At 39.6% G+C, this 42,596-nt stretch carries 34 protein-coding genes and 1 pseudogene; 12 read left to right on the top strand and 23 right to left on the bottom strand.

Going from position 1 to position 42,596, the window contains the following annotated elements; genetic code table 11:
- Window positions 1-106: 106 nt before the first annotated feature.
- Window positions 107-1,681 carry a SulP family inorganic anion transporter gene (locus tag HMJ38_RS22955; protein WP_194976783.1) on the bottom strand — a complete coding sequence of 525 codons (1,575 nt, stop codon included), beginning with the start codon at window positions 1,679-1,681 and terminating at the stop codon, window positions 107-109.
- A 506-nt stretch (window positions 1,682-2,187) separates the two neighbouring features.
- Between HMJ38_RS22955 and HMJ38_RS22950 the strand changes: the two genes are divergently transcribed.
- From HMJ38_RS22950 to HMJ38_RS22940, 3 genes are all read left to right on the top strand, one after another.
- The gene (locus tag HMJ38_RS22950; protein WP_194976782.1) at window positions 2,188-3,744 is read left to right on the top strand and encodes a SulP family inorganic anion transporter; all 1,557 of its coding nucleotides are present in this window, start codon (window positions 2,188-2,190) and stop codon (window positions 3,742-3,744) included.
- Window positions 3,745-4,111: 367 nt separating this feature from the next.
- The gene (locus tag HMJ38_RS22945; RefSeq protein ID WP_228780229.1) at window positions 4,112-4,708 is read left to right on the top strand and encodes a Crp/Fnr family transcriptional regulator; all 597 of its coding nucleotides are present in this window, start codon (window positions 4,112-4,114) and stop codon (window positions 4,706-4,708) included.
- Between the two features lie 319 nt (window positions 4,709-5,027).
- Window positions 5,028-6,227, top strand: a complete 1,200-nt coding sequence (locus HMJ38_RS22940) for an MFS transporter (protein WP_194976781.1) — start codon at window positions 5,028-5,030, stop codon at window positions 6,225-6,227.
- Between the two features lie 25 nt (window positions 6,228-6,252).
- On the opposite strand, the gene HMJ38_RS22935 is transcribed toward HMJ38_RS22940, so the two are convergent.
- From HMJ38_RS22935 to HMJ38_RS22925, 3 genes are all read right to left on the bottom strand, one after another.
- The gene (locus HMJ38_RS22935; RefSeq protein ID WP_194976780.1) at window positions 6,253-6,906 is read right to left on the bottom strand and encodes a lipoprotein signal peptidase; all 654 of its coding nucleotides are present in this window, start codon (window positions 6,904-6,906) and stop codon (window positions 6,253-6,255) included.
- A gap of 76 nt (window positions 6,907-6,982) precedes the next feature.
- Window positions 6,983-10,363 (bottom strand): isoleucine--tRNA ligase, encoded by a 3,381-nt coding sequence (ileS, locus tag HMJ38_RS22930; protein WP_194976779.1) that lies wholly within the window; start codon window positions 10,361-10,363, stop codon window positions 6,983-6,985.
- A 290-nt stretch (window positions 10,364-10,653) separates the two neighbouring features.
- A complete protein-coding gene (locus HMJ38_RS22925) occupies window positions 10,654-11,223 on the bottom strand; it encodes a hypothetical protein (protein ID WP_194976778.1) in 570 nt (189 codons plus the stop codon).
- Between the two features lie 112 nt (window positions 11,224-11,335).
- Between HMJ38_RS22925 and HMJ38_RS22920 the strand changes: the two genes are divergently transcribed.
- The 3 genes from HMJ38_RS22920 to HMJ38_RS22910 all read left to right on the top strand — a co-directional run bounded on the left by HMJ38_RS22920 (window position 11,336) and on the right by HMJ38_RS22910 (window position 16,044).
- Complete coding sequence (locus HMJ38_RS22920; protein ID WP_194976777.1) at window positions 11,336-12,757, top strand: DASH family cryptochrome; 1,422 nt, start codon at window positions 11,336-11,338, stop codon at window positions 12,755-12,757.
- Between the two features lie 94 nt (window positions 12,758-12,851).
- Window positions 12,852-14,162 carry a VOC family protein gene (locus tag HMJ38_RS22915; protein WP_228780228.1) on the top strand — a complete coding sequence of 437 codons (1,311 nt, stop codon included), beginning with the start codon at window positions 12,852-12,854 and terminating at the stop codon, window positions 14,160-14,162.
- Window positions 14,163-14,436: 274 nt separating this feature from the next.
- Complete coding sequence (locus HMJ38_RS22910; protein ID WP_194976776.1) at window positions 14,437-16,044, top strand: cation:proton antiporter domain-containing protein; 1,608 nt, start codon at window positions 14,437-14,439, stop codon at window positions 16,042-16,044.
- A gap of 1 nt (window position 16,045) precedes the next feature.
- Here HMJ38_RS22910 and HMJ38_RS22905 read toward each other — a convergent pair whose 3' ends face one another.
- The 3 genes from HMJ38_RS22905 to dxs all read right to left on the bottom strand — a co-directional run bounded on the left by HMJ38_RS22905 (window position 16,046) and on the right by dxs (window position 19,220).
- Window positions 16,046-16,810, bottom strand: coding sequence for an alpha/beta fold hydrolase (locus HMJ38_RS22905; protein WP_194976775.1), 765 nt, complete (start codon window positions 16,808-16,810; stop codon window positions 16,046-16,048).
- A 55-nt stretch (window positions 16,811-16,865) separates the two neighbouring features.
- On the bottom strand, window positions 16,866-17,099 hold the full coding sequence (locus tag HMJ38_RS22900) for a DUF2442 domain-containing protein (protein ID WP_194976774.1): 234 nt from the start codon (window positions 17,097-17,099) through the stop codon (window positions 16,866-16,868).
- 204 nt (window positions 17,100-17,303) lie between these two features.
- A complete protein-coding gene (gene dxs / locus HMJ38_RS22895) occupies window positions 17,304-19,220 on the bottom strand; it encodes a 1-deoxy-D-xylulose-5-phosphate synthase (RefSeq protein WP_194976773.1) in 1,917 nt (638 codons plus the stop codon).
- 185 nt (window positions 19,221-19,405) lie between these two features.
- Between dxs and HMJ38_RS22890 the strand changes: the two genes are divergently transcribed.
- The 6 genes from HMJ38_RS22890 to HMJ38_RS22865 all read left to right on the top strand — a co-directional run bounded on the left by HMJ38_RS22890 (window position 19,406) and on the right by HMJ38_RS22865 (window position 27,308).
- The gene (locus HMJ38_RS22890; protein ID WP_194976772.1) at window positions 19,406-20,155 is read left to right on the top strand and encodes a segregation and condensation protein A; all 750 of its coding nucleotides are present in this window, start codon (window positions 19,406-19,408) and stop codon (window positions 20,153-20,155) included.
- A 3-nt stretch (window positions 20,156-20,158) separates the two neighbouring features.
- Entirely contained in the window at window positions 20,159-21,223 is a 1,065-nt protein-coding gene (locus HMJ38_RS22885; RefSeq protein ID WP_194976771.1) for a lysylphosphatidylglycerol synthase transmembrane domain-containing protein, read from the top strand.
- A 23-nt stretch (window positions 21,224-21,246) separates the two neighbouring features.
- A complete protein-coding gene (locus tag HMJ38_RS22880) occupies window positions 21,247-23,715 on the top strand; it encodes a bifunctional UDP-N-acetylmuramoyl-tripeptide:D-alanyl-D-alanine ligase/alanine racemase (RefSeq protein WP_194976770.1) in 2,469 nt (822 codons plus the stop codon).
- Between the two features lie 335 nt (window positions 23,716-24,050).
- Entirely contained in the window at window positions 24,051-25,124 is a 1,074-nt protein-coding gene (locus tag HMJ38_RS22875) for a TRAP transporter substrate-binding protein (protein WP_228780227.1), read from the top strand.
- A gap of 454 nt (window positions 25,125-25,578) precedes the next feature.
- Window positions 25,579-26,037, top strand: a complete 459-nt coding sequence (locus HMJ38_RS22870) for a TRAP transporter small permease (protein WP_228780226.1) — start codon at window positions 25,579-25,581, stop codon at window positions 26,035-26,037.
- Complete coding sequence (locus tag HMJ38_RS22865) at window positions 26,034-27,308, top strand: TRAP transporter large permease (RefSeq protein ID WP_194976769.1); 1,275 nt, start codon at window positions 26,034-26,036, stop codon at window positions 27,306-27,308. The genes HMJ38_RS22870 and HMJ38_RS22865 overlap by 4 nt, the downstream gene beginning before the upstream one ends.
- 185 nt (window positions 27,309-27,493) lie before the next feature.
- Here HMJ38_RS22865 and HMJ38_RS22860 read toward each other — a convergent pair whose 3' ends face one another.
- From HMJ38_RS22860 to HMJ38_RS25580, 16 genes and pseudogenes are all read right to left on the bottom strand, one after another.
- Window positions 27,494-28,645, bottom strand: a complete 1,152-nt coding sequence (locus HMJ38_RS22860; RefSeq protein WP_194976768.1) for a DUF4221 family protein — start codon at window positions 28,643-28,645, stop codon at window positions 27,494-27,496.
- 629 nt (window positions 28,646-29,274) lie between these two features.
- Window positions 29,275-29,421: a hypothetical protein gene (locus HMJ38_RS22855; protein WP_194976788.1), complete on the bottom strand. Its 147-nt coding sequence runs from the start codon at window positions 29,419-29,421 to the stop codon at window positions 29,275-29,277.
- 13 nt (window positions 29,422-29,434) lie between these two features.
- Window positions 29,435-29,485, bottom strand: a pseudogene (locus HMJ38_RS25425) (hypothetical protein); the annotation flags it as partial.
- Between the two features lie 169 nt (window positions 29,486-29,654).
- The gene (locus HMJ38_RS22845) at window positions 29,655-31,283 is read right to left on the bottom strand and encodes a DUF6734 family protein (RefSeq protein ID WP_194976767.1); all 1,629 of its coding nucleotides are present in this window, start codon (window positions 31,281-31,283) and stop codon (window positions 29,655-29,657) included.
- Window positions 31,284-31,374: 91 nt separating this feature from the next.
- Window positions 31,375-32,679, bottom strand: coding sequence for an HlyD family secretion protein (locus HMJ38_RS22840; RefSeq protein WP_194976766.1), 1,305 nt, complete (start codon window positions 32,677-32,679; stop codon window positions 31,375-31,377).
- A gap of 2 nt (window positions 32,680-32,681) precedes the next feature.
- A complete protein-coding gene (locus HMJ38_RS22835) occupies window positions 32,682-34,880 on the bottom strand; it encodes a peptidase domain-containing ABC transporter (RefSeq protein WP_194976765.1) in 2,199 nt (732 codons plus the stop codon).
- Window positions 34,881-34,952: 72 nt separating this feature from the next.
- Window positions 34,953-35,987 (bottom strand): 6-bladed beta-propeller, encoded by a 1,035-nt coding sequence (locus HMJ38_RS22830; RefSeq protein ID WP_228780225.1) that lies wholly within the window; start codon window positions 35,985-35,987, stop codon window positions 34,953-34,955.
- 115 nt (window positions 35,988-36,102) lie between these two features.
- Window positions 36,103-36,294 carry a hypothetical protein gene (locus tag HMJ38_RS22825; RefSeq protein ID WP_228780230.1) on the bottom strand — a complete coding sequence of 64 codons (192 nt, stop codon included), beginning with the start codon at window positions 36,292-36,294 and terminating at the stop codon, window positions 36,103-36,105.
- A 124-nt stretch (window positions 36,295-36,418) separates the two neighbouring features.
- The gene (locus tag HMJ38_RS22820; RefSeq protein WP_228780224.1) at window positions 36,419-37,528 is read right to left on the bottom strand and encodes a vitamin K epoxide reductase family protein; all 1,110 of its coding nucleotides are present in this window, start codon (window positions 37,526-37,528) and stop codon (window positions 36,419-36,421) included.
- Entirely contained in the window at window positions 37,529-37,930 is a 402-nt protein-coding gene (locus HMJ38_RS25420; RefSeq protein WP_228780223.1) for a cysteine peptidase family C39 domain-containing protein, read from the bottom strand.
- 426 nt (window positions 37,931-38,356) lie between these two features.
- Complete coding sequence (locus tag HMJ38_RS22815; protein WP_194976762.1) at window positions 38,357-38,533, bottom strand: hypothetical protein; 177 nt, start codon at window positions 38,531-38,533, stop codon at window positions 38,357-38,359.
- A gap of 135 nt (window positions 38,534-38,668) precedes the next feature.
- Window positions 38,669-39,835: an ATP-binding protein gene (locus HMJ38_RS22810; protein WP_194976761.1), complete on the bottom strand. Its 1,167-nt coding sequence runs from the start codon at window positions 39,833-39,835 to the stop codon at window positions 38,669-38,671.
- 152 nt (window positions 39,836-39,987) lie between these two features.
- A complete protein-coding gene (locus HMJ38_RS22805) occupies window positions 39,988-40,521 on the bottom strand; it encodes a hypothetical protein (protein WP_194976760.1) in 534 nt (177 codons plus the stop codon).
- A 143-nt stretch (window positions 40,522-40,664) separates the two neighbouring features.
- Window positions 40,665-40,811, bottom strand: coding sequence for a hypothetical protein (locus HMJ38_RS22800; protein ID WP_194976759.1), 147 nt, complete (start codon window positions 40,809-40,811; stop codon window positions 40,665-40,667).
- 106 nt (window positions 40,812-40,917) lie between these two features.
- A complete protein-coding gene (locus tag HMJ38_RS25585; RefSeq protein WP_262892911.1) occupies window positions 40,918-41,517 on the bottom strand; it encodes a DUF4221 domain-containing protein in 600 nt (199 codons plus the stop codon).
- 16 nt (window positions 41,518-41,533) lie between these two features.
- Window positions 41,534-42,076, bottom strand: coding sequence for a DUF4221 domain-containing protein (locus tag HMJ38_RS25580; RefSeq protein ID WP_262892910.1), 543 nt, complete (start codon window positions 42,074-42,076; stop codon window positions 41,534-41,536).
- Between the last annotated feature and the right edge of the window lie 520 nt (window positions 42,077-42,596).

The following is a 42,596-nucleotide window of genomic DNA, read 5'->3' as shown; positions in this document are numbered from 1 at the left end:
GAAACACTGACTATATTTGAAAAACAAAAGTGTCAACCATTTTCAGGACGAGACAGCATCTCGCTTCTCTAATCACCATTCTACCCTCTACCTTCTAACTTCAAAACTACCCTACCCAAAACTTTTCAGACTTCTTTCTATCGTCAAGTCCAATAAGTTCAAGTTCAATGTTTTTGAATTTCGCGGCTTCTTTGAAATCATCGATAATATCATAGATATCAGGATGGATAAAAATAGATTTGGATCCATCAATGGTCACATGATGGTTTTCAGGTAAATGATCCAGAAAAAGCATAATATCCGCTTTATTCAGAAATGTAACTTCTTCCGCCAAATTAATCGTAGTCTTTTCAGTACCCTCATGGGAAACTTTGTTGTGTAAATAAGCATTTTTATAGTTGTCTCTTAACACAAAAAACACAGCTATGGTACCCCCTACAATAATCCCTGTAATCAAATCGGTAAACATGACCACCAGGATGGTGATGATAAAAGGTAGGAATTGCTTTTTCCCTTGTTTAAAGACCCCTTTATAAATAGGAACACTGGTCAATTTGTAACCTACCACAAACAACACTGCCGAAAGAGATGCCAATGGAATTAGATTTAAAGCTGTTGGAATCAAGGCTACACAGACCAACATGATTATGCCATGCGTAATCGTGGCTGTTTTCGTTCTACCGCCTGCATTGACATTGGCAGAAGTCCTGACGATAACAGCTGTAATTGGCAATCCACCAACTATCCCCGCTATGATATTACCTATGCCCTGTGCTTTTAATTCTGTATTGGTAGAGGTCTTTCTTTTATATGGATCCAATTTGTCTCCCGCTTCAGTACTCAACAAGGATTCCAAACTCGCTATAAAAGTTATACTTAGCGCTATAGAAATAATCTGAGGATTAGTGATCTGGGTAAAATCAGGAAAGGTGAAAAATCCGATAAACGCTGAAAAATTATCCGCAACAGGTAATTGAACCAAGTGATTTGGTCCCAGAATCAAATCAGGAAAATATATTTTATACAGGGCATTCAGACCAATACTAACTACCACAGCAGCTAAGGCAGATGGGAAAAACTGAAAAAACGCAAATTTTTTCATTATTGGCCTATCCCAAAAAATGATGATAAGCAAAGACACAAAAGTGATGATTGTAGCTCCCCATCCGATATTCTGCATCACATAAGCAATTTCCGAAAATGTATTTCTTCCATCGTTTTGTCTGAAAGATTCAATGCCTTCGAATACCTCATCTATTCCAAATGCATGCGGTATTTGTTTCAGAATCAAAACTAATCCAATAGAAGCAAGTATACCTTTGATCATGGCATTGGGAAAGAAATAGGCTACTGTACCTGCTTTCAAAAACCCAAGAATGATCTGAAAAACACCGGCCAATATCACTGCCAACAATATCGCCTCATAGCTGCCCATGGTCTGAATAGCTGTATAGACGACCAAGGCAACACTGGCAGCAGGTCCACTGACATTGATATTAGATCCACTGACAAAGCCGACTACGATACCTCCAATTATTCCTGAAATAATACCTGAAAACAAAGGTGCGCCCGAAGCAAGGGAAATTCCCAAGCATAATGGTAGTGCAATCAGGAAAACGACTAATCCCGCAGATATATCCGTTTTAAAATGTTTTTTATAAGAAGCTTTTGTCACATTCATATTTCACAGTGTTTAAAACCGTCCTTTTTTAATCGGAGGACTTATTAGGTTTGAATTATTAATAACAGGATTTGCCTTTTGGAAATTTTGATAAAAGAAATAATTCCCTTGAATTAAGGGGAAAACTAAAAACTAGTGGACTAAAAATATTTTACATTTTTTCTTTTTCTTGAATTCAAGCCACAAAAGTAACCAATTCAATTTTAAATTCTAATGGATTGATAAATTATACCCGATATTTCCGCAATCGATTGTCTAGGGAATACAATCGGTATAAAATTATATTCCGTAAAAAAGGTCAGTGCCTTTAAAAAAATTTTTTTTATCTCGACAAACGTTTTTTGTCAAAATATTATTTCGAGCAAGGAATTATCCCTAGCTTTGCAGCTTATTATGAAGCAAAACCCAGATTAATCTATTTCTTTAATAAAGAAACTTCACTCCCAAACACCAATTTTTAGGAGTAAATCAATTTAAGATTCGAACAATAAAATTTATTAGAAAACATGACACAAATGTTTTATAAATTATTTCGTCCAACTCAAGTAAATCTGAAAGACGAGGTATTATCAGGCTTGACTGTTGCCTTGGCCCTTGTGCCAGAAGCAGTTGCATTTTCACTCATAGCAGGCATTAGCCCGTTGGTTGGACTTTATACAGCATTTATAATCGGTTTGATCACCGCAATTTTAGGCGGTAGGCCAGGTATGATATCCGGTGCTACGGGAGCAATCGCCGTTGTCATCATTGCATTGGTTGCCTCACATGGAGTAGAATATCTATTTGCAGCAGTAGTCCTGATGGGATTGATACAGATTTTGGTCGGAGTACTCAAATTAGGAAAATTGATCCGTTTGGTTCCCCATCCCGTGATGTTTGGTTTTGTCAATGGATTGGCAATCGTTATTGCCATGTCTCAATTTGATCAATTTAAATTCACCACTTCTGGAGGTGCTATTGAATGGATGACAGGAACGCCATTGATCATCATGATCGGCTTGGTAGTTTTGACGATGGCCATTATTAAATTCCTACCTAAATTGACCACTGCTGTACCTTCAGCACTTGTAGCTATAATTGTTGTAACATTAGTTGCAATTTTTGCTGGATTCGATACCAGAACAGTCGGAGATCTTGCTTCCATTAAAGGCGGACTCCCGCAATTTCATTTACCGATGGTTGCTATCAATTGGGAAACTTTCATGATCATTTTACCATATGCTGCGATTATGGCTGGTATTGGTTTGATTGAAAGTTTATTGACACTTACTTTAATAGACGAAATCACCGAAACCAGAGGTCATGGCAATAAAGAGTGTATCGCACAAGGAGTGGCCAACCTGACCACAGGTTTCTTTGGAGGAATGGGCGGCTGTGCCATGATTGGACAGTCATTGATTAATGTGAATGCTGGAGGTCGAAGCAGGGTTTCAGGAGTTGTAGCTTCTTTAGGTCTTTTGGCATTTATTCTTTTCCTTTCCACATATATTGAGATGGTTCCGATGGCAGCATTGGTAGGGTTGATGTTTATGGTCGCAATCGGGACATTTGAATGGGCTTCCCTGAAAGTTTTTAGGAAAGTACCCGCTCACGATGTTTTGGTGATGGTGATTGTAATGGTAATAACAGTTGTACTACATAATTTAGCTTTGGCAGTTCTTATTGGGGTGATCATTTCAGCTTTGGTATTTGCATGGCAAAATGCCAAAATGATCCGAACCAGAAAGAGAATTGACGAAGACGGTGTAAAGCACTATGAAGTATTTGGCCCATTGTTTTTCGCCTCAGCAATGACTTTCGGACAGAAGTTTGATCCAATTAATGATCCGGAAACAATTGTAATTGATTTTGCAGAAAGTAGGATCGTTGACCACTCCGGTATTGATGCGGTTCATAAGGTGACTGAGCGATATGAAAAAATGGGCAAGACCGTTTATATCCGACATTTGGATACTTCCAGCAAGGTACTGCTGAACAAAGCTGAAAAAATTATTAATGTGAACTATACGGAGGATGATCCGGCTTTTAAAATTGTGTTGGAAGAAGATAAAGTGAATGCTTAAGAATTGATTGGATAGACCACGCAGATAAGGTATTGTGTGGTTTATTCACTTGCTTTGGTTTTGTAACAAAGAGGAGGTTGATTATCGACCTTTTTGTAACAAAGAGGGGGATAATTATTGATGAGATTGCAGAACTGAAGGACTTTTGTAAAACCTGTAAACAGACGAAAGCGAAGAAAAAGTAAAGATTTTCAAGATCTTTAATAGGCGAATTTGCTTTGGATGAGGGCAATGGGTTTGGGTTTATTTTTTAAAGTGATATTAATGGGGTTTTGCAGGAAGGTAATAAAGAAGATTTTTCTTAAGAGGTATCTTTTCTTTAAAAAAACCTTGATTTATATTGATCATCAAAGAGACAAATACTAATATGATGAATCCTGAAGTACCTATATATCACAACTTACAACCCCTTTTTCAATTCTTTGAATCCTTTCAAAACCTCTCTTCTTCTTCCAAGGATAGAATAGCATCAATTTGTACAAGTGTCCAAATCCCCAAAAACAAAGACCTACAGGCCATAGGCCACACCTGTCGGACGATTTACTTTGTCAAAAAAGGTTTATGCCGGATATATTACTACAAAGATGGGGTCGATATTACAGAGGCATTTGCTTTTGAAAACTCCTTGATTGCAAGGGTTGAGAGTCTTTTTACAGGTAGACCGAGCAAAAAAGGTATACAGACATTAGAAGATTCGGTATTTATCGGGATCGCTTCACCTGCACTTTTTGATCTATATGATCAATTCCCAGAGATTGAAAGGCTTTTTAGGAAAATCTTTGAAGCTGCTTATGTGGAGACGGTCAATAGAATAGAAAATATTCAGTTTCATACCGCCGAGGAAAGGTATAATGACTTGATCAAAAACTCGCCTGACCTTTTACAGCGCGTTCCCCTCAAACATATTGCTTCTTACTTGGGGATTACTCAGGTTAGTCTCAGTAGAATTAGAGCCAAATATTGACGCCCGACCTTTGGGGTTTCCAAAAACCCCGAAGGTCTATTTCGCAATAAGGGGTATCAATTTCAAATGTGTATCCAGCTAAAAAACCTTCGGGGTCAAAAAAAGACCCCAAAGGTTAGCGGCTCCCGGCCTTTGGGGTTTCCAAAAATCCAGAAGGTCTTTTTCGTAACAAGCGGATCACTTTTTAAATGCTTATCCAACTAAAAAACCTTCGAGGTCTGAAAAAAGACCTCAAAGGTTAGGGTTACCGGTCTTTTTTAACATATGTAAAAGGATTCCCTTTTCCCAATGCTCAATTTTGTGTTCAGATTCAATATTGATGGAAAAAATACAATTGGGATTAAAGCAAAACTGGAAACAGTTTACCCTTCTAGTCATTATCAATGCTTTTGTGGGTGGAATGGTGGGTCTGGAAAGAAGCATCCTTCCACAGATTGCAGAAGTGGAATTTGCCATTGCTGCCAAGACTGCCATTCTTTCATTCATTATTGTTTTTGGCATTGTCAAAGCCATCTCCAACTATTTTGCTGGAGCATTTGCCAATAAAATCGGGAGAAAAAACCTCTTGGTGATTGGTTGGATTTTTGGTCTTCCTGTACCCTTCATGCTCATGTACGCGCCTTCTTGGGATTGGATAGTTGCTGCCAATGTGTTATTAGGAATTAACCAAGGCTTGGCTTGGAGCAGTACCGTAGTGATGAAAATTGATCTGGTAGGTGAAAAGCAACGTGGTTTTGCAATGGGGCTGAACGAATTCGCCGGATATTTGGCAGTGGCTTTGGTTGCATTCCTTACCGGGTATATCGCAGCGGAATATGGTCTCAGACCATATCCGTTTATACTTGGCATTGGCTTGGCGGTGATGGGACTTTTGGGAAGTATATTTTTGATCAAGGATACCCGAAAGCATGTAGCTGCTGAAAACAGCTATTCAGATACTCCATTCTTGAAAAACATCTTCTGGGAAACCACCTGGAAACATCCCAATCTGGGTGCAGTCACCCAAGCAGGATTGGTCAATAACCTCAACGATGGTATGGCTTGGGGGATCTTTCCAATACTTTTGGCTTCCAAAGGATTCTCATTAGAAGCCATTGGGGTTGTGACCGCAGTTTATCCAGCTGTATGGGGTTTCGGACAGCTCTTTACAGGAAGAATGGCAGATATATACAATAAAAAATACCTATTGTTTTTGGGGATGTTGCTTCAGGCTATCGCTTTGGGATTGTTCCTTTTTGCGAACAGTCTTACAGAATATATCATTTTATCAGCTATACTTGGTTGGGGAACGGCTATGGTTTACCCCACATTTCTGGCAACAGTGGCAGAAAATACCCATCCAAATGACAGGGCAAACTCGGTAGGCGTATTCAGGCTTTGGAGAGATATGGGCTATGCCATTGGAGCCATTCTCACAGGTGTAATAGCTGATGCATTTGGATTGGAAGCATCCATCATGACCATAGCATTCCTCACTTTAGCGTCCGCGATGATAATTGCAGTCAGAATGATAAAATGATACAGTTTTATGGAAAAACAATAAATTATTCCTTCTCCTCCCCTTCTATAAACTGTCGCTGTATCTCGTCTTCTGCTTCCTCTTCATCACTTTTTTTTGTCAGCTCCTCATTGAAGAATCTACCTTGGAAAATGAGTATGATAGCTACCCCAATAAAAATGGATGCGTCTGCAATATTGAAAATCGGCCAAAGTGCCGTATAGCTTCCACCCCACAAAGGTACCCAATCAGGGATATAGCCTTCCCAAATATCAATGTAAAACATGTCAATCACCTGACCATGAAACCATGGACTAGGTGCATTATAAGGCGCATTACCTAACCAAACACCATAAAAAACACTGTCGATAAGATTACCAATCGCTCCACCCAAAATCATGGATATACAAATGATATAACCTGTGGGCATTTTCTTTAAAATAATGTAGTATAGGTAATAGCCTATACCGAACATCGCCACCAATCTAAAGGAAGTCAAGATCAGCTTTCCATATTCAGAGCCAAGCTGCATGCCAAAGGCCATTCCGGGATTGGTCGTGTAGTGCAGCTTAAACCATTCTCCTACCACTTTGATCTGCCCGGGGGTGCCAAAGTCCATTTGATAATGAACTACCATTTTCACGGCTTGGTCAATGATAATCACCAATAAGGCAATGGCAAAATATTTGAAATACTTCATCGATATCAATTCAAAGCCACAGATATAAGGATAAAATTTAATTTCCCCGCTATCTGTGGCGTGTTTATATAATTATTTAAACTTTTTCAATTTTAACCATCAACTCAAAGTCATCCATATCCAAGATAGTCCCATCAGTCAATGAACCATTAACCTCCAACGACAAGGCTTGGGTTTCGGTTTGAATGTAAGGCGCAAAATTTGATAAAGCGGAATTGACCAATTCATCGTGTTTTGCCACTTTGATCCTGATTTTGTCCTGAACTTCCAGTCCCATGTCTTTTCGAAGATTCTGAATCCTGTTTACCAAATCCCTGGCTATTCCTTCCTGCCTCAGTTCATCGGTCAGGGTAACGTCCAAAGCTACAGTCACACCCTGATCAGAGGCGACAGACCAACCGGGAATATCCTGCGAGCTGATCAGAACTTCTTCCAATAGCAATTCAATATTGCCATCTTCAAGCGGAACTGTGATTTTTCCGTTCTTTTCAATTTCTGCTATTTCAACTTTGCCCCAAGAATTGATGGCAGCAACCACAAAACGCATCTTAGGACCCAATTTCTTCCCAAGAACCGGGAGATTTGGTTTGACACTTTTCACCAGTACATCTGAGGCATCATCTATGTATTCGACAGCTTTGATATTCACCTCGGATTTGATCAATTCCTCGAGGTGCTGAATCTGTCTTTTTGTTTTCTCATTCAGCACGGGAACCAATATCCGCTGTAAAGGCTGACGTACTTTAATACCGATTTTTGGGTTTTTCCGTAGTGAGTGGACCAAGGAGGATATCCTTTGGGCCAAATCCATACTTTCTTCCAGATCTTTATTGATCAAACCTGCATCGGCCCCTGCCCAATCTGTCAGGTGTATGGATTCCAATTTGTTTTTGGAAGATGCAGTCAGGTTTTTATACAGCCAATCTGTATAGAATGGCGCAAAAGAAGACATCAATTGTGTGAGGCTCAACAGACATTCGTATAAAGTCTCATAAGCTGCCTGCTTGTCCGCATTCATATCGCCTCTCCAGAACCTCTTTCTTGCCAACCGCACGTACCAGTTGGACAATTGGTCCACGGTGAAATTCATAATGGCACGTGTCGCTTTGGTAGCATCGTAATTGTCCATGGCAGATTCCACTTCTGCAATCAAGGTCTGCAATTTGGAAATGATCCATTGATCCAGTTCGGCACGCTGATTCACAGGGACTGCTTTGGATTTGTCATAGACAAAATGATCGAGATTGGCGTAAAGGGCAAAGAAGTTATAGGTATTCTGAAGGGTTCCAAAAAACCTCCGCTGAACTTCCGCCACGCCTTCCAAATTGAATTTGAGATTATCCCAGGGATTGGCATTGCTGAGCATGTACCATCTCAGGGCATCAGGACCATATTCTTTTAGGGTTTTGAAAGGATCTACGGCATTGCCCAATCGCTTGGACATTTTGTTGCCATTTTTATCCAAAACCAGCCCATTGGCGATGACATTCTTGAAAGCCACAGAGTCGAAGAGCATTACTGCTATCGCGTGAAGGGTAAAAAACCAGCCTCTCGTCTGATCGACACCTTCGGCAATATAATCAGCCGGATAGTTGGCTTTGAATATATCTTCGTTTTCAAAAGGATAATGCCATTGGGCATAGGGCATGGCCCCGGAGTCAAACCACACATCTATCAGATCAGGCTCACGAAACATTTTTTGGCCTTTGGCAGAAACCAATATGACATCATCCACATAGGGTCTGTGCAGATCCATCTCTTTTCCTTCCCATGGCGACTTTTCCAAAAAGCCTTTGGCAATTGACTTTTCTATTTCCTGTTGCAATTCCGCGACAGATCCGATGCACATTTCTTCTGTGCCATCTTCTGTTCTCCAAATAGGTAATGGTGTGCCCCAGAATCTTGATCTGCTGAGGTTCCAATCCACGAGGTTTTCAAGCCAATTACCAAATCGGCCTGTTCCGGTAGCTTCAGGCTTCCAGTTGATGGTCTTGTTCAATTCCACCAACCTGTCTTTATAAGCTGTGGTCTTGATGAACCAGCTTTCCAGTGGATAGTACAAGATCGGTTTGTCAGTCCTCCAACAATGTGGGTAGCTGTGTTCGTATTTTTCGACCTTAAAGGCCTTGTTTTCATTTTTGAGGATGATGGAGATGATGATGTCCGTGTTTTTGTAATCAGCGGCATTCTCATCATCATTGGGATAGTTTTTTACATAAAAGTCATCCACACCAAATGTTTTATGGGCAAGTATGCCATGCTCTTGCATTTTAGCTGCAAGGTATTCACCCACCACAGGCAGGAATTTGCCCTGCTTATCCACAACAGGAATATCATTGCCCAATTCATCTTGGACAAATACTCCCGGCACGTTGTGCTGAACCAAGGTCCTAAAGTCATCTGCACCAAAGGCCTTGGCCAAGTGAACGATGCCCGTTCCATCCTCTGTGGTCACATAGTCTCCAGAAATAACAGTAAATGCCGGATGAGGCAAGGCTATACCTGAGATGGGGAACAATTGCTCATATTCCCAACCCAACATGTCCCTTCCTTTGAATTCAGCCACTACCTCATAAGGAATAAGTTTGTCTCCTGCTTGGTAGTCAGTCAAGGAAATTTCTTTGGCTTTAGGATTGAACATGGCACCTATTCTGGCCTTCGCCATTATAGCGGTCATCGGTTCATAGGTATAGGGATTGAAAGTTTTCACTTTCACATAGTCCAGGTTTTCCCCAATCGCCAAAGCAGAATTGGAAGGCAAGGTCCAAGGAGTAGTGGTCCAAGCCAAAATAAAAGTGTTTTCTTCGCCCTTCAGCTTAAACTGCGCAGTGACAGAGGTGTCTTTGACATCCCTGTAGCAACCCGGTTGATTGAGTTCGTGTGAACTTAGCCCGGTACCGGCAGCAGGTGAAAATGGCTGTATGGTGTAGCCTTTGTAAAGTAAATTTTTGTCATAAAGCCTTCTCAACAAACTCCAAAGGCTTTCGATGTAGTCTGCTTCAAATGTGATGTAAGGATCATCCAAATCTACCCAATAGCCGATTTTCTCAGTCAGGTCATCCCACTCATTTTTAAATCGCATGACCGTTTCCCGACATTTTTGGTTGTATTCTTCGACGGAAATGCTCTTCCCGATATCTTCTTTGGTGATTCCCAATTCTTTTTCAACCTGCAACTCGACAGGGAGTCCATGAGTATCCCATCCCCCTTTTCTTTTGACCTGAAAACCTTTGAGGGTTTTATAACGGCAGAAAATATCTTTTAAAGCCCGGGCCATTACATGGTGAATGCCCGGAGTTCCATTGGCAGAAGGAGGTCCTTCAAAAAAAGTAAATGTCTCTGCACCGTCCCTATTGAGGACAGATTTATTAAAAATATCGTTTTCTTTCCAGTATTGCAGGATGTCTTCTCCTATCTGTGGATAATCTACTTGTTTGTACTCCTGGTATTTTTTCACGGTATTCCTATGTGTTTTTTAACCTAGAGGTGCCTGGATAACCCTCATTTCATTTTTGTCCAGTTAATCACCTACTTGGGCAATTCAATATCTTATTCTTTTGCGATCCGCCTTTGCAAAAAAGGCAGGCGCAAAGTTAAGACATTTTAGAGTATTAGGGATAGATAATCAGAAAATTGATTGGTAGCAGTAATGGGCTGAAATCTATTTATAATTAGTTTTCAACTCAATTGAAAAGAGGTACAACCTTTGAACTCCAAAGTCCGAAGGTTGTGCCTTCGGACAACCACTTACTCCCAGCCCCAAGCAGGTCCAGGACTTTCTACCTTTTTTGTTAAATCAAATTTTACGGAAAAAAACCTATCTGAGCCAATTCTTCGGAGATTATAAGTAAAAGATTGATCATCTATGGTTATCCACCAAACATTATTTGAGGCATAGGGGATCAGGTCAGAAGTTTCTTGGTCCGCGGGGAAAAACTGGATGTTTGCCAACCCCGTATTGGGAGAGGTTCCGCCGTACTGGGTAACCTTGTCTTCACTTCCATCTTCATGTCGGTGGTCATGTTTGAGTTTGATCAAGTTATCTTCCATGGTCAAAACCCATGTCCTTGATTTGTCTTCCCCTACAAAAAAGGGTATGTGGATAAATCCATTACCACAGTCTACTACATGCATGACCAGTTTTTTTCCAGCGAATGGATCATTTTCGGAAATTGGTGTGGTGACTTCCCCCTCATAGGCATTCCCACAATGTTTGGAAAGTGTCTCCCAAAAAAGTTGATTTCCGGGTTTATCCTGCGCATTGGCAACGAGTCCATTAAATAAAAAAAGGACTGCAAACAGCATTAAATTTTTCATAGGGGAATTAGCTAAGTCTCACTAAGAATTCTTATTTATTATTCGAAGAGTAAGTAAGCATAAATACGATAGACTGCCAAACAGTTTTATTTAACAAACTGTTGAAAAAGCAATGAAGTACAATAGAGTTATAGTTTGGTTTAGAAATGATTTGAGGGTGCATGACCATGCACCCTTGATTTCTGCAATGACAAAGGGTGCTGAAATAATTCCGGTTTACTGCTTTGATCAAAGAAATTTCCATGATTTAGATTTAGGCTTTCCAAAGTCCGGAGCATTTAGGGCTAAATTCCTCATCGAGTCTGTGGAAAACCTAAAGAGGTCCCTTCAGAGTATAGGGGCAGACCTCATTTTGGAAGTAGGAAATCCAGAAGAAAGAATTATTGAATTGGCAACTTCCTTTCAAGCGGAAGCCATCTTTTTTTCTGAGGAAGTGACACAAGAGGAAAAACTGGTAGAGGAGCGCTTGGAAAAATCAGCTTGGAAGTTGGGCATCGCCACAGAGGCTTTTTGGCAAAGTACTTTATTCCATATGGAAGACCTTCCTTTTCCTACGAATCTTGTCCCTGAGGTATTTACCCAATTCCGGAAAGAATGTGAAAAGTTTTCAAAAGTCCGAAAGACACTTGGGGCACCGCAAAGCATCAATTTCCCTGATAATTTGAGTCATTCAGGTGAAATTCCTGACTTATCCACATTGGGATTAAGCAAACCCGCCCATTCAAAATTAGGCGTATTGGATTTCAAAGGGGGAGAAGATGAGGGCAAGAAAAGGCTTCAGGGTTATTTCTGGGAAAAAGACCTTTTGAAAACTTATAAGGAAACAAGAAATGGGCTTTTAGGAGCTGATTATAGCAGCAAGTTTTCACCTTGGTTGGCTTTAGGTTGCCTATCTCCGAGATATATTTATGAAGAAGTTTTAAAATATGAAAAAGAAAGAAAAAAGAACCAATCCACTTATTGGTTGATTTTTGAATTGATTTGGCGGGATTATTTTAGGTTTATATGTAAAAAACACGGAAATAAGGTTTTCCAGATCAGTGGGATCAAAAATATTGTGGATAACTGGAGAAGAGATGAGACAATTTTCTGGAATTGGGCCAATGGTGAAACAGGCATTCCATTTGTAGATGCCAACATGAGGGAAATGAACCAAACGGGTTTTATGTCCAATAGAGGGAGACAGATTGCCGCTTCCTTTTTGGTAAATGACCTGGAAATAGATTGGCGATGGGGTGCCAGTTATTTTGAAAGCATGTTGATAGATTATGATGTCTGCAGCAATTGGGGGAATTGGATGTACGTGGCCGGTGTTGGGAATGACCCAAGAGAAAGCCGGTATTTCAATATACTCAGGCAGGCAAATAACTATGATAAAAAAGGAGATTACATACGGCATTGGATTCCTGAAATTTCAGTGATTTCTGGTTTCGATATTCATCAACCATTTGAGTTATCCACAAAGTCTTTGAATGAAAAAGGGGTGGTCTTGGGTAAAACCTATCCTAAGCCGATAGCGAAAATCAAAATGTGAGGAATTCTATTTTTGATTTCATTAAATCAATTGTCTTTGGTTTTTGGTAAGTATATTCTAATTTGAAGGGACTAATGATTTAAATCCCTTGAATATGAAAATTCTTATCTTACCCCTACTAGTAATTTTTATTCTATTGGGCTGCTCAAAACCCGATGAACAAAGATTCAAAGCTTTGGGCCAAATGCAGGCCTTTGCAGAGATGGTGGCTGCAGATGTAAAGCCTATAGCCCTCAGTGAGCCTCTTGATTCTCTAGATGTGGATAAGTTATGGGATGAAGCTCAAGAATTAGCCAAAGAATATGGGATCGAGGTGTTTAGGGAGCCAAGTCTGGTAAGTACCCAACTTTTCCCTTATGCTGGTATCCAAGATAAGGAAGTACTCATCTTTCACAAAAAAGAAGCCTTGAATGCTTATAATGACCTGAAAAAAACCACCAAATCCGGGACAAACGGCGAAGCGGAAGCAAGAAGATTTGGCAGGTTATTGGGATATCCTTCACATTATATCAATCAACTTTTGGCCAAAAATACAGATTACCGCTCTCTACCTGATTTTGGTATTCAAGGCACCAACCTTTTTCTATACTATAATGACCTGAACAGAGCCAAACAATTTTACAATGAAACGCTTGGCTTGGAAATTATCTCCGATTATGGATTTGCAGCCACTGTAAAGGTCACTGATGATGCTTGGCTTACCTTGGTAGATGCTGAAGTAGGCAGACACAGGGCTGATGAACCCAAGACTGTAGCCATTGCGCTACTGACCAATCACTTGTCGGAATGGTATTTATACCTGCAAAAAGAAGGGATTCCCATCAAATACGAGTACAAACCGAAAGAAAACAACGCCCATGATGGTTTTGTGGCCATTGACCCCGAAGGTTATCTCTTGGAATTTGAGTTGTTCAAGCAGCACCCTGAAAATGAAAAGTTGATGCCCCTGTTGCCGAAGTATGATGCGGTAAGTGGTGCAACAGGCAAGTGGTCCAAAAGTGAAGGTTTCTATGGTGCCGTTACTTGGTTGTACTATGAGGACATGCTGGAAGCAGAGGCGTTTTACGAAGAAAAGATCGGTTTGAGATTGTTGGTGGATCAAGGTTGGGCAAAAGTGTACCAAGTTTCTGAAACTGGCTTTATAGGCTTGGTAGACGAACGTCGTGGCATGCATAATTTTACCGAACAAAAAGGAACAAGTGTTTCATTCCTGGTCAAGGACCTTGAAGGTTGGTATGATTATGTCAAGACCCAAGAACCGTTTCCTTTAGAGAGGGAACTATATACCGGAAAAGAGGATAGATACAAAGCCTTTGTGGGCATAGATCCCGGGAAGTACTTTTTAGAATTTGACCAGTTTTTAGAGCATGCGGATAATAAACGATTACTGGAACTTATTCAGTAAACCGGTATAAGATAAATTTATTTCACTTCAGATTTTAATGTTCAATTGGGATGAAGGGAAGTCAATTATTTTGAAAAAGGTGTTATTTATGTCCGAATGGTTGTTTTCAAAATCACTTGAACAATAATCATAAAAAACTTTTTTGTCTTAAAAATTAAGATTATTTTTCATAGTTAAAGACAGTCAAATTTAAGATATAAAAGGTGTATCTTGAATGAAGAATTAAAAATCATCACTTAAAAACAAATATTTTTACACGTTAACCATTTTTTCCATGGACATTTCCAATCCAGTTTACATCGATGCAATATGGCTTTCTGCCGCCTTTTTCTGTGGTGTATTGGCCAAAAGAATAGGCCTTCCACCACTTGTGGGGTTTTTGTTTGCTGGATTTGTGATCAATTTTACGGGTCTTCAGGAAGGAAATCTCAATAGTGCCATTGATGCGTTGGCAGATATTGGGGTAATGATTTTGCTATTTACCATAGGGCTTAAACTTAAAGTAAAAGAGCTTATTAGGCCCGAAATTTGGATTTCGGCATCCCTGCACGTCATCCTTTCCATATTAGCATTCTCAAGCTTCATATTAGGCCTTACTTACTTTGGTTTAAGCATTTTTGCGGATTTGGGCTTTCAAAGCACCTTAATGTTAAGTTTTGCCCTGAGTTTTTCAAGTACCGTTTTTGTGGTTAAAACCTTAGAAGCAAGAGGAGAATTTGATTCCTATCACGGTAAGATTGCTATTGGTATTCTGGTAATTCAAGACATCTTTGCAGTAATATTTATAGCAGTTTCTGATCAAAAAATTCCTTCCTTATGGATTTTGGCACTGCCCATAATCCTTTGGTTGTTACATAAAATTCTCAGCAAATTGCTCCACCAAATGGAACATGGTGAATTGTTTTCGTTTTTTGGTTTCTTTGCCACATTTATTGCCGGCGCATTAATTTTTAGCTTGGTAGGCTTAAAGGCCGACTTGGGGGCTTTAGCCAGCGGAATGTTATTGGTGAATCATCCCAAAGCAGATGAACTTTATAATCGGATGGCCGAGTACAAAGATTTTTTCCTCATTGCTTTTTTTATTAATGTCGGATTAGTGGGACTGCCGAGTATATCTACATTTAGTGTCGCATTGATTCTACTTCCTTTTGCATTGCTAAAGGGCCTTTTGTTTTTATACATTCTCTCCAGGTTTTCCATGCAACCACGAACAGGGTATCTTGCTGCTTTGAGCTTGACAAATTTCAGTGAGTTTGGGTTGATTGTAGGAATCGTTGGGCTGCAAATTGGACTCCTCCCCAATGAATGGATTGTGGCGTTAGCACTGTTAATGTCTTTTTCTTTCATTTTGGCAGCTCCATTAAATGTCTTTTCCCATGAAATTTTTGATCGGTATAAGGAGATTATTTTAAAATTAAATAAGGAAAAGAATAGTGTGGATTGTGAACCCTTGGATTTTGGCAATGCTGAGATTTTGGTGGTTGGATTGGGAAGTATTGGAAAACACACTTTTGAAGCACTATTCAAAATCCATGAAAAAAAAGTCTTGGGGCTAGATTATAATCCTGACCTAGTTTCAGAACTTCAGTCACAGGGGTATCAGGTATTGTGGGCAGATGTGACCGATAGCGAACTATGGGATAACGTAGATTGTAAAAAAATCAAAACAGTGTTCATGACAGTAAGCGATTATTCTACCAATATCAATGCCTTGAAAGAGATCGCCCGCATCAAAGATCGACAGTTTAAAATATTTTCTTTGAGCCAGTATACTGAACAAACGGAAAAGTACCGTTCCTTGGGAGTGGATTATGTTTTTGAGTATAAAGAAAATCTTGGAAGGGATTTTGTGTCCAACGCCCTTGATTCTTTTAGCATTTAGTTTAAATATTTTGATCTGACAAAAATCTTTCAATAGTCATCAGTGCTTCTTCCTGTTTTTCAAACATCCCCATGTGGCCTACGCCTGTCAATTCATGATAAAGGGTAGCAAATGGTTGGTGCAGACGACTCGACTCGATTTTAACTGCCGGATCCAATTCCCCTGCAATCATTAATTTGGGACCCTGAAAAGTTTTCCACAATTCAAATCTGTCTTTCCTGTCACGTATAGCAGCGATAAAAGCGAGGACTCCTTTTTTGGAACTCCTTTTCCCTAACTCAATTAGTTCTTTTATTTTATCTGCTTGTTCAGTTTGGTGCTGCTCCGAGAAAAGCGGCGGAACAAATGAATCTATAAACTTATCCACACCATTTTTTTTGACAAAATCAATGGTCTTGTTTCTGGTTTTCTTTTTCTCAAGGTCATCTGCAAAAGCAGTAGAATGAAAAAGACCAATGGCTTTGAGTTCCTGTCCCATCAGTTCAGCCAAGGCCAAGGTGACATAGCCCCCAAGCGAATGTCCGATGATAATGGGATGCTGAATTTGATTTTCCTCCATCCAATCATGAAGCATTACTGCGGTTTCTTCCAAACTGATTTGTGTCTGATTGATTGGACTTTCCCCGAAACCGGGCAAATCAGGGCAGAAAACCTGATAAGATGTGGATAAGTGTTCCGAAAAAGTTTTCCACATTTCCTTTGATTCACAAAATCCGTGAATTAAGATAAGTGCTTGGCCCGTTCCTTTTTGAGAAAAAGCTATCATGTTTAAATTTAATGAATTAAACCAATTTTTGATAAACAAAAAAAGCCTTGTTGAATCACAACAAGGCCTCAACCAAAATATCTTCGTCAATTTCATCCCAATGGATGCCTTCGCCTTTTCCAATTAACTTCCATTGGTTTAATTGGTCTTTACTGGCATATTTCAATTTATCAAACCATTCTAAGGGTATGCCCAATTCTCTACCATCATCAAGAAGGACGAAAAGTTTTGAATCTTCAAACCAAACTTTCTTTGCGAAAGGTGATTTATGAATTACCGAAATACTCAAACCATACTGATATTAAAGTTGCCTACTATCTTGATAAGTGGGGATAAATCCAAAAGATTATTTACCGAATTTAGTCTCCATAGTGATTCTTCACTTCGCAATAGACTCTTATTTAGATTCGAATCTGCTATGCTCGTTCAAAATGACGCAGTTCTCCGTCTTCCTAACTGCCAACTGCGACTGCCTACTGAACACTTTCCCCTCCTAACTTCTCACCTTAATTTCAGCCATGTCCCTCACCGCTTGCGCAATTCCTTCAGGGTCAAAGCCACATTCACGGTGTAGTTCAATCTGCTCACCATGTTCAATGATGGCGTCGGGAATGCCGAGTCTTTTTACTTGGGCAGAGTAGCCATTATCCACCATCCACTCCAAGACTGCTGAACCGAATCCACCCATCAGGCAACCATCTTCCACAGTGATGACCTTTTTGAACTTTCCAAATACCTCGTGAAGTAAAGATTCATCCAAAGGCTTCACAAATCGCATATCATAATGTGCTGGATTCAATCCTTCTTCAGCTAACATGTTGGTAGCAGTTACTGCATAATTTCCAATATGTCCGATGGTGAGGATAGCGACTTCTTCTCCTTCTTTGATAATTCTACCTTGTCCGATTGGAATTTCTCTCATTGGAGTTCTCCATTCAGGCATGACTCCCTGACCTCTTGGATATCTGATGGAAAACGGACCTTCAAATTTGGTAGCAGTATACATTAGACTTCTGAGTTCTGACTCATCCATTGGTGCAGTGACCACCATATTTGGGATACACCTAAAATAAGCCATGTCATAAGCCCCATGATGGGTCGGACCATCTGCACCGGCAAATCCTGCCCTGTCCAAACAAAAAACAACCTGAAGATTCTGTATGGCCACATCATGAACTACCTGATCGTAGGCTCTTTGCATAAAAGAACTGTAGATATTACAAAAAGGAATCAAACCTTGAGTAGCCAAACCAGCCGAAAAAGTGACGGCATGCTGTTCTGCGATTCCCACGTCAAATGCCCTATCAGGCATCTCTTTCATCATAATATTCAAGGAAGAACCGGAAGGCATGGCAGGGGTAATCCCCATGATTTTATCATTTTCCTTTGCCAATTCTACCAAAGTATGACCAAATACATCTTGGTATTTTGGCGCCTGAGGAACAGTAGGAGGTTTCTTATATATTTCTCCGGTTACTTTATCAAAAAGCCCGGGTGCATGCCAAGTGGTTTTATTTCCGTTTTCTGCGGGAGCATAACCTTTTCCCTTAACGGTGATACAATGAAGAATTTTTGGGCCGGGAATATCTCTGAGGTCAGCTAGGATTTCCACCAAATGATGAACATCATGACCATCAACAGGTCCGAAATATCTTAAATTGAGTGATTCAAATAAATTACTTTGCTTTAATACTGCAGATTTGATCGCTCCTTCTACTTTGGAAATGATTTCTTGGGCCGAAGTACCAAACTTGCTGATTTTACCCAATAGGTTCCAAATGTCATCTTTTACCCTGTTGTAAGTATGCGAAGTGGTAATATCAGTCAAGTAATCCTTTAATGCCCCCACATTTGGATCAATGGACATGCAATTATCATTAAGAATAATAATCATGTTGGTATCTGATACACCTGCATGGTTCATGGCTTCAAAAGCCATTCCTCCAGTCATGGAACCATCTCCGATTACCGCGACATGTTGTTTGAACTTATCGCCTTTGTATTTGGAGGCCATGGCCATACCCAAGGCAGCAGAAATAGAGGTACTTGAATGACCTACACCAAAAGTATCATACTCACTTTCTTTTCTTTTTGGAAAACCTGATAACCCACCGTAAATCCTATTGGTATGAAAACTTTCTTTTCTTCCGGTCAAAATCTTATGCCCATAAGCCTGATGGCCTACATCCCAAACTAATTGATCATCGGGGGTATTCAACACATAATGCAGGGCAACGGTAAGTTCTATTACTCCTAAGCTTGCACCAAAATGGCCACCATATACTGATACATTGTCTACGATAAACTGTCTGAGTTCATCACAAATCTGAACCAGTTGGTCTTTAGAATACTTTTTAAGATCATCGGGTGTATTGATCTTGGCGAGTAATTTACCGGGTTTGATTATCATTAGCGATGTATTTCGTCTTAAAGGTAATTAACATTCGTGAATAACAAATGTTTTGAAAAAGATGGATCCTGTTCCATGAAATATTGAAAGGGTCTTTTTAGACCTCAAATGTTTATTTTGCTTTTAATTAAATATCTTTGAAACCAAAAGACTTCGTAAAATTAAGATAAAATAAATAGTAAACAGTGAGTTTCGAAATCAAATTACCACTTTTCGAAGGACCGTTCGATTTAATGCTTTTCTTTATAGAGAGGGATGAGTTGGATATTTATGATATTCCCATAGCTAAAATCACTAAGGATTTCCTTGATTACATCCACCAATTGGAGAAAATGGAGATTGAAGTGGCCAGTGATTTTATCCTGTTTGCAGCCACATTGATGAAAATCAAATCCAAGATGCTTATACCAAGACCTGAATTGGATGAAAACGGAGAGGAAATTGATCCCAGAGAAGAATTGGTCAGGCATTTATTAGAATATAAAAAATATAAATCCGTTATATCAGATTTGGCCCAATTGGAAGAAACAAGAATGGCCAAGGAAAAAAGAGGCAATATTGTTGCTGAATTAAAACAACTGTCCAAAGTGGATGATGTGGAAGCAGAAATGCAGGATCTGGATCTTTATAAATTGTTGAAGGTGTATCAAAAGGTGATCTCAAGATATGCATCAAGGACAGATGAAACCAAACATACCGTCATACAATACCCCTATACCATTGAACAACAAAAAGACTTCGTGCTTGAAAAAATCAGTTTTAGAGATAAAGTACCCTTCACAGATTTTATCAGTTACAAACCTGACAAAATCTTCGTTATTTATACTTTTTTAGCCATTTTGGAACTTCTTCAATTATCCATGGTTACCATTGTGATTGGAGAAGGATTCAATAATTTTTGGGTAGAAAAAACAGAAACAGTGCCGAGCGAGTAGGATATGAAACTAGATAACAAGAAGATTTTCGAAACCCTTAACCCCAATAAGGTATGGGTTCCGGTCTTGATAGGCTTGGGTATAGTTTTTTTTATGTTTTACCTAGATCCTAATGTCAATGCCAAAACATTAAGGGGTGTTTTTGATGCATCTTTTTGGGGTATCGCACTAGCTGTTTTTGTTATCCTTTGTAGAGATATTGGGTATGTTTATAGAATAAGGGAAATTACTGACAGGCACCTGACCTGGGTAAGGGCTATATATGTCATTATCCTTTGGGAATTTGCATCTGCAGTCACACCTTCTATAGTGGGCGGGACAGCAGTTGCCATCTTTATCCTTAATAAAGAAGGAATCAAATTGGGGAAAGCCATTGCTTTTGTTATGGTGACAGCAATTTTGGACAACCTGTTTTTTGTAATTGGAGCACCAATTATTTTATTTTTTGCCAAGGGCAATATATTTCCAGCTAGTCGTGTCATGGAAATGAAATTGGGTAGAAGCCTGGAAGTACTATTCTGGGCCAGTTATGCTTTGTATGCTGTTTATTCATTGGTAATGGCAGCAGCATTGTTTTACAGGCCAAGGGTTTTCAAATTAATTCTACTGAAGCTATACTCTATCAAATGGCTTAAAAAATGGAAACATTCCGCCAATGAATATGGGAATCAAATCATCGAAGCTTCTAAAGAATTAAAAGGGAAAACAATGAAGTTTTGGCTTCCTGTTATTTTAGCTACCATATTCATTTGGAGTTCGCGGTATTTGATGTTGAATGCCCTCATTGGCGCTTATGAATCGCTTGATCTACAAGAACACGTGATCATCTTTGCGAGGCAGGTCATCATGTGGATCGTCATGATGATATCCCCGACTCCAGGAAGTAGTGGCACCGCAGAATTCTTCTTTGCACAGTTCTTTTCTGAATTCCTCACAGGCTACACCTTTGTCACCAGCATACTATGGAGGATGCTTTCTTATTATCCTTATTTATTATTGGGGGCTATATTCCTTCCTAGATGGATTAAGCAGGTATTTTTTGTGAAAAAGGAAGAAAAGGAAGAATAATATCAAAACCTTACATTTGATAAATGATCCAATCCCTTACTGCTTTTCAAATCCGGGAAATTGTTGACGGACAATTTTTGACCGATCATCAGGAAACCTTGATCCATTTTATTGCGATTGATTCAAGGAATATTTTACAACCGGAAACGACTTTGTTTGTAGCCCTGAAAGGGGCCAAATTTGATGGACATCATTTTATTCCAACCGTGGCTGAAGAAGGGGTACGCTGCTTTTTGGTCCAAAAGGATTATACCATCGGAGAGGAAAACCAAGCAGGGTTGGTGCTGATTGGAGTTGATAATCCATTGCAAGCGCTCCAATCCATTGCTACTTATCAGAGAAAACTTTTTGACGGCCCATTGGTGGGGATTACGGGCAGTAATGGGAAGACTATTGTCAAAGAATGGCTTGGACAGATTCTAGGTCAAAAATTCGCTGTGGCCAAAAGCCCGAAAAGTTATAACAGTCAGGTGGGAGTTCCATTGTCCATATTCGGGATTTCACCTTATCATCAGGTAGCTGTAATGGAGGCAGGAATTTCCAAGCCTGATGAAATGCAGCGACTTGTGAAAATGCTTCAACCAAACTTGGGAATTTTTACCAATATCGGTACCGCCCATGAGGAAGGGTTTAAAAACATTGAACAGAAACTTGAAGAAAAGGCCAAGCTTTTTGAAGATAGCCAACTGATAATCTACCGGAAAGAACATAGTCAGATTCATCAATTCCTTCTTGCTCATTTTGAAGAGGATAGATTGTTGTGCTGGTCAGATTATCCTGGATCGGATTATACTTTTTCAGTTAAAAAAGAACAGGAAAGATCCAAGATCCTGTTGATGAAACCTGATCTGAGTGTTTTTACCTTTTCTGTACCTTTCACAGATGAGGCTTCCTTGGAAAATGTCAGACACGCCATTGCTGCTGCATTGGTTTTGGAGATGGAACCAAACACTATTCAAGAAGGACTTGACCACCTGAAAGCTGTCGACATGCGGCTTACCCTCAAACCAGGGGCAAATGAAAGTCTGATCATTGATGACACCTATAACAATGACCTGGCAGGATTGAGACTGGCATTGGATTTTATGGCTGCCCAACGGCCGAAGAAAAGAAAAATCCTCATCATTTCTGACCTGCTTCAGATCGGGGACATTGAGGAGGTTTACCGGGAAGTAGGCCAATTGATCAATTACCACAGCATTGATAAAGTGATTGCTGTTGGCCATGAAATACAGGTTTTAAAAAATGATCTGGGAGAGAAAGCAGAATTTTATTCAGATACAGAAACGCTTTTAGATAATCTACAAACCAATGATTTTGAAAACGATCTGATCATGGTGACCGGTGCCAGGAAATTTGGTTTCGAGGCGGTGGTCAATTTATTGCAGCAACGGATTCATGGCACCACGCTTGAAATCAACATCAATGCGCTCACGCACAATTACAACTTTTATAAAACCAAATTGCTTCCCAATACCAAAGTCATGGTCATGGTCAAGGCCTTTGCTTATGGAGGAGGCGCTACCGAAATTGCCAATCACCTACAACAATTAAAAGCCGATTACCTGGCTGTAGCCTATACCGATGAAGGAGTTGCCTTGAGGGAACAGGGAATTAAATTACCAATCATGGTACTCAATCCTGTTCAGGAATCATTTTTCCTTCTGGAAAAGTACAACTTAGAGCCTGTGGTATATTCACTTTCATTCTATCAACAAATCGGAAGGTACTGTAAAAATCGGGAATGCTACATGAATATCCACTTGGATATGGATACTGGGATGCACAGACTGGGATTTGAACTCAAACACATGAGCGAATTGCTGGACATGGTCTCTGAATTTCCTGAATTGAAGATTTCAAGTGTCTATACCCATCTGGCGGGTGCCGATGAGGAAGAACATCAGGATTATTCCTTGCATCAATTGGAAATGTTTTTGTTGATGTATGAAAAACTTACAGCAACATTGGGATATTTTCCTTTGCGGCATGCATTGAATTCGGCGGGGATTGTCAAGTTCCCGGAATACCAAATGGAAATGGTCCGATTGGGAATAGGTTTGTACGGAGTTGAAGTCAGTGGAAAACATGACGCCCAACTCAAATCCGTCAGCACATTGAAAACCACCATATCGCAAATCAAGTCTTTGGATGCAGGAGATACCGTAGGGTATGGAAGGAAAGGCGTCATGCATGCAGATGGTCAGATTGCCACCATTGCCATTGGCTATGCAGATGGCTATGACAGAAGGTTCAGCAATGGGCGAGGTTATGTCCTTATCAATGGAAAAAAGGCTCCTGTGATCGGAAACGTCTGTATGGACATGACCATGATAGACATCTCAGGCATGGAAGCCAAAGAAGGTGATGAGGTGATCATCTATGGACCTGGGATTTCCCTAAAGGACCTTGCCAACAGGATCGGAACTATCCCTTATGAGTTGCTGACCAATATCAGTAGTAGGGTGAAAAGGGTTTATTATTTGGATTGATGGGTTGGGTTCTTGGATGACCAATGACAGATTTTGAAATTGATGGTTTAGGACTACAAATAGCATTCGAATCTATTACTGGACTTTGCCTTGTCACCTCGACGTCAGGAGAGGTCTGCTGCCCGTCTTGATGTAATTACCAATTCTGAACATTTACAATATGTTGGGGACTACCAATGACATAAATCGGAGCGGACCGTCACCCTGACGTAAGGAAGGGTCTCATGAGGATCAGAAAATGATAAATATAAACATAAATAGAACCTCAAGAGATCCCTCGTGCCTCCAGATGACGGGCAACCTCGATGTCAATTCCTTTTCTGAACATTTACAAAATGCTGTATACCTGGACTGTTTCGGGTGATTATATCGATTTTTTTGATAAATTCAGGATTCAAGCAGATTGGCCCAAAATAAACCCCAGAATGATCCGAATTTTTGTGTTGTGTGCATTATTCATTTCAGGCATTTTTTCCTGTCAACAAAAAGACAATACCAATAAACCTGAGTATACTTTACGCTTTGGACATTTGGCCAACGAACAGAATATCTGGCATTTGGCAGCACTCAAATTTGCAGATGAGGTATTCCAAAGATCTGAGGGAAGGATTCTTGTAAAAGTTTATCCCAATGAACAATTGGGTAAGGAAATGGATATGATCACCGGAATTTTGGGAGGCAGTATGGATTTGATGCTGACTGCAGAGTCACTGGAAAATTGGAGTTTGCCATTGGCGATCATGTGTGCAACCCCCTATGCCATCCGGGATTCCGATCATCTTCGTAAAGTCGCCGGAGGCCCAATCGGTAAAGAAATCGAGGAACATATAGTCAGTATTTCGGGATTGAAGCCCATTGCATGGTTTGAACGGGGAGCTAGAAATCTGACGGCCAATGTACCAGTCAGACATCCTGATGATCTCAAAAATCTGATTATCCGGGTTCCCAATGTATCGCTTTTTGTATCCACATGGAGCGGTTTGGGGGCCAAACCGACCCCTATGGCCTTTTCAGAAGTATTCACTGCCTTACAGCAATCCACCATCCATGGCCAGGAAAATCCATTTGCTTTGATCCGCAATGCAGGTTTGTACGAAGTTCAGAAATATGTCAACCTCACCGAACATGTCAAAGGCTGGGCTTACATAGTCATTGGCAACAAAAAATTCGAAAGTATGCCCCCTGATTTGCAAACTGTCATTCTGGAATCAGCCGCAATCATGCAGGAATACGAACACGGATTATATTTGGAACAGGAGGAATTGGACGCCCAATTTCTTAAAGACAAAGGCATGGAGTTTATCGAAGTGGACAAAAAAGCATTTGTTGACTTGGCCAGCAAAGCGGTAATGGAACATTTCACCGAAGAACAGCAGAGGATGTATAAGAGGGTGCAGGAGGTTTATTAGATGTGAGACGTGAGACGTGAGATATGAGAAACGAGAAAATAGAGCCAAGAATCAAGAACCAAAGCCTGCCCCGAGTATCGGGGAATCAAGACAGGGTAGATTAGGGAAGAGATAAAATTCAAGATTGGAGTTTAGAAATTAGAGGGGCATTAGGAACTACATTCTAAAATTAAGAAGGCCTATCCTTGTCACTTCGACGGCAGGAGAAGTCTACAAACCCGAAAACTGCAACATGCCCTTTTTCTTGAAAACCGAATTGACAATGAAAATCATATCTCAATGCCGTAGGATTTCCTGCCGTAGGTATGGCACGAACGATCTTAAGCGAATAAATGAAGTAGCTCAATGGACCAAAGAGGAATAAAAACATCTCAGCCCCCTCCAAAAACCCATCAGGTTTTCACCTCACCCTAATTCCTATAAAACCGAAATCTAAATTCTAAAAACTCCCCAATTGAAACAAACCTTAGATAGAACCCTCGAATGGGCAGTCGTTATCAGCTTTATCCTGATGATCGTGACGGTGGTCATACAGGTGGTGGCGAGGTATGCATTGCCCTGGTCTCCGCATTGGACGGAGGAGATGGCGAGGTTTTGTTTTATCTATATGGTCAGTCTTGGTGCAGGGCTGGCAATCAAAGACCGGGCATATGTCAATGTCAGCAGTCTGCTGGACCGTTTTTCTCCCAAGGGTAAGATATTGATGGACAACCTGATTTTATCCGCCATCATTCTGTTGATGGGAACCATGTTTATCTATAGCCTTCCTTTGGTCAAAATAGTCACCCTTCAGAATTCGGCCTCTTTAAAAATCAATATGGGTTTCATCTATTTTTCCATGACCTGTATGGGATTTTTGGTGATGCTTTATGCTGCCTTTGAGATATTTTTAAACCTTAAAAAATCACTATGATCCTGATTCTTTTTATTGTATTTCTGTTGTTGTTGCTTTTGGGCATACCGATCGCTTTTTCCTTGGGATTGTCTGCTTTTGTTTATATCCTCTTTTCGGATCTGCCACTGATTGTCATTCCCCAGAAAATGTATGCAGGGATTGATGTTTTTGTCCTTCTTTCCATCCCAGGATTCATTCTTGCCGGAAACCTGATGAATGCCAGTGGCATTACAGGAAGGATCATCGCATTTTGTAATGCCATCCTGGGGCATATCCGGGGTGGATTGGGTTTGGCAAATGTTGGGGCTTCCATGTTGTTTGGTGGTATTTCCGGAACAGCCATAGCCGATACGGCTAGTATTGGTTCGGTGATGATTCCTGCAATGGAAAAAGAAGGTTATGACACTGATTTTTCCTGTGCTGTCACGGCCACTTCCTCCACGATTGGCCCGATTATACCGCCCAGTTTGCCCATGATCATCGCGGCAACTTTGACAGGATTGTCTGTTGGGAAGCTATTTATAGCAGGAATAATACCCGGTCTATTATTGGGAATGGGATTGATGTTGGTTACCTATATTATTTCTGTCAAAAGGAAATATCCCAAGAATAAACGGGTTCCCTTTCTGACCATGGCTAAAAGTTTTTATCAGGCTTTTTGGGCCATTATGATGACTCTGCTGATTTTGTTTGGGATCATAGGCGGTGTATTTACCCCGACCGAAGCTTCGATAGTGGCAGTCATCTATGCGATTGTAATCGGATTGTTGGTATATCGGGAACTGAAAGTAGGCATGTTGCCAAAAATCATATTGGAATCAGCAAAGATGACGGCTTCACTGATGGTGTTGGTAGGCTTTGCCAATCTCTTTGCCTGGATCATGACCGTGGAGGAAATCCCACAACTCATTGCAGAAAGTTTGTTGAACCTCACCCAAAATAAGTTTATGATCTTACTGATGATCAATATTCTGCTTCTTTTTGTAGGCGCATTTATGGAAACCATCGCCGCGCTTTTGATCTTATTTCCGGTTTTATTGGGAGTGGCACTTCATGTGGGCGTCGATCCGATTCAGTTTGCCATGATTATGGTGGTGAACCTGGTGATTGGGCTTACTACCCCGCCTGTTGGTGTTTGCCTGTTTGTGGCCTCAAGCATCGGCAAAATCTCCCTGGAAAAAATCAGTAGGGCAGGATTGCCATTTTTGTTGGTCAGTCTGTTTGTGTTGCTGTTGGTGACCTATGTGCCGGAGATATCGCTATTCTTGCCGGGGTTGTTTTATGATTGATTTACCATGAAAAATGAAAGTTTGAGTAGCGTTTTTCATGGATAAATACCAGGAATTTTAATCTGTTTTTCTATCAGCTCCTTTGTGACTTAGTGTCTTTGTGGCCAAAATCGTTCCAAAATCGTTCCAAAATGCCACTAAGTCACAAAGACGCAAAGTTTAGTCAAATCTTATCCCAAAAATCATCAATTAAAGCTCATCCTCACAAAACCAAGTTCATCATCAACATTCACGTAATACCAGATTTTGCCGTCTTTGACAAAAGTGGAACTTGGTGGCTGCTGTAACTGGGCAACAACTGATTCACCCAGTAACTTAAAATTTTCATCCAGCAAAGTCAAATAAACTTTGGAGACAGGTTTTATTTCTTCTTCCTCAAAAAGTGATTTGTCAGTAGGTTCATTTGGAGTGGTTTCGTAAGAAAACCGATAGAATCTTTTGGTGATAGGATCCCAAATTGGTGCCATAAAGTTAATTTCTGAATGGATTTCATTCATGAGTTCCCTTAAACGTTTTTCCGAATCTACCTCTTTCGGGTAGCCACCTTTTTTGGCTGAGGCAGTTAGCTTGGGAGTGTAATTGATTTGATATAAACTGTCTGTATCCATTTCAATTATATGCAGGGTGTTGTAGGCTGAATTGGAAAGGATAATTCTATTTTCTATCTTTTGTATGGTTTTATCTGAGGGTACTATGACAGTCATTTCTCCCATTTTTAAGGTGATCGAATAATCAGGTAGTTCATCTATTCCAGATAATTCTATTCTTTTTAAAGTCCGATCTTTAAAATTCACTTTTGCAAGTGACCACGATTCATCTATCCAATTGCCTAACATTCCGTACATGATATTTCCATCTTTAGTCAGAATAGATTTTCGATTGAAGTTCTCGCCCTCTTTTAGACCTTCACTTTCAAAATTCGTTTTTGCCAAATTGTAATTTTTGAGCTTCTTGCCGGATATATCGAAAAGACCAATATCCTGAAAATTGGCTAATAAAACCTGATCGTTGTCCACCATGTAAAGCCACGATACATAGGAACCCACCCCATCTGGACCCTCTTTTTCAAATTTGATTTTGTCTTCCAATTTAAGTTGGTCAAGATTGATCCTATCCAAAGTACCCTCGTCTTGGCTCCATAGGAAAAGGAACTTTTTGTCATCCGTAAAAGCAGATTGCCATAAACCGTTTTTAAGATTGATGATTTCATTTCCCGGATCGACAACCACGGTATCCATTGTGAAAGTAATGTTTGAAAAGTCCGTTTTGGTTTCAGTTTCATTCCCACCACAGGCAAACCAAAGAACTGAAAGGAGGATTATTAAATGGTTTTTCATAAAGACAATAATTTGATGACTAATGTAATCACTATGAGTTTAATTTGGAAAAAAATTAAAGTTATATTTAGTTAATTTATGCCTTGACTTTGGGTCATGGCATGAATACTACGGGTTGTCCTAAGGTTGTACCTTCGGACTGCTGGGTTTGGAGTTTTTAACTCCAGTTTATTTTAGCCAAAGGCTCAGAACTCAGGAATCCGAAGCCACAGGCTTCGAATAACCACTACTGTCTCAAAATCGCCTCCTTCAAAGATTCCGGTGTAATCATCAATCAAAAGCCATCTATACAAAACCAATTTCATCATCCATATTGACATAGTACCAGAATTTGCAGTCCTTGACAAACATGTAACAAGGAGGCTACTGCAACTGAGGGACTGCAGTTTCACCAAGCAATTTGAAATTTTCATCTAGCACATTCAGTAAAACTTTGGAGATTGGTTTATTTTATTCTACATCAGATAGTAGTTTGTCTAAGACATATTTCTTACTAGATTTCTTCAATTCCTTCTCTGAAACTTTAATTAGAGGTGGAAATAAAAATAGTAAAAAAGGGAAAGTATGACATAAATTTAAATATTGGCCATACCTTGAAAAGGCATGGCCAATTTAATTTAAAAATCAATTTAGGTGTTATTGTAAATGGCAAGCACCATTCCCCTGACACCTATTTGCCATATCCCATAAAGCTGCTTCACCGCTAGGGTACAATGCAGCATAATGTCCATAATTCCCTGAACTATGAGTACAATAGCAATACCAAACACTCCCATACCCCCCAGTAATTTTCTTCATTTGACTTTTCTCAAGCACCTCGTCTGATGTAAGTCTCAGCATTTCTAAACTTAACTTTTTCATGATTTTTGAATTTTATTAAATGTTAAATTCTCCGGACATTTGGGTCACCCGAAGTTTGTGACCATTCATCGCGACTGAATATTTTTCTTGTTGATAAAGTCATTTTTTGTACATTTATCATAATCTTTTAAGACATAGGGATTTGTTACTAATCCATCTTTAATAAAATCACCCCACTATATGCCAGAAACCTGATGGCTTCTTCCAAATAAGTCAGAACCTTTTCCTCATTTACATTTTCGAAGAATATATTCACTTGTGCTGTGACTTCAGTAAATGAAATAAACCCTTCCTTGGAGAGCAGTGATATGAGGTAGGTCTCCATGGGGTTCAGTAAATATTCTATGACCTCTTCATGGTGCTTATCGGGCAACAATAAGGTCTGGTAATAATAAGGTTCAAGAGTCAGGTTGTTTTCGATGTTATTGTACTTTATCCGGGTAAACAACATATGATTTTGAGACCAGTCCCATTCAGTCTCTAAAGCCATTGCGATTGGGGATAATTTTAACATCACCTTTTCTCTCCATAGATCATCTGAAAAAGCCATGTCCGCATTGTCAATGGCATTTTGTTCATTCTCGCAAATAAGGCCGTCATGTGGCATGGATTGGACCAGTCTGATCTTTTCTTTTTCAAAATCAAAAACATCTTTCAAAATTGCCGTTGATCTGCTGTCCGGTTCATTTTCCATAAGCTCCATTGCTTGTAATATGGAGACCTCACTCACATTCATTGAGAGGTTTTCAGGATTAAGAATCAAGGAAGCCACTTGCCTTGTCCGGTAGAATTTTTCATCCTCAGATTTGCTACTGTATTTTATCGAAAAGCTTGATTCATGTTGTTGTGGATTATAGCCCCCCTCATGAACTCTATGTACCTTTTCATCTACCGCTTGAGATTCAAAAAGATCAATAATACGGTAATAATACTCAGGATAATCCAGCCTCAGCCTATTGGCCAATTGGTCACAAACCCAACCGTTTTTCTTGTAATCCCCCAAAGCGTGCATAAACAGGATTTTGTAGGGCAAATGATGGAAATTGGCAAATGATTCAAAAAAAGAAGGGTCATAAACTGTATCCAAAAGATAATTCACGGCTATTCCCTTATGATTGCTTAAACAATGAAAAATGTATTGTTCTACCACTGCATTAAAGTTCACCATTTGTGCAGGACTCAATCCACTTATTTGTTCATGGTTCTCTGAAACAAACTTTTCTACGACCTGATAATAATCCTTAAAAAACCCATAGTCATTCCCTCCTAAAATCCCGGCATTACTGGCTTGGATCTCCAAACCCTCGGTGATCTGTTTTTTTATAGGTTTAGGCACATATGGAAAAGTATTACTAACCAACCCTATCAATTCCTTGTAATAATCAAAATCCTGCTCTATGTTTTGGGCAATCAACTGACCGGAAAGGAGATCATCAGGAAAAGGCTCAAAAATAAACACATCCCCGTCAACATTCAGGAAAGGATCTTTATGAAGTGTATAGGAATATATTTTTTTCATTACCCATAAACCGGGGATTTCAACCAAGTCCAGATCATCCAGTTCAATTCTTACTTTTTTGTAAGGCAATTTCATTTGGTCAATCAACAACTCCTTCCCTTTTCTATCGGTGACAAGTTCCACATTGTCATAAAATTTATGGAGCTGTAAACTGCTGAGCGCCCAACTCATCAAATGGTATCTGGCACTGCACCATCCAAAGGATGCTTCCAACGGGTCTTTGCCTTCATCTATCCAAAATGTGTGAACATATTTCATCTGTATATTATTTATTTTAAGCGGTCAGATGGAATCTCGCATGATAGTAATTATCTCTACATTTGTCGCTTGCGTCATGCTCGATTTCATATCAGTAAACCATTAATGACCTGAACTTGAAAAACAGCCTCTCGGCAACACTCAACTCCTCGGTGATGATTTCCGCATTTCCCAACAGTTCCTGATTAAAACGAATTTCCCTATTGAAAGAAGTTGTCGTCCCATTGGGTAATGAGGCATATACCAAATAATTGAACTCGTCGTCTGGTGAAACTGAGATGTTGGTAATTTTACCGATCAAAGCGCCATATTCCTGAAAGGGATAATTATCCAATTTGATCAACACCTTTTGATCCACACTGACTTTTCCTGCATTCTGGGGGGATATTTTCATTGCACCCAATAGTTCCGATGTGTTTTCCGGCAGTACGGTGAAGACCAACTCACCGGAGTTGACCTGTTGGTTGGCGCCCCAGATTTTCTGGAAACTGACCACCCCACTGATAGATGATTTTATCAAATAGGTATATTCCCAATCCCTCAAGCTGCGCTTTAAACTCTGGTAGGATTGTATCAGGTTTTTAAGTGCGCGGGCTTCCTGTTCTTCCTTATTGATGCCGGTATTCCGAACGGTCTGATTGGCAGTGCTAAGCGCTTCATGTAATTGTGAAATGGATATGGCCATTTGATTGACCTGTTCTTCCATCTGAAGGTATTCCATCTCCCTGGACTCAAAATCCTTGTCTGCGATAATGCCATCCAAGTGTAAGCCTTTATTCCTCTCATAATCAATTTTGGCCAGGTTTAGCCTACGGTCCAGCAAGTCTTTTTGCGCAGTCTGGCTTTGTATCCTTTTTTTAATTTCTTCGATAGAGATCCTGTTTCCTTCCAATTGTCCCTCATAGGGCTGTAATTCACTCAACAGCCTATACTCCATGTAACTCCTTTCGAATTCCAAAAATGGAAGACCAATTTCTCCGAGAACCAGATCAGACAGTGATTCAATAGGAAAAGAATAACCATATTCCTTGGCAAAGGCCTCGTTTTCCAAGGTGGCTTTTAGAAAAAGAACATCCTCGAGTTTTGCCGTACTCTTAATTCCTGCCAAAGGCTGTCCAATGCCGACCTTCTCCCCATTTTTTACAAACAATGTCTCTATCTGTCCTGAAATTAGGGCGGCTATCCGCTCTGTAGGATCTGTGGTGGTCACCAATACCTTTGCCTCCACAAAGTCAGGATACCTGATCAGAAAGGATAATCCAAGAACCAGTGAGATAAGGATAAACACCAGGGTAATACCCCATCGTATCAGCCAAGCCGGTGGTCTGGATATGATCTCCTGTACTTCTTCGGAACGAAGGTGAAGGTTGCCGCTATGTATAGGCTCTGATGGCATGTTCAGCTTCCGTTTATCTTTTCAAGTTCGAGTTGGTTTTTTACCAGATCAAAATAGACACCTTTGGAATAAAGCAATTCCACATGGGTACCCTGCTCCACGATCTTTCCCTGATCAATGACGACAATTTGGTCGGCATTTCTGACGGTACTCAGCCTATGGGCAATGATAAATACAGTTTTCCCCTCCATAAACCGATGGAGATTCTCCATGACTTCCCGTTCATTCCTGGCATCAAGGGCCGAGGTTGCTTCATCAAAAAACAAAATATCAGGATTTTTATAGACTGCTCTGGCAATAAACAACCGTTGCTTTTGTCCCGTGCTCATGCCGATGCCCTCATTGCCTATTTTGGTATTGAAGCCCACAGGAAGGGACTGGATAAAATTGAGGATATTGGCGATGCGGGACGCTTCTATCAACCGTTCCTGATCAATATGATCCTGTCCTACGGCAATATTGGCAGCAATGGTATCATTGAACACATAGCCTTCCTGCATCACCACGCCGCATTGGTCCCGCCAACTTTTGGCACTGATTGTTTTGAGATGATGCTTCCCATATAGGATTTCCCCTGCTGTGGGGTCGTAAAACTTCAACAACAATTTCATCAATGTGGTCTTGCCACTTCCACTGGCACCCACTACTGCGGTGACTTTTTGGGGCTGAATGCTTAAATTTATTCCGGTCAATACAGGGTCTTCTGCTCCTACATACCGGAAGGAAAGGTCTTTAGCCACCAATTCGCCGCCGGCCTGTAGTGTTCTGACAAATTGCTTTTCGGCACTTTCCTCATCTTCCTTGTCATGGATTTCATTGAGCCGTTCCAGACTGATGGCCGCATCCTGGTAAGACCTGACAAAACCAACCAATTCGGAAATCGGGCCGTTGAGCTGCCCGATGATGTATTGGAGGGCAAGCATCATTCCAAGGGTGAGGTTGCCTTCAATGACCAGCACAGCGGAAGTAAAGGTGATGAAGATATTTTTGAGCTCATTGATGACGGAAGAGCCTACTTGCTGTGCCTGTTCCAGGGATAGTGACTGAATGGAAACGTGGAAAAGTCGGGCCTGTACAAATTCCCAGCTCCATCGCTTTTGTTTTTCGGCATTGTGCATTTTTATTTCCTGCATGCCGTTGATCAGCTCGATCACCGTACTCTGTTCCTGGCTCATCTGGGCAAAGCGCTTGTAGTCCAGTTCCCTGCGCCGCTTCATAAAAAACAACACCCAGACAATGTAAAGCACACTTCCTCCAAGAAAAATAAGGAAAATCGTAAGGCTGTAATAAATCAGCACAGCACCAAAAACGATCAGATTGAAAAAAGAAAAGAGGGTACTGAGCGTGGTGCCGGTAAGCAAGTTTTCTATCCTGCGGTGGTCACCGATGCGCTGCATGATATCCCCAGTCATCCGGGTATCGAAATAGGAAATGGGCAGGTTCATCAGTTTGATAAAAAAGTCAGATACCAAGGAAATATTGATCCGGGTAGTCAGGTGAAGCAATATCCAACTGCGGAGCACTTCCACACTCATTCTTCCCAAAAACAGCATGATCTGGGCAATTAAGACCAGATAAATAAAACCGATGTCCTGATTCTGGATCCCCACATCCACAATACTCTGTGTAAGAAAAGGGAAAATCAACTGCAACAGACTCCCCACCAAAAGCCCGATACAAAGCTGGACGATCAGGTTTTTGTAGTTGAACAGATATTTGAACAGGAAGCTTAAAGAACGTCTCTCTTTGTCTTCCCATTTCATTTTCCTGAAGGCAGGCGTAGGTTCGAGCAAGAGGGTGATTCCTTCTTTGGTATTTTCATCGGCATTGTTGCCGATCCACCTGGAGATAAATTCTTCTTTTGAATACCGGATCAAACCATAGGCAGGATCTGAAATATAGACTATGTCTTTTCTAATCCGATATACAATCACAAAGTGCTGCTTGTCCCAGTGGACAATCAGTGGCAAAGGCGAATCCCTGAGTTTTTCATAATTCAGCTTGGCCCCTATGGTCTTAAACCCTATGGCCTCTGCAGCATCACTTAACTTCAGCAAGCTGCTACCTTCCCTAGTCGTTTCCGAGATTTCCCGGATTTCCTTTAAAGATATCAGCTTGCCATAGTGCTTGGCAATTATCCGTAGGCAGGTTGGGCCACAGTCTTTGGAGTCGGGTTGTTTGTAGAAAGGGAAAGATTTCAACTGAAAAAAGGGATTTAATAATTCAAAAACTTCAAATGTATGTATTTCAGAGGGAAAGTATTATTTTCTATTTTATTTCAATTTCACAATTCCTATAATTGGATTTTGTTCTTCGATTGATTTATCTTCAAATTCTTTCTTTTTGATATAGTAAAACAGGTCTTGCTTTAAATCTAAAGGTCTTAAAAACACCGGATCACCCTCCTCATCAATCAATCCCTCACTGAGGTTATATCCGGTTTGATTTTTCTTATCATATAAAAACATAAACCATTTCCAATCCTGAGCATATTCCAACACATAATAAGAGGAACTATTTATAATATTGTACAACAAAAGTGTTTGGTATTCCCGATCATCGAGTGATTGTGGTCTCTCAAAATTGAATCTTACAGCAGGTTTCAAAATTTTATCTTTTATTTGATATAAAGTATCCCGAATCATGTTTTCAGGCGTAAGGACTGGCATAAACATAAATAAACCATCCTCAATATCCGACAACCAAAATCTGTAATTATATCCCCCAATGCGTATTTGATCTAATACTATCGTCCTAAAAGGAATTGTATCTGAAATTTCGAAAGCATTATCCAGCTTGTAAATATTGGTCTCATTGGTAATATCATCTCCTAACTTCTTTCCTATCTCCTCTGAAACTATCCATAGGCTACCATCCAAAATTTTCAAATATCCAATGGGATACTCTAACTTTTTTTCCTCTATCAACTCAAAGTCCGGTCCATAAATCAAAAGCTTATTGTATCCTGAAACATAAATACGTCCTGTGACTTCATCAATATCCATAGAATTAACTCTTTTATATTCACCCGGGCCCTCACCTTGCTTACCTAAGAATTGGATAAAATTCCCTTCTAGATCAAAAATTGAAATCCTAGAATCCGTGACTAATAACCTGTTCTGATGTAATTTTACGTTATAAATATATCCAAGAAAAACTCCATTTTTTGTCTCTAATTGTATCTTTAGATCTGTAATTGCCATTTCAGACAAAATAAGGGGATCGTCGGTTTTGTTGGGAATGGTTATTGAGAACAAGTCAGTATTCTGGTATTCGCTACATCCCAAGATTAAAAAAGTTAGAATCATAAAAAATTTATGTATTTGGATTTTCTTTTTATTTAGCATAGGTTCATTGGTTTTAAATAAAGGAGTACCAAAAAAGGTACTCCTTCAAAGTAATACAAACAATATCAATTATATTTTAATTCGCTGGAACACAACCACCTCCCACTGGACATACCCCTGTTGGATCCCAGTTACAATCCCATACAGTTATTGGATCATCATTACCACAGGTGCATATCCATTTACAATTCGTAGACCCATCATACCCCCCAGTAATCTTCTTCATCTGACTTCTTCCCAATACTTCATCGGAAGTAAGTCTCAGCATTTCTAAACTTAACTTTTTCATTTTTTTTGAATTTATTGAATGATAGATTCCCCGGACATTTGGGTCACCCGAAGCCTGTGACCATTCATCGCGACTGAATATTTTTTGCCTGTATTGGCTGTATCTATTCCAGAATATATTTTAAATCCTCCACAGCATAAGCTTTGGGCAATTCATGCCCATTGATGAAAATGGTGGGCGTATGGGTAATATTCTCCACCTCGCTCCAGGAAAGCATGGACTGAATGTTGGCTTCCTGTGCTTTCAGTTCCCCGTTCATAGGATACTTTGCAGCAAATGCCGCATAATCCTTCTTTTCTGCTAGATACCAATCGTCTAGAGCCTTCTTGATTACTTCAGGATTGTCTTTTGCCGCTATGGCCATTATATGCCTGACTGTTTTCAGCTTAAGCTCATCCCCTCCTCCCGGTACGAATATGATCTGAAGGTCAATATTCCCTGTCTCATATAGTTCCTCCAATACCGGATGTGTCTTGGCACATGGCCCACAATAGGGATTGCAAACTTTGAGCACTTGGAATTTGGGGGATTGCCCTTTCATTAATATACCTAATCCTTCCGGGCTATGGGATAGTTTTCTGGAACCGGACAGCAAATAATCGAATACTTCACGGTTCGACATAAACCTGACAAGTTTGCTTTTTTGTTTTTGAAGGTCTTTTTTCGCCAACAAATAAGGCTTCAAACTAATCCAAACTAAAACAGTTCCTGTAAAGAGCAGTGAAAATAAGATTACTTCCTGAAAGACTATGGGCATAAGGTTTATCAATAGCAACTGCGTGATCAGAATTTCCAGTACCAATACTGCCGAAACCAATAGACATAGCACACACCATTTTTTTATTTTTGCCCACTGGTAATAGATGGAAATAGGAACGATGGCAATCGCTGCCAAGCTTAAATAGGCTAAAAATTGCAACCCTGTACCTGAGAATGAAGTCATTGGTAAAAGAAGAGTACCTGATAAAAAATATGCAAAGGCTATAATGCTTAAACTGATACCTCCACCCAAAGAAAAGGAATCGGTAACAGCATTACAATCAATGTTTTTCCCTCCGGTACAAAACTCTTTGATGGCTGAATTGTCTTTGTCCACCTCAGACCATAGCAAAATGGATGAAATCATCAACCCTGCTGATTTCAAGACGAAAAGTGACAGCGCTCCAATCGAATGGGGCAAATCACCTGAAAGTCTGGAAAAAATTCCTGTCAATCAAACTATTCCAGTAATACCAAAAAGGATCAATAAAGACCGAAAAATCAAGTTTTCTTTCCTCCTAGTACTATAGCCCGGTTCTAAGGCGTTTTCTGATTTCTCCAGAAGTAGGGTAATCCCCGTCCACTTATTTACAAACTCATTTTTTGAAAGGATTTTATTCTTGCCTTCAACATCCGTGTGCTCTACAAATTCCGTCGTAATACCGGATATACAACTGAAATAGGGATACTTGTCCCCTTGAAGCTGAACGATGCAGGGCAGTGGAATCTGATCAAGCTTCTCCTCTGTAATCTGAACGGCAAGACTTTCGATCTTGTATTTGGCCAATGTATCCGAAATGGAAAGTAAACTCTCAGGCTCCGGATGGGAATCTAAAAATGTCTTTGAGATAATCATTTGTAAAAGGAATATCCAGCAAGTGTATGATTCTCTTCAAAATCAAATATGAATTCTCCATAAAAACATTGGTTAAAAAACGAGCTTACTTAAAATAAATCTGTTGTAAAAGATTACAAGAACAATTGAACTTAAAAATTTGTTTTTATAATTCCAAAAACCAATTGTCTTTCAGTATATTTTTTATCAAATAATTGTATTATTCAAAGATAAGAAAACAATACAATATTCTAAAATAATCTTTTACCCCCCCCTTTATCAAACTGATTTATAAGTTAAACTTAGATCTACAGAATTTTGAACTTTTTTTGTAGTTTTTTAAAAAATTTTTGAGTGCAATTTTAAAGACAGGAGTAATCTTATCTATTTATTTATTACTGCATCATCCATCCGAAGAACAAACACTTTCTATCAGTGCTTAGGATCTTATTGAGATCCTATCTTTTTCCTATTCCTAGGGTCAAGGAATTCCTCAACAGGATCCACCACCACCACTGTATCCATGGTGAAAGTGATATTTGAAAAGTCCGTTTTGGTTTCAGTTTTATTCCCGCCACAGGCAAACAATAGAACGGAAAGGAGGATTATTAAATGGTTTTTCATAAACGAATAATTTGATTATCAATATAATTACTAAGGGCTTAATTTACAAAAGTTAATGTGATATTTAGTTCGAAAAGTCATGTCATGGCATGAGTTAAAAAAAAGTGTGGGCTATGGATATTGTGGAACATAATTTTATGAAGATGTAGAATACCTTTCCAATGATAGTAAAAACTCCCCAAGGCCCATAGCTTTTATATTTGAATCCAAAGGATAGTTATCCTGTATCCTTGACAGCAAAATTCCATTTTCTGCTTTAGTGTCTTCCATGCTGATCCTAAAGCCTTTGCTGATTTTTGGAGATAAGGTGTTTTTGATTTCGATGGCATATTTTACTTTTCCGGACCTGATCAATAACAAGTCACATTCCGCACCCTGATGCGTACGGTAGAAATAATATTCGTATTCATCTCCCAGCACATTACAAATCTGTTCTATCACAAATCCTTCCCAAGAATTACCGACCAAAAGTTGGTTAATGAGGTCTTCATAACTGTCTATTCCCGTAAGGCTGTGCAAAATGCCGGAGTCCCGGATATAAACCTTTGGAGAAGCGACAAGACGCTTTTTCACATTGGGAAAGTAAGGTTGTAGCAGTCTGACCATAAATGAACCGTGCAAAAATTCCAGGTATTTATTGACTGTTGGCCTGGAAATCCCAAGCGCTTTTGCAAAGTTTTCCGAAACAAGCAATCCGCCCTGGGCATGGGCCAACATTCTCCAAAACCGCTCCACCAAATAAGGGTCAGTATTTAAACCCAAAAGGCCAAGATCCCTTTCAATATAGGTCTTGATAAAGTTTTCCCGCCACAACCTACTTGACCTTTCTGAGGCTGCCAAGAATGAAAGCGGAAAACCTCCTCGAATCCATAATCGGTCCATGTCATCATATTCCAACTCTCCGAAATGAAATGGAGTTAATTCCAAATACCCGATTCTTCCCGCCAAGGAATCTGCAGATTTGCGGATTAACTCCGGGGAAGCAGAACCTAAAATGATAAATCTTCCCGGTTCTCTTTTTTCGTCAATCAGACTCCTGAGTTCAGCAAACAATTCCGGCATCATTTGGATTTCGTCCAGAATGACGGTTTTTTCCTCATGGGCTTTAAGAAAAAGTTCGGGGTCAGAAAGTTTGGCCCGGTCACTGGACTTTTCCAGATCTAGATATATTCTTTCTTTTTCTAAAGTAAGATTTTGGACCAAGGTAGTCTTACCGACCTGTCTCGGCCCAACTATCCCCACAGCAGGAAATAAATCCAGATATTCCTGCAATAGAGTCCATATGTAGCGATTTTTCACCATGAAAAATGAAAGTTTGAGTTACGATTTTCATGGTAAATATAGGTTTAAAAATTTTGAAATAAAAGTTTTTATACATGAAAAATGAAAGTTTGAGTTACGTTTTTCATGGTAAAATAAAAAAGGAATTGGAATGACAACTGGAATCAGTTTGATTATTTCAATTTGACTATCCCTATTTCAGGGTTTTGCTCTTCCTTTGAAGAATTTGTAAACCCAATTGATTTGACATAATAAAAGGTATCACTTCTGGCATCCAATAGATTAAGAACTATAGTATCACCTTCATCATCAAGTGGTCCCCCTTTAAAATTATGGGCCTTTGAAGTTTTTCTGTTGTAGAGGAAAAAATAAATATCATTTCCATCCTTATAATAGTGGGAACCCAAATAGTTGGCAGTCAAAAAAATGTTGGCAATGTTATATCTTTTATTTGCCCGTTCATCTAAATGGGGTTCTGCAAAACGTAATTTAGCATAAGGAATTATCCTATTTTTATCTAATTGAAAAACGGTATCTCTTAAAAAGCGCTCATTTGTGGCCACAGGTGCATAAATAAAAGAATTGTATCCATCCGTACTGATGAATTTATTATATCCCAACAAACTCGCTTGCCTGTCTTTTCTCACGACTTTTCTAAGATTATAATACCTATTTGGCCATACCTCAAATAGATCTTTGAAATTCATATCGAGAGAAGGTCCCCATATTTAATTAAATTTTCTTTAAAATATTTTCCGACTAGGCTCAAAGCTATTCATGAATTCCAAAAGAAGGCTGAATAAAAAGCAACAGCCTCTTCAGGTTTTTTGTCACAATTCACACTTAGGAATCAATCAAAAGCCATCCTCACAAAACCAAGCTCATCGTCCACATTGACATAATACCAGATTTTGCCGTCTTTGACAAAGGCAAAAGTAGGCACACTGCCCAAGTGGCTTAAATCTGATTCACCTAGAAGATTGAAATCTTCATCCAAAATGCTTTTTCATAAAAGACAGAATTGATGATCAATGAGACACCAGGGAATTTAATTTTAAATAATGAAATTTGTAAAAAAGTGAATATTGATGGCTTGAACAAAGTTAATTTAATTCAAAGTCCATCCTCACAAAACCCAGTTCGTCATCCACGTTCACATAATGCCAAATCTTGCCATCTTTGACAAAAACAGAATTAGGTATTTGCGTCAATTGGGAAACCAATGATTCTCCTATCAGATTAAATTCTTCGTCAAAAATACTTATAAAGACCTTGGAAATCGGTTTTTGTTCGGGACTCTCAGGACTTGGTTCTTCAGTGATTTCACCAGGGATGGTCTCATAGGAGAATCTGTAAAATCTTTTTGTCATTTCATCCCACACCGGTGCCTGAAAATTAATTTCAGAATTTATTTCTGCCATGACTTCTTTAAAACGCTTTTCTGAATCCACTTCTTTGGGGTAACCGCCTTTTTTAGCTGCTGCTGTGAGCTGTGGGGTATAATTTACCTGATAAACACTGTCCTTTTTCATATCTAAAACAAAAAAAGGTGCATAGGCGGAATTGGAAAAGATAATCTTATCCCCAATTCTATTAAGTGATTTATCAGTAGTAGAAATCATCATCATTTGGTCTGATTTGAGGGTCACTGAATAATCTATCAACCCATCGATTCCAGGGAGCGGGTACTTTTTGATCTCCATATCCCCAAAATTTACCTTAGCAAAGGGAAAGATTATCATTCGTCCAGTTCCCGAGCAATCCATAAATCACATTTCCTTCGTCAGTAATGATAGACTTTCGGTTGAAACTCTCCCCATCTTCCAAACTATCCCCTTCAAATTTATCTTTATCCAATTTATAACTTCTTAACTTTTTGCCATTTAAATCAAAAAGTCCCATACCCTGAAAGTTGGCCATCAGAATATGGTCATTGTCTAACATATTCATCCAAGCAACATAGGAACCTACCCCATCAGGACCTTCTTTTTCATACTTAATTTTTTCCTCCAAACGGAGTTCATTGATATTGACTTTGTCCAAAGTGGATTCATCCATATTCCATAGGTAAAGAAAATCTTTGTCAGCAGTCATTGTACTTGACCAAAGTCCATATTTCAGGTTTATAATTTCATTACCAGGATCTACCACCACTGTGTCTATGGTGAAGGTGATGTTTGAAAAGTCCGTTTTGGTATCAGTTTCAATTCCGCCACAGGCGAACAAAAGAACTGAGAGGAGGAGTATTATGTAGTTTTTCATAAAGAACAATTTGATTACCAATATAATCACTATAAGTTTAATTTGGAAAAAATCAATGTCAAACAAATGGATTGACATTAAAATTTAAATATTTTAATGTGAGATAGTATTTCTAACCTTTCTGTTGAGGTTAGTTTTGGTCACTGGCATTAAAAAACGTAAAATTTGATGTCAATTATTCAGCCATGACTTCTAATCATGGTATGAATCCTTTGTGTTGTCCGAAGGATGCTCCTTCGGGATGCTGGGTATGAATTTTCGACTTTAGTTAAGTGAGCCAGAGGCTCAGAACTCAGGAATCCGAAGGTACAACCTTCGGATAACCATTATTGCCCAAAATCCTGTACAATTTCAGGTTCATTACTAACCTTGCCTTGACTCAAAGTCATGGCAGGAGTGATAAACGGACAAAGCCCATTTCATCCTCCATATTTTCAAATATCCAGATTTTGTCTTCTTTGACGAAGTGGTAGCGGGGAATTTTCCTATACCCTTCAACCTTGGTCTCTGCCAAAACATT

This window comes from Aquiflexum lacus, assembly GCF_015476655.1.
In the GTDB taxonomy this organism is placed as follows: domain Bacteria; phylum Bacteroidota; class Bacteroidia; order Cytophagales; family Cyclobacteriaceae; genus Aquiflexum; species Aquiflexum lacus.
The sequence above is the reverse complement of the archived record's forward strand: the minus strand, read 5'-3'. Positions and strand labels throughout refer to the sequence as shown.

Coding starts and splice junctions, on each gene's coding strand:
- HMJ38_RS22955 (WP_194976783.1), bottom strand. CDS start 1,681: ATGAATGTGACAAAAGCTTCTTATAAAAAACATTTTAAAACGGATATA.
- HMJ38_RS22950 (WP_194976782.1), top strand. CDS start 2,188: ATGACACAAATGTTTTATAAATTATTTCGTCCAACTCAAGTAAATCTG.
- HMJ38_RS22945 (WP_228780229.1), top strand. CDS start 4,112: ATGATGAATCCTGAAGTACCTATATATCACAACTTACAACCCCTTTTT.
- HMJ38_RS22940 (WP_194976781.1), top strand. CDS start 5,028: ATGGAAAAAATACAATTGGGATTAAAGCAAAACTGGAAACAGTTTACC.
- HMJ38_RS22935 (WP_194976780.1), bottom strand. CDS start 6,906: ATGAAGTATTTCAAATATTTTGCCATTGCCTTATTGGTGATTATCATT.
- HMJ38_RS22925 (WP_194976778.1), bottom strand. CDS start 11,223: ATGAAAAATTTAATGCTGTTTGCAGTCCTTTTTTTATTTAATGGACTC.
- HMJ38_RS22920 (WP_194976777.1), top strand. CDS start 11,336: ATGAAGTACAATAGAGTTATAGTTTGGTTTAGAAATGATTTGAGGGTG.
- HMJ38_RS22915 (WP_228780228.1), top strand. CDS start 12,852: ATGAAAATTCTTATCTTACCCCTACTAGTAATTTTTATTCTATTGGGC.
- HMJ38_RS22910 (WP_194976776.1), top strand. CDS start 14,437: ATGGACATTTCCAATCCAGTTTACATCGATGCAATATGGCTTTCTGCC.
- HMJ38_RS22905 (WP_194976775.1), bottom strand. CDS start 16,810: ATGATAGCTTTTTCTCAAAAAGGAACGGGCCAAGCACTTATCTTAATT.
- dxs (WP_194976773.1), bottom strand. CDS start 19,220: ATGATAATCAAACCCGGTAAATTACTCGCCAAGATCAATACACCCGAT.
- HMJ38_RS22885 (WP_194976771.1), top strand. CDS start 20,159: ATGAAACTAGATAACAAGAAGATTTTCGAAACCCTTAACCCCAATAAG.
- HMJ38_RS22880 (WP_194976770.1), top strand. CDS start 21,247: ATGATCCAATCCCTTACTGCTTTTCAAATCCGGGAAATTGTTGACGGA.
- HMJ38_RS22875 (WP_228780227.1), top strand. CDS start 24,051: ATGCTGTATACCTGGACTGTTTCGGGTGATTATATCGATTTTTTTGAT.
- HMJ38_RS22865 (WP_194976769.1), top strand. CDS start 26,034: ATGATCCTGATTCTTTTTATTGTATTTCTGTTGTTGTTGCTTTTGGGC.
- HMJ38_RS22860 (WP_194976768.1), bottom strand. CDS start 28,645: ATGAAAAACCATTTAATAATCCTCCTTTCAGTTCTTTGGTTTGCCTGT.
- HMJ38_RS22855 (WP_194976788.1), bottom strand. CDS start 29,421: ATGGGAGTGTTTGGTATTGCTATTGTACTCATAGTTCAGGGAATTATG.
- HMJ38_RS22845 (WP_194976767.1), bottom strand. CDS start 31,283: ATGAAATATGTTCACACATTTTGGATAGATGAAGGCAAAGACCCGTTG.
- HMJ38_RS22840 (WP_194976766.1), bottom strand. CDS start 32,679: ATGCCATCAGAGCCTATACATAGCGGCAACCTTCACCTTCGTTCCGAA.
- HMJ38_RS22830 (WP_228780225.1), bottom strand. CDS start 35,987: ATGATTCTAACTTTTTTAATCTTGGGATGTAGCGAATACCAGAATACT.
- HMJ38_RS22825 (WP_228780230.1), bottom strand. CDS start 36,294: ATGCTGAGACTTACTTCCGATGAAGTATTGGGAAGAAGTCAGATGAAG.
- HMJ38_RS25420 (WP_228780223.1), bottom strand. CDS start 37,930: ATGATTATCTCAAAGACATTTTTAGATTCCCATCCGGAGCCTGAGAGT.
- HMJ38_RS22815 (WP_194976762.1), bottom strand. CDS start 38,533: ATGAAAAACCATTTAATAATCCTCCTTTCCGTTCTATTGTTTGCCTGT.
- HMJ38_RS22810 (WP_194976761.1), bottom strand. CDS start 39,835: ATGGTGAAAAATCGCTACATATGGACTCTATTGCAGGAATATCTGGAT.
- HMJ38_RS22805 (WP_194976760.1), bottom strand. CDS start 40,521: ATGAATTTCAAAGATCTATTTGAGGTATGGCCAAATAGGTATTATAAT.
- HMJ38_RS25585 (WP_262892911.1), bottom strand. CDS start 41,517: ATGGAGATCAAAAAGTACCCGCTCCCTGGAATCGATGGGTTGATAGAT.
- HMJ38_RS25580 (WP_262892910.1), bottom strand. CDS start 42,076: ATGAAAAACTACATAATACTCCTCCTCTCAGTTCTTTTGTTCGCCTGT.